Origin of the sequence: Streptomyces tauricus (assembly GCF_014650955.1) — a bacterium.
GTDB classification, from domain to species: Bacteria; Actinomycetota; Actinomycetes; order Streptomycetales; family Streptomycetaceae; genus Streptomyces; species Streptomyces tauricus.
Genome location: NZ_BMVY01000026.1, coordinates 57,672 through 115,342 on the forward strand (window position 1 = coordinate 57,672; position 57,671 = coordinate 115,342).

Annotated in this window: 46 protein-coding genes (2 of these 46 cut by a window edge); 15 read left to right on the forward strand and 31 right to left on the reverse strand. The window is 71.5% G+C overall.

All coding sequences use genetic code 11. From position 1 onward, the window contains the following. The 4 genes from IE278_RS30375 to IE278_RS30390 all read left to right on the forward strand — a co-directional run. Nucleotides 1-1,047: the 3' portion of an alpha-amylase gene (locus IE278_RS30375; protein ID WP_189776570.1), read on the forward strand. The gene continues 336 nt to the left of window position 1, outside the view; 1,047 of the gene's 1,383 nt are visible here — the last part of the coding sequence; the start codon falls outside the window, past its left edge; it ends in the stop codon at nucleotides 1,045-1,047. A 340-nt stretch (nucleotides 1,048-1,387) separates the two neighbouring features. Beyond that, a complete protein-coding gene (gene pulA / locus IE278_RS30380; RefSeq protein WP_189776573.1) occupies nucleotides 1,388-6,829 on the forward strand; it encodes a pullulanase-type alpha-1,6-glucosidase in 5,442 nt (1,813 codons plus the stop codon). Nucleotides 6,830-6,899: 70 nt separating this feature from the next. Further along, nucleotides 6,900-8,519, forward strand: coding sequence for a fused response regulator/phosphatase (locus IE278_RS30385; RefSeq protein WP_189776575.1), 1,620 nt, complete (start codon nucleotides 6,900-6,902; stop codon nucleotides 8,517-8,519). A gap of 29 nt (nucleotides 8,520-8,548) precedes the next feature. Then, nucleotides 8,549-8,905: a 5-carboxymethyl-2-hydroxymuconate Delta-isomerase gene (locus tag IE278_RS30390; protein WP_189776577.1), complete on the forward strand. Its 357-nt coding sequence runs from the start codon at nucleotides 8,549-8,551 to the stop codon at nucleotides 8,903-8,905. 242 nt (nucleotides 8,906-9,147) lie between these two features. On the opposite strand, the gene IE278_RS30395 is transcribed toward IE278_RS30390, so the two are convergent. From IE278_RS30395 to IE278_RS30405, 3 genes are all read right to left on the reverse strand, one after another. Continuing rightward, the gene (locus IE278_RS30395) at nucleotides 9,148-9,837 is read right to left on the reverse strand and encodes a TetR/AcrR family transcriptional regulator (protein WP_189776579.1); all 690 of its coding nucleotides are present in this window, start codon (nucleotides 9,835-9,837) and stop codon (nucleotides 9,148-9,150) included. Nucleotides 9,838-9,901: 64 nt separating this feature from the next. Continuing rightward, nucleotides 9,902-11,893 (reverse strand): hypothetical protein, encoded by a 1,992-nt coding sequence (locus IE278_RS30400; protein ID WP_189776581.1) that lies wholly within the window; start codon nucleotides 11,891-11,893, stop codon nucleotides 9,902-9,904. Between the two features lie 74 nt (nucleotides 11,894-11,967). Further along, nucleotides 11,968-12,519, reverse strand: a complete 552-nt coding sequence (locus IE278_RS30405) for a tetratricopeptide repeat protein (RefSeq protein WP_246570854.1) — start codon at nucleotides 12,517-12,519, stop codon at nucleotides 11,968-11,970. 235 nt (nucleotides 12,520-12,754) lie between these two features. Here IE278_RS30405 and IE278_RS30410 point away from each other — a divergent pair, with 235 nt between their 5' ends. Beyond that, nucleotides 12,755-13,210 (forward strand): hypothetical protein, encoded by a 456-nt coding sequence (locus IE278_RS30410; RefSeq protein WP_189776583.1) that lies wholly within the window; start codon nucleotides 12,755-12,757, stop codon nucleotides 13,208-13,210. Between the two features lie 95 nt (nucleotides 13,211-13,305). Here the strand turns inward: IE278_RS30410 and IE278_RS30415 are convergent, their stop codons facing one another. The 8 genes from IE278_RS30415 to IE278_RS30450 all read right to left on the reverse strand — a co-directional run bounded on the left by IE278_RS30415 (nucleotide 13,306) and on the right by IE278_RS30450 (nucleotide 21,996). Continuing rightward, nucleotides 13,306-14,877 carry a DUF1996 domain-containing protein gene (locus IE278_RS30415; protein WP_189776585.1) on the reverse strand — a complete coding sequence of 524 codons (1,572 nt, stop codon included), beginning with the start codon at nucleotides 14,875-14,877 and terminating at the stop codon, nucleotides 13,306-13,308. Nucleotides 14,878-15,137: 260 nt separating this feature from the next. Next, nucleotides 15,138-15,791: a response regulator transcription factor gene (locus IE278_RS30420; protein ID WP_189776587.1), complete on the reverse strand. Its 654-nt coding sequence runs from the start codon at nucleotides 15,789-15,791 to the stop codon at nucleotides 15,138-15,140. Beyond that, nucleotides 15,776-17,068 carry a sensor histidine kinase gene (locus IE278_RS30425; protein ID WP_189776589.1) on the reverse strand — a complete coding sequence of 431 codons (1,293 nt, stop codon included), beginning with the start codon at nucleotides 17,066-17,068 and terminating at the stop codon, nucleotides 15,776-15,778. The genes IE278_RS30420 and IE278_RS30425 overlap by 16 nt, the downstream gene beginning before the upstream one ends. A gap of 87 nt (nucleotides 17,069-17,155) precedes the next feature. Then, a complete protein-coding gene (locus IE278_RS30430; RefSeq protein WP_189776591.1) occupies nucleotides 17,156-18,148 on the reverse strand; it encodes an SDR family oxidoreductase in 993 nt (330 codons plus the stop codon). 78 nt (nucleotides 18,149-18,226) lie between these two features. Continuing rightward, a complete protein-coding gene (locus IE278_RS30435; protein ID WP_189776593.1) occupies nucleotides 18,227-18,832 on the reverse strand; it encodes a winged helix-turn-helix domain-containing protein in 606 nt (201 codons plus the stop codon). Between the two features lie 588 nt (nucleotides 18,833-19,420). Then, the gene (gene glnII, locus IE278_RS30440) at nucleotides 19,421-20,449 is read right to left on the reverse strand and encodes a glutamine synthetase (RefSeq protein ID WP_189776595.1); all 1,029 of its coding nucleotides are present in this window, start codon (nucleotides 20,447-20,449) and stop codon (nucleotides 19,421-19,423) included. 260 nt (nucleotides 20,450-20,709) lie between these two features. Continuing rightward, nucleotides 20,710-21,411 carry an SCO2207 family protein gene (locus IE278_RS30445; protein ID WP_189776597.1) on the reverse strand — a complete coding sequence of 234 codons (702 nt, stop codon included), beginning with the start codon at nucleotides 21,409-21,411 and terminating at the stop codon, nucleotides 20,710-20,712. 216 nt (nucleotides 21,412-21,627) lie between these two features. Beyond that, nucleotides 21,628-21,996, reverse strand: coding sequence for an arsenate reductase family protein (locus IE278_RS30450; protein ID WP_189776599.1), 369 nt, complete (start codon nucleotides 21,994-21,996; stop codon nucleotides 21,628-21,630). A gap of 164 nt (nucleotides 21,997-22,160) precedes the next feature. On the opposite strand from IE278_RS30450, the gene IE278_RS30455 reads away from it, so the two are divergent. Continuing rightward, a complete protein-coding gene (locus IE278_RS30455) occupies nucleotides 22,161-22,469 on the forward strand; it encodes a hypothetical protein (RefSeq protein ID WP_189776601.1) in 309 nt (102 codons plus the stop codon). A 100-nt stretch (nucleotides 22,470-22,569) separates the two neighbouring features. Here the strand turns inward: IE278_RS30455 and IE278_RS30460 are convergent, their stop codons facing one another. Then, complete coding sequence (locus IE278_RS30460) at nucleotides 22,570-23,775, reverse strand: winged helix DNA-binding domain-containing protein (RefSeq protein WP_189776603.1); 1,206 nt, start codon at nucleotides 23,773-23,775, stop codon at nucleotides 22,570-22,572. Nucleotides 23,776-24,120: 345 nt separating this feature from the next. Between IE278_RS30460 and IE278_RS30465 the strand changes: the two genes are divergently transcribed. Then, nucleotides 24,121-24,423 (forward strand): hypothetical protein, encoded by a 303-nt coding sequence (locus tag IE278_RS30465; RefSeq protein ID WP_189776605.1) that lies wholly within the window; start codon nucleotides 24,121-24,123, stop codon nucleotides 24,421-24,423. A gap of 148 nt (nucleotides 24,424-24,571) precedes the next feature. Here IE278_RS30465 and glnA read toward each other — a convergent pair whose 3' ends face one another. Then, a complete protein-coding gene (gene glnA, locus IE278_RS30470; RefSeq protein ID WP_107018291.1) occupies nucleotides 24,572-25,981 on the reverse strand; it encodes a type I glutamate--ammonia ligase in 1,410 nt (469 codons plus the stop codon). 199 nt (nucleotides 25,982-26,180) lie between these two features. Here glnA and IE278_RS30475 point away from each other — a divergent pair, with 199 nt between their 5' ends. Beyond that, a complete protein-coding gene (locus tag IE278_RS30475) occupies nucleotides 26,181-26,648 on the forward strand; it encodes an RDD family protein (RefSeq protein WP_189776607.1) in 468 nt (155 codons plus the stop codon). Nucleotides 26,649-26,762: 114 nt separating this feature from the next. On the opposite strand, the gene IE278_RS30480 is transcribed toward IE278_RS30475, so the two are convergent. The 4 genes from IE278_RS30480 to lipB all read right to left on the reverse strand — a co-directional run bounded on the left by IE278_RS30480 (nucleotide 26,763) and on the right by lipB (nucleotide 30,237). Then, complete coding sequence (locus IE278_RS30480; RefSeq protein ID WP_189776609.1) at nucleotides 26,763-27,461, reverse strand: DUF4191 domain-containing protein; 699 nt, start codon at nucleotides 27,459-27,461, stop codon at nucleotides 26,763-26,765. 102 nt (nucleotides 27,462-27,563) lie between these two features. Next, nucleotides 27,564-27,764: an SCO2195 family GlnR-regulated protein gene (locus IE278_RS30485; RefSeq protein WP_189776611.1), complete on the reverse strand. Its 201-nt coding sequence runs from the start codon at nucleotides 27,762-27,764 to the stop codon at nucleotides 27,564-27,566. A 393-nt stretch (nucleotides 27,765-28,157) separates the two neighbouring features. After that, nucleotides 28,158-29,123 carry a lipoyl synthase gene (gene lipA / locus IE278_RS30490; protein ID WP_189776613.1) on the reverse strand — a complete coding sequence of 322 codons (966 nt, stop codon included), beginning with the start codon at nucleotides 29,121-29,123 and terminating at the stop codon, nucleotides 28,158-28,160. Nucleotides 29,124-29,439: 316 nt separating this feature from the next. Further along, entirely contained in the window at nucleotides 29,440-30,237 is a 798-nt protein-coding gene (lipB, locus tag IE278_RS30495; RefSeq protein ID WP_189776615.1) for a lipoyl(octanoyl) transferase LipB, read from the reverse strand. Between the two features lie 282 nt (nucleotides 30,238-30,519). Here lipB and IE278_RS30500 point away from each other — a divergent pair, with 282 nt between their 5' ends. After that, nucleotides 30,520-32,001: an NsdA family TPR-like regulatory protein gene (locus tag IE278_RS30500; RefSeq protein ID WP_189776617.1), complete on the forward strand. Its 1,482-nt coding sequence runs from the start codon at nucleotides 30,520-30,522 to the stop codon at nucleotides 31,999-32,001. Nucleotides 32,002-32,597: 596 nt separating this feature from the next. Here the strand turns inward: IE278_RS30500 and IE278_RS30505 are convergent. Together IE278_RS30505 and IE278_RS30510 are read right to left on the reverse strand one after the other, a co-directional pair. After that, nucleotides 32,598-33,968, reverse strand: a complete 1,371-nt coding sequence (locus tag IE278_RS30505) for an NAD(P)/FAD-dependent oxidoreductase (RefSeq protein WP_189776619.1) — start codon at nucleotides 33,966-33,968, stop codon at nucleotides 32,598-32,600. A 206-nt stretch (nucleotides 33,969-34,174) separates the two neighbouring features. Beyond that, the gene (locus IE278_RS30510) at nucleotides 34,175-35,074 is read right to left on the reverse strand and encodes a TIGR01777 family oxidoreductase (RefSeq protein WP_189776621.1); all 900 of its coding nucleotides are present in this window, start codon (nucleotides 35,072-35,074) and stop codon (nucleotides 34,175-34,177) included. Nucleotides 35,075-35,170: 96 nt separating this feature from the next. Here IE278_RS30510 and IE278_RS30515 point away from each other — a divergent pair, with 96 nt between their 5' ends. Continuing rightward, nucleotides 35,171-35,659: a GNAT family N-acetyltransferase gene (locus tag IE278_RS30515; protein ID WP_189776623.1), complete on the forward strand. Its 489-nt coding sequence runs from the start codon at nucleotides 35,171-35,173 to the stop codon at nucleotides 35,657-35,659. Between the two features lie 200 nt (nucleotides 35,660-35,859). Here the strand turns inward: IE278_RS30515 and IE278_RS30520 are convergent, their stop codons facing one another. Then, nucleotides 35,860-37,044, reverse strand: coding sequence for a MarP family serine protease (locus tag IE278_RS30520; RefSeq protein WP_189776632.1), 1,185 nt, complete (start codon nucleotides 37,042-37,044; stop codon nucleotides 35,860-35,862). Nucleotides 37,045-37,232: 188 nt separating this feature from the next. Here IE278_RS30520 and IE278_RS30525 point away from each other — a divergent pair, with 188 nt between their 5' ends. Then, nucleotides 37,233-38,051, forward strand: coding sequence for a peptidoglycan recognition protein family protein (locus tag IE278_RS30525; protein ID WP_189776634.1), 819 nt, complete (start codon nucleotides 37,233-37,235; stop codon nucleotides 38,049-38,051). Between the two features lie 124 nt (nucleotides 38,052-38,175). Further along, complete coding sequence (locus IE278_RS30530) at nucleotides 38,176-38,409, forward strand: hypothetical protein (protein ID WP_189776698.1); 234 nt, start codon at nucleotides 38,176-38,178, stop codon at nucleotides 38,407-38,409. Here the strand turns inward: IE278_RS30530 and IE278_RS30535 are convergent. Then, entirely contained in the window at nucleotides 38,359-38,877 is a 519-nt protein-coding gene (locus IE278_RS30535; RefSeq protein WP_189776692.1) for a DUF4240 domain-containing protein, read from the reverse strand. The two genes, IE278_RS30530 and IE278_RS30535, sit on opposite strands and share 51 nt — an antisense overlap. Nucleotides 38,878-38,999: 122 nt before the next feature. Here IE278_RS30535 and IE278_RS30540 point away from each other — a divergent pair, with 122 nt between their 5' ends. Further along, nucleotides 39,000-39,977 carry an SDR family oxidoreductase gene (locus IE278_RS30540; RefSeq protein ID WP_246570857.1) on the forward strand — a complete coding sequence of 326 codons (978 nt, stop codon included), beginning with the start codon at nucleotides 39,000-39,002 and terminating at the stop codon, nucleotides 39,975-39,977. A 24-nt stretch (nucleotides 39,978-40,001) separates the two neighbouring features. Here the strand turns inward: IE278_RS30540 and IE278_RS30545 are convergent, their stop codons facing one another. From IE278_RS30545 to IE278_RS30575, 7 genes are all read right to left on the reverse strand, one after another. Next, entirely contained in the window at nucleotides 40,002-41,030 is a 1,029-nt protein-coding gene (locus tag IE278_RS30545; protein WP_189776636.1) for a helix-turn-helix transcriptional regulator, read from the reverse strand. A 521-nt stretch (nucleotides 41,031-41,551) separates the two neighbouring features. Next, nucleotides 41,552-44,257 (reverse strand): pyruvate dehydrogenase (acetyl-transferring), homodimeric type, encoded by a 2,706-nt coding sequence (gene aceE / locus IE278_RS30550; protein WP_189776638.1) that lies wholly within the window; start codon nucleotides 44,255-44,257, stop codon nucleotides 41,552-41,554. 296 nt (nucleotides 44,258-44,553) lie between these two features. Beyond that, on the reverse strand, nucleotides 44,554-45,195 hold the full coding sequence (locus IE278_RS30555; RefSeq protein WP_189776640.1) for a GntR family transcriptional regulator: 642 nt from the start codon (nucleotides 45,193-45,195) through the stop codon (nucleotides 44,554-44,556). A gap of 474 nt (nucleotides 45,196-45,669) precedes the next feature. Further along, entirely contained in the window at nucleotides 45,670-47,547 is a 1,878-nt protein-coding gene (gene sucB / locus IE278_RS30560; RefSeq protein ID WP_189776642.1) for a 2-oxoglutarate dehydrogenase, E2 component, dihydrolipoamide succinyltransferase, read from the reverse strand. Between the two features lie 67 nt (nucleotides 47,548-47,614). After that, entirely contained in the window at nucleotides 47,615-49,003 is a 1,389-nt protein-coding gene (lpdA, locus tag IE278_RS30565) for a dihydrolipoyl dehydrogenase (RefSeq protein WP_189776644.1), read from the reverse strand. Nucleotides 49,004-49,286: 283 nt separating this feature from the next. Next, entirely contained in the window at nucleotides 49,287-50,828 is a 1,542-nt protein-coding gene (locus tag IE278_RS30570) for a leucyl aminopeptidase (RefSeq protein ID WP_189776645.1), read from the reverse strand. 295 nt (nucleotides 50,829-51,123) lie between these two features. Continuing rightward, nucleotides 51,124-51,912 carry an adenosylcobinamide-GDP ribazoletransferase gene (locus IE278_RS30575; RefSeq protein ID WP_189776696.1) on the reverse strand — a complete coding sequence of 263 codons (789 nt, stop codon included), beginning with the start codon at nucleotides 51,910-51,912 and terminating at the stop codon, nucleotides 51,124-51,126. 164 nt (nucleotides 51,913-52,076) lie between these two features. On the opposite strand from IE278_RS30575, the gene IE278_RS30580 reads away from it, so the two are divergent. After that, on the forward strand, nucleotides 52,077-52,850 hold the full coding sequence (locus IE278_RS30580; RefSeq protein WP_189776647.1) for a hypothetical protein: 774 nt from the start codon (nucleotides 52,077-52,079) through the stop codon (nucleotides 52,848-52,850). Nucleotides 52,851-52,880: 30 nt separating this feature from the next. Here the strand turns inward: IE278_RS30580 and IE278_RS30585 are convergent, their stop codons facing one another. After that, nucleotides 52,881-54,626: a phosphatidylglycerol lysyltransferase domain-containing protein gene (locus tag IE278_RS30585; RefSeq protein ID WP_189776649.1), complete on the reverse strand. Its 1,746-nt coding sequence runs from the start codon at nucleotides 54,624-54,626 to the stop codon at nucleotides 52,881-52,883. A 425-nt stretch (nucleotides 54,627-55,051) separates the two neighbouring features. Then, complete coding sequence (gene cobT / locus IE278_RS30590; RefSeq protein ID WP_189776651.1) at nucleotides 55,052-56,149, reverse strand: nicotinate-nucleotide--dimethylbenzimidazole phosphoribosyltransferase; 1,098 nt, start codon at nucleotides 56,147-56,149, stop codon at nucleotides 55,052-55,054. Between the two features lie 211 nt (nucleotides 56,150-56,360). Here cobT and IE278_RS30595 point away from each other — a divergent pair, with 211 nt between their 5' ends. Beyond that, nucleotides 56,361-57,542 (forward strand): class I SAM-dependent methyltransferase, encoded by a 1,182-nt coding sequence (locus tag IE278_RS30595; RefSeq protein ID WP_189776653.1) that lies wholly within the window; start codon nucleotides 56,361-56,363, stop codon nucleotides 57,540-57,542. On the opposite strand, the gene IE278_RS30600 is transcribed toward IE278_RS30595, so the two are convergent. Further along, nucleotides 57,532-57,671: the final stretch of a bifunctional adenosylcobinamide kinase/adenosylcobinamide-phosphate guanylyltransferase gene (locus IE278_RS30600; protein ID WP_189776655.1), read on the reverse strand. The gene runs 1,060 nt beyond the window's last position; only the last 140 of its 1,200 coding nucleotides appear in the window; its start codon lies off the right edge, out of view; its stop codon occupies nucleotides 57,532-57,534. The two genes, IE278_RS30595 and IE278_RS30600, sit on opposite strands and share 11 nt — an antisense overlap.

Below are 57,671 nucleotides of genomic sequence, written 5' to 3' on the forward strand. Positions count from 1 at the left end.
AAGGTCGTCGCCGACACCGTCATCAACCACATGTCGGCGGGCAGCGGCACCGGTACGGGCGGCTCGTCCTACACGAAGTACAACTACCCCGGCCTGTACTCCTCGCCCGACTTCGACAACTGCACCTCGCAGATCAGCAACTACCAGGACCGCGGGAACGTCCAGAACTGCGAACTCGTCGGGCTCGCCGACCTCGACACCGGCGAGGAGTACGTCCGCTCGGCCATCGCCAAGTACCTCAACGACCTGCTCTCGCTGGGCGTCGACGGCTTCCGCATCGACGCGGCCAAGCACATCCCGGCCGCCGACCTCGCGAACATCAAGGGCCGGCTGAGCAACACGTCCGCCTACTGGAAGCAGGAGGCCATCTACGGGGCCGGTGAGGCGGTCCAGCCGACCGAGTACACCGGGACCGGTGACGTCCAGGAGTTCCGGTACGCGTTCGACCTCAAGCGGGTCTTCAACAACGAGAACCTCGCCTACCTGAAGAACTACGGCGAGGGCTGGGGCTATATGAGCAGCGGCGTCTCGGGGGTCTTCGTCGACAACCACGACACCGAGCGGAACGGGTCGACGCTGAGCTACAAGGACAACGCGAACTACACGCTCGCGAACGTGTTCATGCTGGCGTACCCGTACGGGGCGCCCGACATCAACTCGGGGTACGAGTTCTCGTCCACGGACGCCGGGCCGCCCAGCGGGGGTTCGGTGAGCGCCTGTTGGCAGGACGGGTGGAAGTGCCAGCACGCCTGGCCGGAGATCCAGTCGATGGTGGGCTTCCGCAACGCCGTGCGGGGGGAGTCGGTCACCAACTGGTGGGACAACGGGGGTGACGCGATCGCGTTCGGGCGGGGCAGCAAGGGGTTTGTGGCCATCAACCACGAGTCGTCGTCGCTGACGCGGACGTATCAGACGTCGCTGGCGGCGGGCACGTACTGCAATGTGCAGGCGGGTACGACGGTGACGGTGAACGGCTCGGGGCAGCTGACGGCGACGCTCGCCGCGAACGCGGCGCTGGCGGTGTACGCGACCAAGCCCACCTGCTGACGCCTGCCGCACCCCAAAGACTGCGCAGTTCCCCGCGCCCCTAAAAACCGCGCCCACCTGCGGCCGGGCGGGGCGCGGGCCCTAAAGACTGCGCCGTTCCCCGCACCCCTGAAAACCGCTTCCACCTGCGGCCGGGCGGGGCGCGGGTTCTAAAGACTGCGCAGTTCCCCGCGCCCCTGGGTGGGACGGGGCGCAGCCCCTCCCCAAGGGGCGCGGGGAACTGCGCAATCTTTTTGCTTTTGGCTTCGTTGAAACAGCTTTCTGCTTCTTGCAAGGCTCTTGCTGAAAGCGTTTCGGCGGCGATACCGTCACGCGGATCCCACCGCAAGGAGTCCAGCCCGTGATACCGAGTTGGCCGGCGCCGCCCAGAGCGCCCCGTTCCCCGCGTCGCAGACAGTTCGCGGTCCTCGCCGCGACCGCCCTCGCCGCCACGCTGGTCCAGCCCCTCGCCGCGAGCGCGGCAGCCCCACCCGCGCCCCCCTCGGACGCGGCCCTGGCGAAGACCCCTGCCCGGAACGACCTCACCCGCGAGCAGTTCTACTTCGTCCTGCCGGACCGGTTCGCCAACGGCGACACCGCGAACGACAGGGGCGGCCTCACCGGCTCCCGGCTCGCCACCGGCTACGACCCCACCGACAAGGGCTTCTACCAGGGCGGCGACCTCAAGGGCCTGACGAAGAAGCTCGACTACATCAAGGACCTCGGCACCACCGCCATCTGGCTGGCGCCGATCTTCAAGAACCAGCCCGTGCAGGGCACCGGCACGGACGCATCGGCCGGCTACCACGGTTACTGGATCACCGACTTCACGCAGGTCGACCCGCACTTCGGGACGAACGCGGACCTGGAACGGCTGATCGACAAGGCCCACGGCAAGGGCATGAAGGTCTTCTTCGACGTCATCACCAACCACACGGCCGACGTCGTCGACTACGAGGAGAAGTCCTACTCCTACCTCTCCAAGGGCGCCTTCCCGTATCTGACGAAGGACGGCGAGCCCTTCGACGACACCGACTACGCGGACGGGGAGCGGGAGTTCCCCGCCGTCGACCGTGACTCCTTCCCGCGTACGCCCGTGGTGGCCGCCGCGAAGAAGAACGCCAAGGTGCCGTCCTGGCTCAACGACCCGTCGATGTACCACAACCGCGGCGACTCGACCTTCGCGGGCGAGAGCTCCGAGCAGGGCGACTTCTCCGGGCTCGACGACCTGTGGACCGAGCGGCCCGAGGTCGTCACCGGCATGGAGAAGATCTACCAACGGTGGGTGCGGGACTTCGACATCGACGGTTTCCGGATCGACACCGTGAAGCACGTCAACATGGAGTTCTGGACCCAGTGGGCCACCGCCCTGGACACGTACGCGGCCAAGCACGGCCGTGACGACTTCTTCATGTTCGGCGAGGTGTACTCGGCCGACACGTCGATCACCTCCCCGTACGTCACCGAGGGCCGCCTCGACTCCACGCTGGACTTCCCCTTCCAGGACGCGGCACGGGCGTACGCCTCCCAGGGCGGCAGCGCCCAGCGGCTGGCCTCGGTCTTCGGGGACGACTACAAGTACACGACGGACAAGGCCGACGCGTACGAGCAGGTCACCTTCCTCGGCAACCACGACATGGGCCGCATCGGCAGCTTCCTCAAGCAGGACAACCCCGGTGCGTCGGAAGCCCAGTTGGTGAAGAAGGGCAAGCTGGCCAACGAGCTGATGTTCCTCGGGCGCGGCAACCCCGTCGTCTACTACGGCGACGAGCAGGGCTTCACCGGCGCGGGCGGTGACAAGGACGCCCGCCAGACGATGTTCGCGTCGAGGACCGCCGACTACCTGGACGACGACCAGCTCGGCACCGACCGCACCCACGCCGAGGACGCGTACGACACGAGCGCGCCCCTGTACCGGCAGATCGCCGCGCTCGCGGGGCTCCGCAAGGCCAACCCCGCCCTGGCGGACGGTGTGCAGACCGAGCGGTACGCGGCCGACGGCGCCGGCGTCTACGCCTTCTCCCGTACGGACGCGAGGACCGGTGTCGAGTACGTCGTCGCCGTGAACAACGCGGGCGAGGCGAAGAGCGCGACCTTCGCGACCGGCTCGGCGGGCATGACCTTCCGCGGGATCCACGGAACAGACAAGTCGCTGAAGAGCGGCTCCGACCGGCAGGTGAGTGTGACCGTCCCGGCCGGTTCCTCGGTCGTCTACAAGGCGGCGGGCCGGCTCGCCGCGCCCGCCACCGAACCGACCGTCACGCTGAAGGCGCCCGCCGCGGGCGCCACCGGCACCGTCGAGATCACCGCCGACGTGGACGGGGGACAGCTCAACCGGGTCGTCTTCGCCGCCCAGGTCGGCAACGGCAAGTGGAAGACGCTCGGCTCCGCCGACCACGCCCCGTACAAGGTCACCCAGATCGTCGGCGACGGCGTACCGGCCGGAACCGCCCTGCGCTACAAGGCCGTTGTCGTCGACTCGGCCGGCCGTACGGCGAGTGCGACGGCCGCATCCACCACCGGCACCCCGCCCGTGGAGGAGGTGCCGTCCGCCTCCTCGCGCGACTACGCGATCGTCCACTACAAGCGTGCCGACGGGGACTACACCGACTGGCGGCTGTACGCCTGGGGTGACATCGCCGAAGGGGAGGGGACCACCTGGCCCGAGGGGCACGACTTCGTCGGCCGGGACGCCTACGGGGCCTTCGCCCACGTGAAGTTGAAGCCGGGCGCCTCGACCGTGAACTTCCTCGTCATCGACAAGGACGGCACCAAGGACGTCTCCGCCGACCGCACGATCGACGTCACGAAGACCGGCGAGGTCTGGGTCGAGCAGGGCAAGGAGGCCGTACGGACCGAGAAGCCCGCCGCCGACTACCCGGCACCGGACAGGACCAAGGCGGTCCTGCACTACCACCGCCCCGACGGCGACTACGCCGGCTGGGGCCTGCACACCTGGACCGGCGCCGCGAACCCCACGGACTGGTCGAAGCCCCTGGAGCCGGTGCGCACCGACCCGTACGGCGCCGTCTACGAGGTGCCGCTCGCCGAAGGGGCCACCAGCCTCAGCTACATCCTCCACAAGGGCGACGAGAAGGACCTGCCCACCGACCAGTCGCTCGACCTCACGGCGAACGGCCACGAGGTGTGGCTGCTGGGCGGCCAGGAGAAGTACCTGCTGCCGCAGCCCGCGGGCAGCGCCGCCGCGCTCGACCTGACCACCTCCAAGGCGGTCTGGATCGACCGGAACACCGTCGCCTGGAACGGTGCCGAGAGCGCCGCGTCGACCCAGTTGCTCTCCTCGCGCAACGGGAGCATCAAGGTCGAGAAGTCCACGCTCACCAGCACCGACGAGCGGTGGCTGAGGCTGGGGAAGACCTCGCTGACCGACGCCCAGAAGGCCAGGTTCCCGCACCTGAAGGAGTACAGCGCCTGGACCGTCGACCCGCGCGACCGCGACCGGGTGCGCGAAGCCCTGCGCGGCCAGCTGGTCGCCTCCCAGCGGGCCGCCAACGGCGCGGTACTCGCGGCGACGGGCGTACAGATCGCGGGCGTGCTCGACGACGTGTACGGGACGGCCGCGACCGAGGCGGACCTCGGCCCGACGTTCCGCGGCGGCCGGCCCACGCTGGCCGTCTGGGCGCCGACCGCCCAGGAGGTGGCGCTGGAGATCGGCGGCACCACCACCGCCATGAAGCGGGACCCCGCCTCCGGGGTCTGGTCCGTCACCGGTCCTGGGTCCTGGAAGAACAAGCCGTACCGGTACGTGGTGAAGGTGTGGGCGCCCAGCGTCCGCCAACTCGTCACCAACAAGGTCACCGACCCCTACTCGGTCGCCCTCACCGCGGACTCCGAGCGCAGCCTCGTCGTCGACCTGGACGACAAGTCCCTGAAGCCGGGCGGCTGGACGGGCCTGAAGAAGCCCGCGGCCGTGCCGCTGAAGGACGCGCAGATCCAGGAACTGCACATCCGTGACTTCTCCGTCGACGACAGATCCGTCCCGGCGGAGGACAAGGGCACCTACCGCGCCTTCACCGACCAGGACAGCGCGGGCTCGAAACACCTCAGGAAGCTCGCCGAGGCCGGGACCTCGTACGTCCATCTCCTGCCCGCCTTCGACATCGCCACGATTCCGGAGAAGAAGGCGGACCGGGCGACGCCCGACTGCGACCTCGCCTCCTACGCCGCCGACTCCGACAAGCAGCAGGAGTGCGTGGCGAAGAGCGCCGCGAAGGACGCGTACAACTGGGGGTACGACCCGTACCACTACACGGTGCCGGAGGGCTCGTACGCCAGTGATCCCGACGGGACGCGCCGCTCGGTCGAGTTCCGGCAGATGGTGAAGTCGCTCAACGAGGACGGTCTGCGGGTCGTCATGGACGTGGTCTACAACCACACGCCCGCCAGCGGCCAGGCCGGCACGAGCGTCCTCGACAAGGTCGTCCCCGGTTACTACCAGCGGCTCCTCGCCGACGGCGGGGTCGCCACCTCCACCTGCTGCGCCAACACAGCGCCCGAGAACGCCATGATGGGCAAGCTGGTCGTCGACTCGATCGTCACCTGGGCCAGGGAGTACAAGGTCGACGGATTCCGCTTCGACCTGATGGGCCACCACCCCAAGGCCAACATCCTCGCGGTCCGCACGGCCCTCGACGCGCTCACCCCCGCCAAGGACGGCGTCGACGGCAAGAAGATCGTCCTGTACGGCGAGGGCTGGAACTTCGGCGAGGTCGCGGACGACGCGCGGTTCGTCCAGGCCACCCAGAAGAACATGGCCGGGACCGGCATCGCCACCTTCTCCGACCGGGCCCGTGACGCCGTGCGCGGCGGCGGCCCCTTCGACGAGGACCCCGGCGTCCAGGGCTTCGCCTCCGGCCTCTACACCGACCCCAACAGCTCGACGGGCAACGGCACTCCGGCCGAGCAGAAGGCCCGCCTGCTGCACTACCAGGACCTGATCAAGGTCGGTCTGTCCGGCAACCTCGCCGACTACACCTTCACCGACACCTCGGGCAAGCGGGTCAAGGGCTCCGAGGTCGACTACAACGGGGCGCCCGCCGGATACGCGGACGCGCCCGGCGACGCCCTCGCCTACGCGGACGCCCACGACAACGAGTCGCTGTTCGACGCGCTCGCCTTCAAACTGCCCAAGGGCACCTCGGCGGCCGAGCGCGCACGGATGCAGGTCCTCGCGATGGCCACGGCCACCCTCTCGCAGGGCCCCGCGCTCTCCCAGGCGGGCACCGACCTGCTGCGGTCCAAGTCCCTCGACCGCAACTCCTACGACAGCGGCGACTGGTTCAACGCCATCCACTGGGACTGCCGCGACGGCAGTGGCAGCGGCAGTCCCAACGGGTTCGGGCGGGGGCTGCCGCCGGCCGCCGACAACGAGGCCAAGTGGTCCTACGCCAAGCCCCTGCTGACTTCCGTCGAGGTGGGCTGCCCGCAGATCGAGGGCGCGTCCGCCGCGTACCAGGATCTGCTGCGCATCCGTACGAGTGAAGCCGACTTCGGGCTCGGCACCGCCGGACAGGTGCAGTCGAAGCTGTCCTTCCCGCTGTCCGGCAAGGACGAGACACCCGGAGTGATCACGATGGAACTCGGCGACCTCGTCGTCGTCCTCAACGCGACCCCCGGGGCGCGGGAGCAGCAGGTGACGGATGTGAAGGACACCGGGTACGCGCTGCACCCCCTACAGGCAGCCGGCGGGGACACCGTCGTCAAGTCCGCTTCCTACGCGGCGGATACGGGCACGTTCACCGTTCCCGGACGGACCGTGGCGGTGTTCTCCCGCACCTCCTGACAGGGCACTACATTGGTGGGGCGGCCCTGGGACTCCGGGCCGCCCCACCGGCGTGTTCTAGGGCTGGCAGATGGACGTCCACGGCAGGCGAACAGACGCGACCGTACTGCTCGTGGACGACACGGCGGCAGGCCGGTACGCCATGGGCGCCCTGCTGCGCCGGGCCGGTCACCAGGTCGTCCCGGCCGCCACCGGCAACGAGGCACTCGCCGAACTCGACTCACGGCTGCGCAGGGGAACCCTCCCCGACGTGGCCCTCGTCGACGTGGACCTCTCCGACATGAGCGGCTTCGAACTCTGCCGACGGATCAAGGGCCGCCCGCACATGGCAGGCCTGCCCGTCGTGCACTTCTCGGCCTCCGCCCTGGCCCCGGGCGACCGCTGCCAGGGGCTGGAGGCGGGCGGGGAGGCGTATCTGGCGGTGCCGGCCGAACCCGAGGAGATCGACGCGGTGGTCCGGGCCGCCGTGCGCTCCGCGCGGCTGCGCGCCGACGACCAGGCGCTGGCCCGGCGGCTGACGCTCCTGTCGGAGACGATCGTCACCATCCAGGCGGCCCGCAACCTCCACGAACTCGCCGACGCCGCCGCCAACGGCACCGCGCGGCTCACCGGCGGCCCCGCCGCCGTCTTCTTCCTCGGCCCGGACGACGAGCTGTACCGCGGCATCTCCCGGGACCGCACCTCGCTCGCCCTGCCCGACGAGGGGGCCCACCGGGCCGTGGCCGGACTGCTCAGGCGCCTCACCCGCGGTCAGTCCGGGGTGCGGATCACCACCGTGCCCGCACCGCTGTGGCCCGCCGGTTTCTTTCGGCCAGGCATGCAGCACGACGCCCGGCTGGCGCTGATCCTCACCCAGGACGGCAAGGCCGCGGTGTGCCTGGCCACGCCCACCCGCGGGATGCGCAGGCTGAACCCGGAGGAGGAGACCCTGGTGGCCCGGCTCGCCCAGGCCACGGCATACGCCGCCGAGCCGCTGCTCATGTACCAGGTCGAACGGCATGTCGCCCTCACCCTCCAGCACAGCTTCCTGCCCCAGCCGCACCGGCTGCCCGAACTGCCGGGCATCGACGTCGCGGTCCGCTACGTGCCCGCCTCGCAGCAGACCGAGATCGGCGGTGACTTCTACGCGGCACTGCGCACCGACGACGGGGTGCTCGCCGCGGTGGGCGACGTCGTCGGACACTCGCTGGACGCGGCCACCGTCATGGTCGAGATCCGGCACGCGCTGCGCGCCTACTGCGTCGACGAGAGCGACCCGGCCGTGCTGGCCGAGCGCCTCGACCGGATGCTGCGCCACTACCACCCAGGCATCACCACCACGGTCTGCCTGGCCCTGATCGACCCCGCCACCGGACGCACCCGTATCGCGAACGCGGGCCACATCCCGCCGCTGATCATCCGGGACACCGGTACGGCCGACTACGCGAAGGCCGCCGGGCCGCTGCTCGGTGTGGGGCTGCCGCATCCGGCGCCGACCGAGCTGTACCTCGAAGCGGGCGACCGGCTCCTGATGGTGACCGACGGGCTGATCGAGACCCGGGGTACGGATCTGGCGGCCTCCATGGAACACCTCCGCGCGGCCGCCGCCGGTGCGCTGCCCGGTCTGGACGCCCTGTGCGACACCCTCCTGGACTGCTTCGGCCATGACCGGGAGGACGACATCGCGCTGCTCGCCCTGAGGCTAGGGTGAGGGTTGTTTCCCCCCGAACAGGAGTGCCCATGCCGCAGATCACCGTCGACTACTCCGCGTCGCTCGGCGACGCCTTCGACCGGCAGGGGTTCGCCGTCGCCCTGCACACCATGGTGGTGGAGACGGCCGCCGCGAAGCCCGAGGCGTGCAAGTGCCGGTTCCGGGTCGTGCACGACATCGTCGTCGGGGCCGACACGGCGGGGCACGAGCTGGTGCATGTCACGCTGGCGCTGCTGCCGGGGCGCTCCGCCGAGGTGAAGACGGCGTTGACGTCACGGACGCTGGAACTCGTACGGGCCCATGTGAAGCCGATCGAGGGCGCCGCACTGCACGCCTCCGCGGAGGTCCGCGACCTGGAGCCGTCGTACGAGAAGTTCGTGGACTGAGGTCCGGGTCCTGCGGGCCGACTTCACCGCGCGGCCCGGTGCGGGTCGGCCGCGCAGTTCCCCGCGCCCCTCAAAAGCGGGGCCGCGCCCCAGCTTTCGCCCCTCCAGGGGCGCGGGGAACGGCGCAGTCTTTTCGCTCTTGGGGGCGCGGGGAACGGCGCAGTCTCTTGGGGGCGCGGGGAACGGCGCAATCTTTTAGGGGCGCGGGGAACTGCGCGAACGGCCCCACCGGGCCGCAGGGGTCAGCCGGCCAGGGCCACCAGACGGCCGACCAGGTCCGCGAACGGACTCTCCGACGGCTCCTCGGACAACGCGCGCCGAAGGATCGCCGCCATCTCCGCATCCGACGCCGCACTCACCGCCGCCAGCGCCGCGAAGTCGTGCACCAGCTGAACCTCCAGCTCCCCGCGCGGAATCCGGCGGCCGTCCAGCCAGATCAGCGCGGTCGCCTCCGCCAGCGAGATCCAGGAGCGGACGACGAGTTCGAGCCGCGCCGGCGGCCGGTCCACCCGCAGATGCGACAGGATCTGCAGATACGCCGCCTGCCGCACCCCGTCGACCAGGGCGTTCGTCGTGGTGGACCCGACCGAGGGACCACCCCGCATCAATGCCGAGAAACCGGGCCCGTGCTCGTCGACGAAGTCGAAGTACCGCCGCATCACACGCAGCAGCCGCGCCCCCAGCGGACCTTCCCGCGGCTCAATGAAACGTTCCGCCAGATCGTCCGAGGCCCGCTTCAACGCGGCCTCGTACAGGCTGAGTTTGCCCGGGAAGTAGTGGTAGACCAGCGGTCGTGAGATGCCCGCGGCGGCGGCTATCTCGTCGATGGACACGTCGTCCGGCGAGCGCCTGCTGAACAGGTCGAGAGCGACGCCGATCAACTGCCGCCGTCGCTCCTCGACGCCCATTCTGCGACGCACCCCGGTAGTCATATGAACACCTTACCGAGCGAACCGATCGGAACCGGCCTCGAACGGGCCGCCGCCCGGGGCCGGATCAGCGCAGCCCGCTGATCTCCCTCCCGTTGCTCAGCGTGCCCTTCAGGACTGCCTGCGCGCCCTGTTCGGCCCGCACGGCGAGGAGATTGCTGCGTGCCGCCCCGCTGACGCCGCCCGTCGCACGGATCGACGCCGTCTCCTTGCCGCCGGCGGCAAGGAGGTACCAGTCGCCCTCGACGGACTTCCACAGCACGCCCGCCAGGACATGAGGGTCCTTCGCGCCGCACGCGGACGCGTTCTCCGCCTTCGCCGCGACCGCCCCGTACCGCTGCCCCGGCGCGTGGAACTGGGCGAGCACCCGCGGGCCCCCGCCGCGCCAGGTGTCCGCGCGGGTGCACAGCCACTCCGCGGTGCCGCTCCCGTCGGGGAGGGGCTGACGGGCGTAGCGCCAGGAGTTCACCGAGCGCACGCCCTGGCCGCGGGCGTCCGCGAGGGAGCAGGCCAGCGGGGACCAGTCCGCCGCGGAGGCGTCCCCGGTACGCCCGGGACGGCCCGAGGTGAGACGCGCGGGCGTCAGCTCCCCGAGGTCGGTCGTCAGCCGGGTGCCGCTCCGGTCCGTCAGCTCCAGGACGTTCCAGGAACGGCACTCACCGGTCTGCAGGGCCGGGCTCGCGAACGGCTCGGTCACCCCGTCCGCCGAACGCGCCAACGCCGTCGCACCGGAAGTACCGGATGCCCCAGGCGTACCGGTCGCGCCGGGCGCTCCCGTGGCGGACTTCAACAGGTCGCGCACGGCGGCGGTACGCACCCAGGGGGCCGTCAGATAGCGGACGTTGCCGTCGGTGCGGCCCAGGACCACCGCGTCGGCGTCGGCCCCCGAGGCGCCGTCGACCCGGGCGAAGTCGAGGGCGGCGCCCCGGGTGCCGCCGTCCTTCGCCTCGGCGTACCGAGCGATCCGCAGTCCGTCGTACAGCAGCACCACCCGGCTCTGGTCGACCTCGCCCGCGTACAGCAGCTGCGGCGGTCCGGGCGGGGCGCCCGAGGGGGTGCCGGGGGTCGCCGAGACCTGGACGGACTCGCCGGGCCGCGCCCATACGGCGAGCGCGCGGCGCAGCAGGCCCCTGTCGCCGGTGAGCGCACCGCGCGCGGGCCACACGGAGAAGTCGGTGCGCGCGGACGACTCCCACGCCCCCGCCGGGACCAGCGTGAGCTTCCCGGGGTCCAGGGCGGCCTGGGCCGCCGGGTTCCGCGCGTAGGGAGGCGCGGCGGCGCCGTCGGGGCCCCAGCCGTCCCCGGGCATGCCGAGGAGCGCCCCGCACACGGCCACCGCGGCCGCCGCGGCGATCGCCGCCTTGATGTGCTGGCGGCGGCGCATCAGATCGGTGGGCCGGGCCTGCAGCGAGCACGGGTCGAACTCGGCGGAGGTCAGCAGCGCGTCGGCGCCCTCGGCCGTGCCCACCGCGTCCGCCTCGGCGAGGGCGGCCGCCGGGTCCTCCTCGCCGGCCGCGGCCAGCACCCGGCGTACGTCCGCGTCGGCCATGCGTTCCAGGCCGCGCAGGACGAAGGCGGCGCGGGCCGGGGCGGACAGGGCCGACAGCCGCTGGTCCAGGGCGAGTTCGTCGGCTCCGCCCGAGCGCGGGAAGAGCCGCAGGCCCCACACCTGCGGGAGCAGCGGCGGCAGTTGGGCGCGGGTGGGCCAGGCCCGGAAGGTCAGCGGCCGGCCCGCCTCCAGCGCCGTCCGCAGCACGCGCAGACGCACGTACGCGTACCCGGGGTCGCCGTCACGGCCCCCGGCGGCGGTCTTCTGGGCCGGGAGCACGGAGGTGTCGCCGGAGGCCCGGCCGCGCGGCAGGGTGCGCTGGGTGAGCGCGTGCGCGGTGAGCACCCGGCGGTTGCGGCCGAGGCTCGGCGGCAGCACCAGATAGGCGAGCCGGACGAGCCGCGGGTAGTGCTCGACGAGCGCGGCCTCGGCCTGCTCGATGTCGACCACCGGCCCGGGGGCGGCGGCTGATGCGGGGCGGGGGCGCGGGGCGACATCCTGTGACTGCACGTTCAGCAGAACGAGCGAATCGGTGGATGGTCACCTGGACTGCCCCGACACCACCGGGACTTGCGGGCCGAACCCTAGCCCTCCGGCTCCACGAGCAGACGCGCGTAGTTCGCCATGGACCGCTGGTAGCGCGGCAGATGGGGGGCGAGGGCGCCCAGGACGAGCGAGAGGCCTTCGCGCTCGCGGCCCAGGCTCGCCAGGCACAGGGCGAGGGTCGCGCGTACGGCGTCGTCCAACTCGTCCGACACGCCCACGAGTTCGGGCGAGAGGAGCTTGACGCCCTCCTCCGGCTGACCGATGTTCCGCAGCGAGCTGGACAGCTGGATCTTCGCGCGCCGGCCCCGGTAGCCGTCCAGGCCCAGCGCCAGGGCCTCGCGGTACAGCGGGACGGCCCGGTCGGAGTGGCCCGTCGAGTCCCAGGCGCACGCCCGCTCGAAGGGGGCGGCCGGGCTGCCGGCGGGCAACTCGGCGGCGAGCGCGTCGATCAGCGCCCGGAACTCCGCCGCGTCCGTCTCCGGATCGGCCTCGAAGCCGGCCCAGGCGGCGGCCACGCGCGCGTCCCAGTCCACCGCACCGCCGGCCGTGCCGCCCGCTGCCCTGTCCGTCGCGCTGTCCTCTGTAGTCACAGGCTCACCTTCGCACAGGTGCGCCCATCAAAAGGAACAGTTCTGTGGCCCAGGTCACTGTGGGACATCCTGTGGTGCCTGTATGACGGAATCGGTCACTCGTGCCGTCGTCGGTTGAGCGCGGGGCGTGCGGGAGCCGTATCGAAGACCGGGGCCCCTGTGAGGGCTTTCGGAGGCGTGGGCGCACGGAGCCGGCGAGGCAGGTCGCCGGAATGGACCCGGAGGTACGAACGTAATGAGTTTTACGGGCAAGAGGCTCGCGGTCGGCACGGCCGGGGCGGTCGTGGCACTCCTCGCGGTGACCGGCTGCGGCTCCGACGGCGGCGACGAGAAGAAGGTTCCCGAGACCGCGACCGGGAGCCTGGAGCACATCGCGAGCGAGGCGGGCTGCAAGCCGAACATGCAGACGGACGCGGACACGATCCGGCAGGCCATCTGCAAGAAGTCCGGCGAGAAGTACGTCCTCGCGACCTTCGCCACCGACCGCGGTCAGGCCGAGTGGCTGACCGGGGCGAAGGACTACGGCGGCTACTACCTCGTGGGCCGCAAGTGGGTCGCCGTCGGGGAGAAGAAGACGGTCACGGCACTGCGCGGCCGGCTCGGCGGGACCATGGAGGAAGGCTCCGAGCACATGAACCCGGGCGGCAGCCACAACAGCGGCACGCACAGCGGCGCCGGCCACGACGGCTGACGCCGGCCGCATCCCGCGGATCGGGCCCAGGACAAGAAGAAGCCGGCGGTGGGAATTCCCACCGCCGGCTTCCTCGTGTGCTGAACGCCCAGGTACTACGTGCAGTTCTGGCCGCTGTTGATGCAGTCCACGACCTCGTTCATCTCGTTCTCGTCGAAGAAGTTGATGAAGTCGTTGTGGTCGGTGATCGGCTTGTGCAGCTGGTCCGGGAAGGAGTCCACCGCAAAGGCGTTGGTGATCTGATCGCCCTGGATCTGCGGGGCCGCCACGTCGTAGACGAGCCGGACCTGCAGCTGCGGGATGGCCTGGAAGCCGTTGGCGCAGGTGCCGTCCGCCTGGACGAAGGCCACGTGGGTGCGGTGGTTGGCGCTGTCGATGTTCTGGCCGTCCCAGCAGCTCTGGAAGTTGGACGTGCGCACCACGGAGCTGCCCTCGGGGCAGATCGGGAACTTGTCCGTCAGCTGGCGGTCCTCGAAGCCGGTGCAGCTCCAGTTCGTGTTGGCGTTGTTGAGGCCGTTGACGAAGGCCTTGGCGTCACCGGTGATGATGCGCAGGGCCGTCGGCATCGCGACGACATCGCCCTTCTTGTTGCCCACGAACTTCAGCTGAGCCTCGCTGGCCTGCTGGATCGTGCCGACGTTGCCGTCCTGACCGCCACCGGCGGCGTCCGCGTCGATGTCGTCCTTGCCGTCCTGCACACGCAGTACCGGCCAGAAGTACGAGGACTTGTCGCCCTGGTTCTGGCAGGTGGTCTCGGCGTTGGCCAGGTCCTCGTCGCTCGCGAAGGCGTCGTTGGACTGGTTGCCGACGTAGTCGTGCTGGTGCTGGGCGCCATTGCTGACACCCGGGGCGACGATCACGTTGTCCGAGTTGCGGAGCTCGTTCTCGTTGGTGCCGCAGCTCGTGGTGAAGGTGCCGGTGGAACCGGTGTCCCCGTTCGCGGGGAGCCCGTTGGCGCCCACACCCTTGGGGCCGCCGTTCGGCTGGACCTGGGTGATGTCCTGGAAGTCGGCTGCCACGGGCCCGTTGTCGGCCTGACCGCCGTTACCGCCGTCGCCACCCTGGCCGCCGCCGTTGCCGGCCTGGCCACCGTTGCCCTGACCGCCGTTGTTGCCGGCCTGGCCACCGTTGTTGCCCTGACCGCCGTTGTTACCACCCTGGCCGCCGTTGTTGCCCTGGCCCCCACCCGTGGGATTGCCGGCGGGTACGCCCTGGCAGCCCGCGAACTTGCCCCATCCTCTGGGTCCCTTGCCGCCCGCGCGCTTGATGTTGTTGCTGATCCTGTCGAGCGTGGCGACACGCTTGGACTTCAGGGGGCTGAGGATGGCGTTGTTGACGTAGCCGGGGTCTCCCGCCTGGGCCTGGCGAGTGTCCGCAAGACGCTTATAGGCCTCCGTGACCTGCTGGTCGAGCTTGGCCAGCTCCTTGTCGACACCGGCGCGGGCGCCCTTGGGCACGGAGGTCAGCTTCTGGCCGACGTCCGGGCATTTGATCGTGGCCACCGAGGCGGCGGTCGTCTGCGCGTTCCGCGTCGAGTTCTTGCTCTCGCCCGCGGAAGCGTAGATGTTGGCCGCAAGCAGACCGCCGCCACCCAGCGCGAGAGCCGCCGATGCGGCTATCGCCCGGTTGGCGAGCGTGGAGCGGCGTTTTCGGTTCGTGCGTCCCATGGAACTCCCTCTGGCTTCCTTGCGGGGGCATCGAGGCGCCCGGCAGGAGGTGAAGCGGCTCCGTTCAATACGGAGGAGGTTCCTGGGGCGTTCAGAGGCCTCAGAAATTGATGGGAGTTCCGTGGCGCAATCCTGCCGCAACGGGCCCAGAAGCCCCTGAAACAACGGCAGTTGAGCGGCAATTATTGAATATCATTCAGCGGATCCGGAACTCGGTCACAGTTCCGGCCGACCCTTGTTCCCCTTGCTTATGAACCCTTTCAGCGACCCTGGTCCAAATAGGCGAGAACGGCCAGGACGCGACGGTTGTCGTCGTCCGAGACATCCAGGCCGAGCTTCTGGAAGATGTTGGACGTGTGCTTGGCGATCGCCCGCTCCGTGACCACGAGTTGGCCCGCGATCGCCGCATTCGACCTGCCCTGCGCCATCAGTTCCAAAACCTCCAGCTCGCGAGGCGTCAGCCGCCCCAGCGGCCGCCCGTCGCCCTGCCGCCGCGCCAGCAACTGCTGGATGACCTGCGGATCCATCGCCGTGCCGCCCGCGGCCACCCGCCGTACCGCGTCGATGAACTGCTCGGCGTCGAACACCCGGTCCTTGAGCAGATATCCGACCCCGCCGGCCCCGTCGGCGAGCAGCTCACGCGCGTACAACTGCTCGACGTGCTGGGACAGGACGAGCACCGGAAGGCCGGGCCTGGCCCGGCGCGCCGCCAGCGCGCACTGCAGTCCCTCGTCCGTGTGCGAGGGCGGCAGCCGTACGTCGACCACGGCGACATCCGGCGCCAACTCGGCGAGCGCCCGCGTCAGTTCGGGCCCGCTCCCGACGGCGGCGGCGATCTCGAAGTCGAACGCCTCCAGCATCCGGACCAGACCGTCGCGCAGCAGGAACAGGTCTTCGGCTAGGACGACGCGCAAGGGATCTCCATGGTCACCATGGTGGGACCGCCCGCGGGACTGCTGACGGCCAGGACGCCGTCGAATGTACCGAGTCGCCGTTCGACCCCGGAGAGTCCCGACCCCGTACCGATCACTGCGCCGCCCCCGCCGTCGTCGGTGACGGCGATCCGGAGCATGCCGCCGTGCTCCGGTGCGTGGTGCAGATCGACCCAGACGCGCCCGGCGCCCGCGTGCTTGACCGCGTTGGTGAGGACCTCGCTGACGGCGAAGTACGCCGCGGCCTCCACCGGCTCCCCGAGCCGGCCCGGCAGGTCCACGTCGACCTCCGTGGCGACCGGCATCCGCAGCGCCAACGCCCGTACCGCGTCCCCGAGTCCGCGCTCGGCGAGTACGGGGGGATGGATGCCGCGTACGAGGTCCCGGAGTTCGGTGAGGGCCTCGGCGGAGGACCGGCGGGCCTGTGCGAGCAGCTGCCTCGCCTTCGCCGGGTCCTTCTCGATCAGGGCGTCGATCGTGCCGAGGTCCATGCCCATCGCGACCAGCCGGGCCTGGGCCCCGTCGTGCAGATCCCGTTCGATACGCCGCAGTTCGGCGGCGGAGGTGTCGACGGCGTCACGCCGTGTCTCGGTGAGTACGCGGACCCGCTGGGCGAGTTCGCCCTGCCCGGACGCCAGGACGGACCGGGTCAGCAGGAAGTGGACGCGCAGGAGGTAGGGGATGGTGTAGACCCCGGCGACGAGGAGGGCGGCGCCCAGGGCCGCCGCGGCGAGCGCGCTGAGCTGCCCGCCGACCGGCACGAACCCGTACCACCAGCCCACGTATGTGCCGTCGGTGAAGACCCGCCACAGCCCGGCGGCCAGCGCGAACCCCTCGAAGGGATAGAGGAGCAGCGCGGCGGGCAGCACCGCGGTGACGAAGCCCGCGGTCATGTCCACGGGGAGCCACAGGAGGTCCCGCCGGACGGCCGGATCGCCGAGCAGGTGGAAGCACCGCCCCCACGGATTGGCGCCCCTCGGGACCGGCCGGTACGCGGGCGGGATCCGTACCCCGCCCCACCGGGCCGCCAGCAGCCGCCGCCAGTCGGCGAAGGCGCGTACGGCGGCCAGGACCCAGGGCGTCGTGAAGAGGCCGATGCCCAGCGGCACGAGCACGATCGACACGACGCAGAGCACGAAGAGGACGATCGACCCGGCCGGCGCCACCACGGCCAGCAGCAGAGCCCGCGCTCCGGCGATCGCGGCGGTACGCACCCGGCCGCCCGCCCTGGTCTTCCCGTGGTCCCCGTCGGTGTCCATGCCCTCAGTCTCGCCCAACCCGCCGCCGTGGTCAGGGGGCCGGGCACCCGGAAGGGGGGTGGTGCTGGCCCCACCCCCCGACCGGTCTCAGCCGCCCAGGACCTTGTCCTCCACGAGGGGGTCGAGCCCGACCACGGGACGATCGGGACGCCGGGGAGCGGTGCCGCCGATGCCTTGGAGCCAGCTCCAGGTGTCGGCCACGGTCTCCTCGACGGGACGGCAGCGGAGCCCGTCCCGTACGGCCTTCGACACATCGACGCTGTGCAGCATGTCGTGCAGCTCGGAGCCCGGCGGCACCCACACGGGCAACTGCGTCCAGGGCTCGATGCCGGCCGCCAGCACCACCTCGGGCCCGGTCCACCGGAGTTCGGCCCGCCCGCCCGTCACCCGCGCGCAGGCGTCGAGCAACGTCTCCGTGGTCGCGTGCCCCGAGGGACTGATGAGGTTGTACGCCCCACTCGCCGCGCTCTCCACGGCCCCCAGCGTCCACTCGGCGAGGTCGCGGACGTCGACGTACTGGAGGGGGAGTCCACGGGGGCCGGGCGCGAGCACGGGGCCACCGCGGGCCGCCCGGGCGAGCCACCACGGCAGCCGGCCGATGTTCTCGTACGGGCCGAGGATCAGACCGGCCCGTACCAGCAGCGCCCGCTCCTCGCCGAAGGCGTCGAGCACGGCCAGTTCGCCACCGCGCTTGTCGCGCGCGTAGTCGGTCTGCCCGGCGTCGGGGGAGGCGCCCTCGACCAGCGGGGCGCTCTCGTCGTAACCGGCCGGCTGCGGCCACGCGTACACCGAACAGCTCGACACGTACACGTACCGCCGGACGCGGTCCTTCAGCAGCCGCGCGGAGTCCCTGACCACGTGGGGAGCGCCCGACCAGGTGTCGACCACGAGATCCCAGTCGCCCTCGGCGAGAGCCGCGAGCCCGTCGGGCGCGGTGCGGTCGCCGTGCAGGGCGCGCACGCCCGCGGGCGGGTCGTGGCGCCCGCGGTGGAAGACGGTCACGTCCCAGCCGCGCTCCAGCGCCGCCTCCACGACGGCCCGCCCCACGAACTCCGTACCACCCAGCATCAGAAGTCTCATGCGGGGGACTCTGCCCTGATCAGCCGTGCGGCGGAACGGAATTCTGCCCACAGGCAAACCGTTCCGCCGCCGGGTGGGTCAACTGCCCGTGACAGGCGCGTACTTGTAGCCCACGCGCCGCACGGTCCTGATGGTGTCGCGGTGCTCCGCACCGAGCTTGCGGCGCAGCCGGGCGATGTGGACGTCGACGGTCCGGCCGTCGCCCACGTGCCCGTAGCCCCACACCGTGGTGACCAGCTGGTCGCGGGTGTGCACCCGGTGCGGGTGCGCCACCAGGTGCGCGAGCAGCTCGAACTCCAGGTACGTGAGGTCGAGCGGACGCCCGTCGACCTCGGCGGTGCGCTGGACGGTGTCGACCCGCACGGGATGGCCGAGCCCGGCCTCGCCGGACTCCGCGACTGCCGCCTCCTGCGTCTCTGCCTCCGTCTCCGGCACGGCGACCGGCAGGAGGGAGGGCTGATCGGCCGGTACGAGGACCAGGTAGCCGATCATCGGCGGGTGGCCCGGGAGTGCGGGCAGGGTGTGCGGGGGAGCGGGCAGCCAGGTGGCGCCCGGCGGCAGGAAGTCGGTGACGTCGACCACCTCGTCCCGGTCGACGGCACGCAGCCGATGGCGTGCGGAGCCGGTGGACGGGGCCGGGGAGGGGGCGGTGGCCACGGAGGAGAAGGAACGGGTGTTCGCCATGAGAGGTCAGCTCTTTTCGCGCGAGAGGTCGTCGAGGACGTACGTCGTGCGCGCTGGCCGAAGGCCGGGGTACGGCTTTAGAGGGCCCGCGCGTTCGTCGCGCGACAACACACCCGGTCGAAGTCGTGGTGCTGACGGGAAGGCCAGAAGGGCTCGAGGTCGTGGCGACCCGTAGCGATGCACTCCTGGAAGCTGGCCATGCCCCCATTGAAGCAGACACAGCCCCGCAACATCAGCCTCCTCTCACTGTCCGGACACCCCCACCCACCCAGGGGCGCGGGGAACTGCGCAAACGCCCACACCGACCCAGGCCCCCACTCACCCAAGGGCGCGGGGAACTGCGCAAACACCCACACCGACCCGGGCGCCCTTGCAACTCCCCGACACCCCACTCACCCAGGGGCGCGGGGAACTGCGCAAACGGCCCCACCGACCCCGGGCGCCCTCTTCCAACTCCCTGAGGCCCCACTCACCCAGGGGCGCGGGGAACTGCGCAAACGCCCACACCGACCCCGGCCCCCACCCCGCGGGTGAACGCAAAGGGACGCCCACCCCCTCGGTGAGCGCCCCTCGCGAAGGTCAGGAACTTCAGACCTGCCCAGCCTTCTCAAGCGCGGAGCAGCACGTGTCGACGATCAGCCGAGTGACCACGTACGGGTCGACGTTGGCGTTAGGACGCCGATCCTCGATGTACCCCTTGCCGTCCTTCTCGACCTGCCACGGGATACGCACCGAGGCCCCCCGGTTGGACACCCCGTACGAGTACTCGTTCCACGGCGCGGTCTCGTGCAGCCCCGTCAGCCGGTCGTCGATGCCCGCACCGTAGTTCTTGACGTGGTCGAGCGGCTTCGAGCCCTCACCCAGCGACTCGCACGCGGTGATGATCGCGTCGTACCCCTCGCGCATCGCCTTCGTGGAGAAGTTGGTGTGCGCACCGGCACCGTTCCAGTCGCCCTTCACCGGCTTCGGGTCCAGCGTCGCGGAGACGTTGAAGTCCTCGGCGGTGCGGTACAGCAGCCAGCGGGCCACCCACAGGTGGTCGGAGACCTCCAGCGGCGAGACCGGTCCGACCTGGAACTCCCACTGCCCGGGCATGACCTCGGCGTTGATGCCGGAGATGGCGAGCCCGGCCTTGAGGCAGTTGTCCAGGTGGGCCTCGACGATCTTGCGGCCGAAGATCTCGTCCGCGCCGACGCCGCAGTAGTAGCCGCCCTGCGGGGCCGGGAAGCCGCCCACGGGGAAGCCGAGCGGACGCTCGCCGTCGAAGAACGTGTACTCCTGCTCGATGCCGAAGATCGACTCCTGCGCGGCGAACTTCTCCGCGACCTCGCTGAGCGCGGCACGGGTGTTGGACTCGTGCGGCGTCATGTCGATGTTGAGGACCTCGCACATGACGAGGATGTCGTCACCGCCGCGGATCGGGTCCGGGAAGGTCGCGACCGGCTTGAGCACACGGTCCGAGGCGTGACCCTCGGCCTGGTTCGTGGACGACCCGTCGAAGCCCCAGATCGGCAGCTCCGCACCCTTCGCGTCGTCGGCCAGTATCTTCGTCTTCGAACGGAGCTTGGCCGTCGGCTCGGTGCCGTCGATCCAGATGTACTCAGCCTTGAAGGTCACGGGCCACATCCTTCGGGGTGGGTCTCTAAGCGCAGTGCGAGAGCTGCGGCGCTGCGGCACTGGGGCGCCGCGGAGGATGCCCGAAGCCTGTCAACAGGCAGTTTCCCGATCATTGCCCGGATGTGAACCCCGTGTTACCTGGTGCCTCTGTGGCAGGGGTCACCTACGGAGAGCGTCCCCGACTCGTATGCGATGGGTTTCGGACAGGTGGCGGCCAGGGCCGCCACCCGACGCGAAACCAGGCGGTCCGGCGGGACCCGTCAGCCCACCTTCTCGATGACGGCCTTGCGGATCAGGAACTTGCCGGGCTCGCGGACCTGCTCGAAGGCCTCGTTGTTCAGCAGCACGCAGCTGCCGGAGACCGAGGTGACCTCCACGGTCGTGGACTTGTTGTTGTCCAGGTTCGTGACCTTGAGCTTCGTACCGGCCGGGAACTGGTTGCTGGACGCGGCGGGCGCGCCCGCCTCACCGGAGAGGGTGACCGTGGACCCGTTGCAGACCTGCTCGCCGACCGCGGCGTCGCCGCCTCCGGCGGCGGGGGCGGACGCGGCCTGCGACGGCTGCTCGGCGGGCGCTTCGGCCTCCGCTCCCGTACCGGCCCCGGCACCGGCGCCCGCTCCGGCCCCGTCCCCCACGTTGGCGTCGGACTCGCCGACCGTGCAGCCGGAGGCCTCCTGCTGCACCTTGATCTGGGCGATGACCGCTTCACGGTTGGCGATCCGCGCCTCGGACTGGGCGTCGGGCGCGGTGCGCTGTCCCTCGATGAACTTCTCGTTGTTGCCGAGGGCGGTGGCCAGTCCGTCGCACACCACGGAGGACTGCGCCTTCGGCTGCGCGGTGGACGCGGCCGGCGTCGCGTTCGACGTGGTGGCCAGGGCGAAGGCCCCACCACCGGCCACCGCGGCGGCGCTCACCAGCAGGGCGATCTTCTTCTTCGTCCCAAGAGTTCTTCTGCGCGACATGAACGGCTCCTGTCCCCGGCCGCCCCTGGCGGCGGCCGTTCGCCGTTATGTACGAGATACCGAACAGACTTGCTCAGTCGTTGACGCGAGTCACTTGAGTAACGTAGATCACACGGCAGTTGGGCCCTTGCCGGCAGTCGGGACTGCTGAAGCGGTCGGGGCCGCAAGGGCCGCGTGGGCCTCAGGTCGCCGGGGCCTCCAGGGATGCCGGGGCCGTCAGGGCTGTCGCCGGCCCAGAGCGTCCCGTACCGCCTCGTCCGTCCGTGCGACGACGGCGGTCCCGTCCTCCGCGGTGATGATGGGCCGCTGGATGAGCCGGGGATGCCCGGCCAGCGCCGCGACCCACCGCTCCCGCGAACCGGCGTCACGGGCCCACTCCTTCAGCCCCAGCTCCTTCGCCTCGGCCTCCTGGGTCCGGGTGATGTCCCAGGGCTCAAGACCGAGCCGCTCCAGGACCTCCCGGATCTCGGCCTCGCTCGGCACGTCCTCCAGGTACCGCCTGACCGTGTACTCGGCCCCCTCCTCGTCCAGCAGACCGATGGCGCCGCGGCACTTCGAACAGGCCGGATTGATCCAGATCTCCATGCCGCTCAAGGTACGCGAAACACCGTGCCACTCACTTGTCACGGCACCCCCAAAGTGCCTGTGGCCAGGGGCGATTGTCAGTGGGCGGCAGTAGAATAGAAGCAGTGTTCGAGGGTGCCGCCGGAGACGCCGACCGGCACCCTGACCGCGACAGGAGGATGCCTGTGCCCGCTGCCGCACTGAGTCCGCTGCCCACCCAGTCCACAGCCAAGAGGGCGGTCCAGCTCGACCTGCCCTACCAGCCCGTCGAGAAGCGCCCGCTGCCACCGGGGCGCCCGCGCGAGTGGTACGTCACGCACAACCGCCGCCTGAAGGCGATGCGGCTGGCCATCGCCCTCCTCGACTCCGGTGTCTACGTACCCAGGCAGGCCCACAACGAGACGATCCGCAGGACGGCCGCGCTCATAGGCGTACACCCCCCGTCGGACACCACCTGCCACATGGTCCGGGCTCTGATGAGGTACGCCCGCTGAGACCGGGCCCGTAGCGCCGCCCGCGTCCCGGGCGGCGCGTCGGCCAAGGCCCCTCAGGTTCCCGGGCCACCCGGCCACCCGGCCACCCGGCCGCCCGGTCTCAGTCGGACGCCAACTCCCGCTCCAGCGGTGTCCGGAAGCGGGGGGTGACCCGGGTGGCCCCCATCCACGACCGCAACCGGTCGGCCTCGGCCCCGATCGCGTCCAGGGCCTCGCCGCCCACCCCCTCGGCGTCCCTGTCCCCGTCCTCGGCGGCCGGCAGTCGCCAGACGATCTCGCCGTCGGGGCGCTGGGCCCAGCCGCCCACGATCCGCCCGTCCCACCAGACGGTCGGCCCGATGTTCCCGCTGCGGTCGAAGAGTGCCGACCGCAGCCCGGGCGGGCAGTACCAGTCCCGTTCCTGCCATCCCATGGCCGTCGGATCCAGGCCGGGCAGCAGCGCGGCCCACGGTTCGACGGCCGCGACCGGCTCCACCGCGTCGGCGAGCACGTACGCCACGCCCTCGTCCACCGAGACGGTCACCGCTCCCACCGCGCCCAGCGCCCGCCGTACGTCGCTGACCTTCCACCCGGTCCACCACTTGAGGTCGGCCTCCGTGGCAGGCCCGCACGCGGCGAGCCAGCGCCGGATCAGCTCCGCCTGGGCCTCGTCGACGGGCAGTTCGGCACACGGGGGAGCCGCGGCCCACCGGAACTGCGTGGACGTCCACGACCCCAGTGGCCGCCCCCGTACGACCCGGCCCTCGGCCCCGAGGACACGCAGCAGCCGCGACGAAACGGTGTGCACTCCTTCGTAGCTCTTGCCCGGCGCGTACGCGAACTGCTCCCTCAACCGGGGCTCCTCGCGCGCCAGTTCGGCGGCCGTCGCCTCTCCGCGCCGGGCCAGCGCGGCCAGCGTGGACGTCTCCACCTCCGCCAGCCACCGCGCGTCGGGAGCACCGACTCGGGCCATGTCCTTGACCAGGGCGGCCCGCGCCCGCGCGGCCACGGCGAGCCCGGTCGAGGCGTGCACGACCGGAACCAGCTCGGTGGGGAACACGAACACGGTCTGCCGCATGCCGTGCATCCGGATGAGCGTCCGGTCCTCGTACAGGGCCCGCTCCATCTCCGGTACGACCCGCGTCGCGTCCATGAGCCGCGCCCCGACGGCGAGATAGACGCTCGCGGGATCCGTCCCGTGCAACGCCACCAGCGAGCCCCCGACCTCCTCGGGACTACCCGCCCGCGCGCCTTTGACCAGCCGGTGCCCGACGGCCAGCCGGGCCCGCCGCTCGGCCACGCCGATGTGCCGTCGCTGCCCGCTCATCCGATTCCCCCTGTCCCGTTCGTGCGGTCGCACCCTCGGATTCTGCCTGGACCGCACCTCGGCCGGGAGCCGTGCGCCGGGACGGAAGCGGGAACGGCGGTGGCCCCGGACGCAGATTTACTCACTCCCGGGCACCCTCATTGTTCCCCTCTGTGACGATTTCGCTTGACCCCGGGCTGTTTTGTGACTGCTCGTAAGCGGACCCGGCCGTTATTCGTTTCCGTCGGACAGGGATCGCCCGGCATCCTGGGCACTAGTCTCGACGTCACCGACGGCCCGGCGCGCAGTCCGGCACGGCGTCGGACAGCTCAAGGTCCCACCACCCCACGTACAAGGAGACCCATTATGGGTACCTTGATCATTTTGGCGATCCTCGTCCTGGTAGTCCTTGGATTCAACAGCCCCGTCTGGTGGCTCGCCGCGGCTGCCCTGATCTACCTCTACGTCCGCTACGTCCGACCCGACCAGGGTGCTTCCGGCTCGTCGTCGGCGGGCGGCGGGGGCGGTGCGGGGGGCCAGTCGGGCGGCGGTTCGAGTTCCTCGACCCGGGTCGACAGCAGCTACCACGCCTACCGCCAGCGCCGCGACCGCCTGGCCAGGTGGGAACGCCGCTACCGCCGCGAACGCCCCTGGAACGTCAAGAAGTGACGTCTCCGGAACGTCGTCAGTAAACGACGAAGCCCCGCCTGCCCTGGGGGCGATGGCGGGGCTCCGGTCAAGCCGCGAGGCTCGGTGCGTCGACGGCGTCGAGCGACACCGGTCGGTGACGACCGTCATCGGGCGGACACCGGGTCGATCACACGTCGTAGTACAGCTCGAACTCGTGCGGGTGCGGGCGGAGCTGGAGCGGGGCGATCTCGTTCGTGCGCTTGTAGTCGATCCACGTCTCGATCAGGTCGGACGTGAAGACGTCGCCCGCGAGCAGGAACTCGTGGTCGGCCTCAAGGCGGTCGAGGACCGCCGGGAGCGAGGTCGGGACCTGCGCGACGCCCGCGTGCTCCTCGGGGGCCAGCTCGTAGAGGTCCTTGTCGATCGGCTCGGCCGGCTCGATCTTGTTCTTGATGCCGTCGAGGCCCGCGAGCAGCAGCGCCGAGAAGGCGAGGTACGGGTTGCCGGAGGAGTCGGGCGCGCGGAACTCGACGCGCTTGGCCTTCGGGTTCGAGCCGGTGATCGGGATACGCATGGCCGCGGAGCGGTTGCGCTGCGAGTACACCAGGTTCACCGGGGCCTCGAAGCCGGGGACCAGGCGGTGGTAGGAGTTCACCGTCGGGTTGGTGAAGGCCAGCAGCGACGGGGCGTGCTTGAGGATGCCGCCGATGTAGAAGCGGGCGGTGTCCGACAGGCCCGCGTAACCGGCCTCGTCGTAGAACAGCGGGTCGCCGTTGGCCCACAGCGACGAGTGGATGTGCATGCCCGAGCCGTTGTCACCGAAGATCGGCTTCGGCATGAAGGTCGCGGTCTTGCCGTTGCGCCAGGAGACGTTCTTCACGATGTACTTGAAGAGCTGGAGGTCGTCGGCCGCGGCGAGCAGCGTGTTGAACTTGTAGTTGATCTCGGCCTGGCCGGCGGTGCCCACCTCGTGGTGCTGGCGCTCGACCTGGAGGCCGGACTTGGCCAGCTCCAGGGAGATCTCCGCACGCAGGTCGGCGAAGTGGTCGACCGGCGGGGTCGGGAAGTAGCCGCCCTTGTAGCGGACCTTGTAACCGCGGTTGTCCTCGATCGCACCGGTGTTCCAGGCGCCGGCCTCGGAGTCGATGTGGTAGAAGGCCTCGTTCGCCTTGGTGTCGAAGCGCACGCTGTCGAACACGTAGAACTCGGCCTCGGGGCCGAAGAACGCGGTGTCGGCGATACCGGTCGACGCGAGGTACGCCTCGGCCTTCTTCGCCACGTTGCGCGGGTCACGGGAGTACTGCTCGCCCGTGATCGGGTCGTGGATGAAGAAGTTGATGTTGACCGTCTTGTCGCGGCGGAAGGAGTCGACGCGCGCGGTGGACAGGTCGGCGCGGAGCGCCATGTCGGACTCGTGGATGGCCTGGAAGCCGCGGATGGAGGAGCCGTCGAAGGCCAGTTCCTCGGTCGGGTCGAAGGCCTCAGCCGGAATCGTGAAGTGCTGCATCACACCCGGCAGGTCGCAGAAGCGGACGTCGACGAACTTGACGTCCTCGTCCTTGATGAACTTCTTGGCCTCGTCGGCGTTCTGGAACATCCAGCTCCTCCTACTCCCGCTCACTTCGGACCGGGGTGGTAGTTCGTTCGTGCGGCCAGTGCGGTGGCACACGCTGAGCCCGACCTTAAGGACGGGTGATTTCTCCAGCGTGACCCATTTGTTTCGCCCAAGTTAACCGGACGTGGTCCGGTGTACCCCACCTGTCCGCATGGCAAAACGGTCGCAGTACCGTGGACGGGTGGACAACAGGCAAGCAATCGGATCGTGGCTGTCCGGACCCCGCGCGGCCGCGGAGGACGCCGGTGCCGACTTCGGATACCGCGGAGAACAGCTGGGCCTGCCCGAGTCGGGCCCCGGCTCCATCGCGCGCCCCGGCAGGCGCCTGGGCGCCCTCGCCGTCGACTGGGGGCTGTGCACCTTGATCGCATACGGCCTGATCACCGACGGCTACGGCCAGGCGACCGGGAACTGGGCGCTGCTCGTCTTCTTCGTCCTGAGCGCGCTGACCGTGGGCACCCTCGGCTTCACACCCGGCAAGCGGCTGTTCGGCCTGCGGGTCCTCGCCCTGCGGACCGGCACGGTCAACCCGCTGCGCGCTCTGCTGCGCACGGTGCTGCTGTGCCTCGCGCTCCCGGCCCTGATCTGGGACCGCGACGGACGCGGGCTGCACGACCGCCTGGCCCGCACGGTCGAGGTCAGGATCTGACCCGCCGCCCCACTTCGTACGGTGTCGGCGTCGGGCGGTGGGCATGAGAAAGGGGCGCCCCGGAACCGTCGGTGATTCCGGAACGCCCCGTTCCAGTGGAGCTCGGGTGCGGCGCTAGCGCATCTTCCCGCCGCGCGGCATCCGCATCCCCTTGGGCATCGGGCCCTTGGGAAGCGGCATGTTGCTCATCAGGTCGCCGAGCGCGCGCAGCCGGTCGTTGGTCGCGGTGACCTGCGGGCCGGTCAGGACGCGCGGCAGCTTCACCATCGTCGTACGGAGCTTCTTCAGCTCGACCTGGCCCTCGCCCGTGCCGACGAGGATGTCGTGCACCGGCACGTCCGCGACGATGCGCGCCATCTTCTTCTTCTCGGCGGCCAGCAGGCTCTTCACCCGGTTCGGGTTGCCCTCGGCCACCAGCACGATCCCGGCCTTGCCCACGGCCCGGTGGACCACGTCCTGGCTGCGGTTCATCGCCACGGCCGGGGTCGTCGTCCAGCCGCGCCCGACATTGTCGAGCACCGCCGCCGCCGCGCCCGGCTGGCCCTCCATCTGGCCGAAGGCCGCCCGCTCGGCCCGGCGCCCGAAGACGATCGCCGACGCGAGGAAGGCGAGCAGGAGGCCGAGAATGCCGAGATAGATCGGGTGACCGATCCAGAAGCCGATCGCGAGGAAGACACCAAGGGTGACGATTCCGACAGCCGCGAGTACAAGACCGATCTTTTTGTCGGCCTTGCGGGTCATCTTGTAAGTCAGAGCGATCTGCTTGAGTCGCCCGGGGTTCGCAGCGTCCGCTGCGGGTTCCTTCCTCGCCATGCCGTGAAGTCTACGTGTCGGGGGAAGCGTCGACGACGGCGGTGCCGGGTTCAGGGTTCGGCTTCGGCTTCGGGGGAACGCTTGACGCGTACGCGCCCTCGCTCAGTGGCGCGCGAGGAAGGACTGCTCCACGACACGCTGTGCCTCGACGCGGTCCTTGGCGCGGCGACGGTCCTCCAGGACGGACGTCCAGGCGTTGCGACGGGCGGTGCGCTGGCCACTGCTCAGGAGCAGGGACTCGACGGCACGGAGTGCATCGGTGAACGACGGGATCGCGGTGGCGCGTACGGGCGCGGCCTGCATGATGGGGGTCCCCCCTCGGGACGGCGGCTCTGGCTAAGGCTCTACGGGGTGTAAAACCAGGGTCACTGAATGGTGTTACCAGGGCGTGACCGACCGGTCAAACGCCGGTGAAGCCTTGATATGCAGGCCCGAAACCTTGACGCGGCGCTGATGTGGCCCTCATCTGCGGGGACGTTCCGGACCGCGTCGTACAGGCCATTACTGGTGAGTAGTCACTTGTGCGGAGATTCACACGCACGGCTGGCACTGCGTGCCATACGGCGGGTGTCCGGCACGAGTCACACCGTCGGCCCGGCCGCCGCCTCGGACCCCGCCCTGGACCGACGCTTCAGGGTGTCGGTCCAGGGCGGCGGTTCAGAGCGTCGGTCCAAAGGGTTGGTGCGGCGCGCTGGTTCAGACGGCCTGCGAGGCGACGTACGCGCCGCGCTTCTCGATGGCCATCTGGTAGAGGCGGCCGGCCCGGTACGAGGAGCGGACCAGCGGGCCCGACATCACTCCGGAGAAGCCGATCTGGTCGGCCTCCTCCTTCAGCTCCACGAACTCGTGCGGCTTCACCCAGCGCTCGACGGGGTGGTGGCGCACGGAAGGCCGCAGGTACTGCGTGATGGTGACCAGCTCGCAGCCCGCCTCGTGGAGCTGGCGCAGGGCCTCGCTGACCTCTTCACGGGTCTCGCCCATGCCGAGGATCAGGTTCGACTTCGTGACCAGACCGTAGTCGCGCGCCTCGGTGATGACCTTCAGCGAACGCTCGTACCGGAAGCCCGGGCGGATCCGCTTGAAGATGCGCGGGACCGTCTCCACGTTGTGCGCGAAGACCTCCGGGCGGGAGGAGAAGACCTCGGCGAGCTGGGCCGGCTCGGCGTTGAAGTCCGGGGCCAGCAGCTCGACCTTGGTCCGGCCCTCGGCGCGGTCCGCGGTCTGCTGGTGGATCTGGCGGACCGTCTCCGCGTACAGCCAGGCGCCGCCGTCGTCCAGGTCGTCGCGGGCCACGCCGGTGATGGTCGCGTAGTTGAGGTCCATGGTGACCACGGACTCGCCCACGCGGCGGGGCTCGTCGCGGTCCAGCGCCTCGGGCTTGCCCGTGTCGATCTGGCAGAAGTCGCAGCGCCTCGTGCACTGGTCGCCGCCGATGAGGAACGTGGCCTCGCGGTCTTCCCAGCACTCGTAGATGTTGGGACAGCCCGCCTCCTGGCAGACCGTGTGCAGGCCCTCGCTCTTCACGAGGTTCTGCATCTTCGTGTATTCGGGACCCATTTTCGCCCGGGTCTTGATCCACTCGGGCTTGCGCTCGATGGGGGTCTGGGCGTTCCGGACCTCCAGGCGCAGCATCTTGCGTCCGTCGGGTGCGACTGCGGACACATCGGCTCCCTGTAGCTTCGATTCTTCGGCGTACACCAGGGTACGCCCGTTCGGTGCTCGGCCCCCGAGGAGGGGAACCTTCGGGAGCGGGGGTGCATTCCCGGGGGCGAAGGTTTTCGCCCCCGCCGCCCCTACCCGTTCCCGTCCCGCATGGGGGCTGCGCCCCCTCGCCCCCCTATCGCGCTGCGCGCTCGTCCTCAAACGCCGGACGGGCTGGTAGTCAGCCCCTCCGGCGTTTGAGGAGCGGGGGTTCGGGGGCGGAGCCCCGAGTACGTGATGGGAACGGGTAGGGGCGGCGGGGGCGAGGAACGCCCGCCTACACCCCCGCCCCCTCCACGGCCCGAGGCAATAGCGTCGCGTTCCCCAGGACGTCCGCCAGGTGGCGCTCGGCCACCGGCAGCACCTCCGCGATCCCGAGATCCCGCCCCAACTCGTGCGCCAGCGACGTAACCCCCGCATCGCGGATCCCGCAAGGAATGATCTTGTCGAAGCTGGACACGTCGGGGTTCACGTTCAGGGCGAAGCCGTGCATGGTGACCCCCTTCGCGACCCGGATCCCCATCGCGCAGATCTTGCGGTCCTCCCGCCGCTGCCCGGCGTTGGAGGGCGCGTACTCCGGCCCGTTCAGCCGCGGGTCGAACTCCTCGTCCGCCAGGCGGGGATCGAAGTCGAGGGAGAGCCCGCCGAGCGCCGGCCGCTGGTCCACCGGATCGCCGAGGACCCAGACACCGGCCCGCCCCTCCACCCGGCTGGTCTCGACGCCGAACTCCGCGCAGACGCGGATCATCGCGTCCTCCAGGCGCCGGAGGTGGGCGACGACGTCCACCGGGCGCGGGAGCTTCTGGATCGGGTAGCCGACCAGTTGCCCAGGGCCGTGCCAGGTGATCTTCCCGCCCCGGTCCACGTCGACGACGGGCGTGCCGTCGAGGGGGCGCTCGTTGTCCGCCGTGCGCCGGCCGGCCGTGTAGACCGGGGGGTGCTCAAGGAGCAGACAGGTGTCGGGGATCTCGTCCTGGAAGCGCGCCGTGTGCACACGGCGTTGCTCGTCCCAGGCTTCCTGGTACTCGACGGCGTCCGCACCGAAACCCATGCGGACGAACCGCAGCTCACTCACGGCAAGCGCCTCCCTTGCAAGAGTCTGTGGGGCCCGGAAACGGTGCCGTAAGGCTCGTAACGCCCCACGCCACTGTACGTCCGACCGGTGGACGTCAGCTTTGAGGGCAATCCTCACACGATCGGATGAATGAACGTCGAAGTGTGCGATCGGTTGCTTACAGACCGCTACATTCGCGCCGTTCACGAGGCTAATAAGGGCTGCTCAAGGCATGGCGGCCGACCTCGCCCCGGACCTGCCCGCGCAGGCCCCCAGCCCGGAAGGCAGGAGTTCGCACCGCAGATGACGGAACGACCCGCGCAGCGCACCCCCAACCGTCAGCTCGCCGCACTTATCGCAGAAGCGGGGTTCTCCAACGCGGGGCTCGCCCGTCGAGTGGACCAGCTCGGCCTCGAACACGGTCTCGATCTGAGATACGACAAGACATCAGTGACCCGCTGGCTGCGAGGGCAGCAGCCACGGGGCACCACCCCGGCCCTGATCGCCGAGGTGTTCACCCGCCGCCTCGGCCGCCGGCTCAGCGCGCAGGACCTCGGACTCGACGCCTGCGCACCCGTCTACGCGGGGCTGGAGTTCGCCGCCACCCCGGAGGAGGCCGTCGACATCGTCGGCGGGCTCTGGCGCAAGGACTCGGGAAGTCATGCCGAGCTGCGCAAGATCGCGTTCACCCCGGCGGGGCTCGTCGTACCCAGCCGGGACTGGCTGATCGGCCGGGCCGACGACCGGGTGAGCCGCGGCGACCCCGGCGCGGCGCGCATCCCCGTACAGGGTGGCCGACCGGTTTCCGCGAAGCCCTCGGCCGTGCCGGAACAGGGCAGGCCGCAGTTCCGTCAGCGTGCGGGGACGGAGCGCGGACCCGGGCAGCGGGTGACCGCGGGTGACATCGCGGCCCTGCGCTCGGTCGGTGAGCTGTTCCGCTCCCTCGACAACGCGTACGGCGGAGGGCACGCCCGGCAGGCCCTCGTGCGCTACCTGGAGCACGAGCTGGAACCGATGCTCCGCGGCACGTACGGCGAGCAGACGGGGCGCCGGCTGTTCGCCGCGGCGGCCGATCTGACCCGGCTGGCCGGCTGGACCTCGTACGACATCGCCGCGCACGGGCTCGCACAGCGGTACTTCGTGCAGGCGCTGCGGCTCTCGCAGGCGGCGGCGGACCGGGCGTACGGCTCCTACGTGCTCGTGACGATGAGTCGACAAGCCGTCTATCTCGGGCACGGGCGGGAGGCGGTCCAACTGGCCCGGGTCGCCCAGCAGGGCGTGGGGTCCTCCGCGCCGCCGGTCGTCCAGGCGCTGCTGTACGCGGTCGAGGCGCGGGGGCACGGGGTGCTCGGCGAGGTGCGGGCGGCCACGGCCTCGCTCGTGCGGGCCGAGCGGGCGCTGGAGATCGCCCGGCCGGGGGACGAAGTCCCCTACTGGGCGCGGTTCTTCGACGAGGCGCAGCTCGCGGACGAGTTCGGGCACTGCCACCGGGATCTGCAGCAGTACCGGGCGGCGGCTCAGCACGCCGAGCGGTCGCTGCAGTTGCGTTCGCCCGGGTTCGCGCGCAGCCGGCTGTTCTGCCGGGTGGTCCTCGCCTCGGCGCGGCTGGGTCTCGGCGAACTCGACCAGGCGTGCCAGTTGGGGGCGGAGGCGGCCACGCAGGCGTCGGAGATGCGGTCTGTCCGGGCGCTGGAGTATGTGCGGGACTTCGAGCGGCGCCTGGAGCCGTACCGGGACGCGGCACCCGTACGCGGTTACCGCGACAAGGTCGCGACACTCGGCTGAGCCGGGGGGAACGCGGGGGCCGTGCGCACCGTCCCCCGCACCCCCTCCGGGGTGGAGGCGGCCATTCGGCTGCAGGCCGGTCGGTGCTGGCCGCGCAGTTCCCCGCGCCCCTTCCGGGGCGGGGGAAGCGGTCGTGTTTCGGCAGCGGCCCGATGGGTGCCGTTCGCCCAGTTCCTCGCGCCCCTTGCGCTTCGAGCGCGGGCCGGTCGGTGCTGGCCGCGCAGTTCCCCGCGCCCCCAAGGGGCCCGCGCCCCTGAGCTGAGGGCAGCTCGCTAGGGCGGAGGGGTGGAGGTCCTGCCCCGCGTCGGGACCTCCACCCCGGCTTCCCGGCGTACAACCGCCGCCTCCAGGGGCACGACCGACCTGCAGCCGAAGCACACCCCCGCCCCGTAAGGGGCGCGGGGAACTGCGCGGCCCACGCCAACCGGCCTGCAGCCGAATGGCCGCCTCCACCCCGTAAGGGGCGCGGGGAACGGCGCACCCGGCCCCCGCCAGCCCGCGGCCGAAGCGCACCCCGGCCCCGGTAGGGGCGCGGGGAACTGCGCGGCCCACCCCCGTCGGCCCGCAGCCGCGACCCGCCCCCGCCCCGGACGGGGCTACGCCGCCGTAGGTGTCGGTAATGGGGGCGCCGGCAACGCCGGCCGTGCGGCGCCGAGGTCCTTCAGGAGCGCTCTCGCCGCCCGCCGGCCCGAGTGCAGGGCGCCCTGGACCGTACTCGTGTCGCGGTGGTCGCCGCAGACGTACAGGCCGTCCAGCAGCCGTACCGGCCGGCGCAGATCGTGCGGCGGCAGCATCGCCGGCACGGCGTCGGACGTGTGCCGGACCGCCAGCAGCTCCCAGCGGTCCGTGGCGGTGCCGTAGAGCGCCGCCAGATGCGCGCGCACGGCGCGGTCCGTGTCCGCGGGCGGCACGCCCAGGACCGTGGAGGAGATCAGCGCGCGCCCCGCCGGCGCACGGGACGGATCGACCTGGCTGACGACCGCCGTATGCGCGACCGGACCCCGCCGGTCCGCGTCCAGGAGCAGCGCCGCGTCCGTCGTGGGCGGCTCGTCCGACGTGTGGTGCACCACCGTCACCGGATGGCACGGCGGCACCCGCAGCCCGGGCAGCAGCTCCGCCGCGGCGCGGGCGCCGGTCGCCACCAGGACGGCCCGGCAACGCAGTTCACCGTGCTCGGCCGTCGTCACGGACGTGGTCGAGACGGCGGTGGCCCGCACTCCGGTACGGACCGTCCCCGGCGGCAGGGCCCCGGCGAGCAGCTCCGGCAGGGCGTCGGCCCCGCCCTCGGGCAGGCACAGCCGCCCCGAGGCGAACGCCCGCAGCGTGAGGTCGGCGCACCGGCTGGACGTCGCCAGATCCGGATCGCAGAGCAGCGCCGCCAGAAGGGGGCGCAGAAAACCCTCGACCGTACGGGCGGGCATGCCGCGGGCCGCGAGCGCACGCCCGGCGGGCCGCTCGGGCCGGGCCAGCAGCCGCTCCACGGGGACGGCCGCGATCCCGCCGAGCGCGGCGGACAGCCGGGCCTGGTCGAGCGCGCCCCCGAGCGGGGGATACGCCCGCGACACGGGCTCGGCGGCCGAGGGCAGCTGCCGCAGCCTGCGCGGGGGGCTCACAAAGGCGCGCGCCGCGTCGAGTGCGCCCCTTGCGCCCCCGGCGCTCGCGGGCTCACCCGCCCGGTGCACACGCCCCTCGGCGTGGACGAGGACACCGGCGGCGAACGGGCGCAGGACGAGGGCGTCCAGGCCCGGCGTCAGCCGCAGTTCGGGGTACGACGTGAAGAGGAGCCGTCCGACGCGGTCGAGACGGAAACCGTCGATCTTCTCCGTCGCCATCCGGCCGCCCACGTGAGGGGCGGCCTCCAGGACGACGGTCGACAGACCTGCGCTGTTCAAGCGTTGTGCGGCCGAGAGTCCCGCGACCCCGGCCCCCACGATGACGACGTCCGCCTGGCAAGCGGGCTCAAGCACGTGCCCCTCCTAGAGGTCGCGCGGCTGCTTGGAGGCGTCCCGCCCCCAACGGGCATCCGGAATACCCGACTTCGGGACGAGAGTAGGGCCGCGACCGGTCGGAGGAACTCGCGCATGAGCAGGGCACGGTCGCACGCCGGTCGCATGTGGTCGGCGTACGACCGGAGTGGGCGCGCGGGAAGCGTGCCCGGGTGCCGGGGCCGTACCTACCCCTGGGCCGCCCGGACGGCCTCCTCGATCCCGGGGAACGCGAAGGTGAAGCCCGACTCCAGCAGCCGGGTGGGAAGGACGCGCTGGCTGCCCAGTACCTCCTGGGCCATCTCGCCGAGCACGGCCCTCAGTACGGGCGCCGGCACCGAGAACAGCGTGGGCCGGTGCAGGACACGCCCCATGGCGGCCGTGATCTCGCCGTTGGTGAGCGGCTCCGGAGCCGTCAGGTTGAAGGGCCCGGACAGAGACTCGGAGTCGATCAGGAACCGCAGCGCGGCCACATGGTCGTGCAGCGCGATATAGCTCCAGTACTGCCGCCCGTCGCCCATCTTCCCGCCGAGCCCCGCCTTGAACAGCGGGAAGAGCCGCCCCCAGGCGCCGCCCTTGGGGGCCACCACCAGTCCGGTGCGGGCGAAGACGGTCCGTACGCCCGCCTCCTGCGCGGGGGCCGCCGCCCCCTCCCACTCCACGCACAGCGAGGGCAGGAACCCGTCCCCGGGGGGCGCGCTCTCGTCCACGGCCCGGGTGCCGGTGTCCCCGTAGAAGCCCATGGCGCTGCCGTTCAGGAAGACCCTCGGCGGCCGGTCGAGCGTGGCGGCTGCCTCCGCGAGGGTGGCCGTGCCGAGGAGCCGGCTGTCGCGGATCGTCCGCTTGTAGTCGTCGGACCAGCGGCGGTCGGCGATCCCGGCGCCCGCGAGGTTCACCACGGCGTCGCAGCCGGACAGGCCCACCGCGTCCACATACTGCCGCTCGGGGTGCCACTCGACCTCGTCGTCCGCCCGGGGCGTGCGGCGTACCAGCCGTACCACCTCGTGCCCGTCGGCGGTCAGTGAGCGCACCAGGGCCGTACCGATGAGGCCGGACGCGCCGGCCACGGCGATTCGCGAAGCTTCCATGACCCCATCCTGCGTCAGTCAACCCGGGAGCACCGCGCCGAGGGGGGGCGTGCGCCCGGGGGTGGCGCCCGGCGCGCCCGCTCTACAGTGACGTGCATGCCCGAGCCGTACATACGCACCGCAGTGCCCGAGGACGAAGAGGCGCTGGGCCGTCTCGACCGCGCCGTCTGGTCCTACCAGCACGCGGTCAGACCCCGGGAGCAGCCGCCGTACGAGCCGTTCTTCAACGACCGCTTCGGGCCCCGCGACCACCTGGTCGCCGAACTGGGCGGGCGGGTCGTCGGCTACGTACGGCTCGGATTCCCCACCCCGCTCGCCTCCAACGCGCACGTACGGCAGATCCAGGGCCTCGCCGTCGCCGACGAGGTCCGCGGCAACGGAGTGGGCCGGGCGCTGATCCGTGCCGCCGTCGAGGAGGCCCGCCGCCAGGGCGCACGCCGGATCACGCTGCGCGTCCTCGGCCACAACACGCCGGCGCGCAGGCTGTACGAGTCGGAGGGCTTCGTGGTCGAGGGGATCCAGCCGGACGAGTTCCGGCTGGGCGGCGAGTACGTGGACGACGTACTCATGGGACGCAGGATCTGACCCCGACCCCGACCCCGACCCCGACCCCGACCCCGATCCCGACCATGGCCCCGACCCCGGCCCCGGGCGACGCGGGAGCAGAGGCGGCTTTCAGCCAGGGCCGCGGGAGCCGAGGAGACTTTGCGCCGGGGCCGCGGGATCAGAGGCGGGCTTCAGCAGAGGCTGAGGGACCAGACGCGGCCTTCAGCCGGAGACGTCGCTCAGGACGTCACCAGGTCTCCCGTGTCCACCGGCGACGACGACTTCGCCGCCCGCGCCGCGTCGTCCGCGACCTCGTCGGCGGTCAGCACGTAACCCGTCTCGGCGTCGCTCGTGGAGCGGGCGAAGACGACACCGAAGACCTTGCCGTCGGTGGTCAGCAGGGGGCCGCCCGAGTTGCCGGGGCGGACCGTGGAGCGGATCGAGTAGATCTCGCGGGTGACCAGGTCGGAGCCGTAGATGTTCCGGCCCTGGGCGTCGATCTTGTTCGCGACCGTCGCCGCCTGGAGGTCGAGGCCGCCGTCCTGCGGGTAGCCCGCGACCACGGCCGCGTCACCGCGCGCCGCACTCGTGTCGAACGCCAGCACGGGGGCCCTGAGCCCCGGCACGTCGAGCACCGCCACGTCCTTCTGCGGGTCGAAGAGGACGACCTTCGCCTCGTACGCCCGGCCCGTGCCGCCCACCCGGACGGTCGGGTCGTCGATGCCCGCCACCACATGGGCGTTGGTCATCACGTGCTCCGAGGCGAACACGAAGCCGCTGCCCTCGCGGCCCTGGGTGCCGACCGCGCCCTCGACCTTCACCGTGGAGCGCTGCGCGGCCCGTGTGGCGGCGGCGGTGACGCTGTCCCCGGAGGGCTTGGCGACCGTGGCCGTCGGCTCGTTCTCGAAGGGGTTGAAGACCTGCGGGAAACCGGCTTCCGTGAGCGCCGAGGTGGCCCGGGAGAACCAGGCCGGGGTCGTCTCCGGCATCGTGTCCTGCACCGCGCCGAGCAGCGCGGAGTCCCGGATCGAGGAGGTGACGACGGGCGAGGCCGACGAGCCGAGGACACTCGCGGCCACCCAGGCGACGAGCAGCACGGCGACCGAGTTCGCCGCGGCGCCGCCCACTCCGTCGGCCACGCGCAGGGGCCCCTGGTCCAGTTCGCGGCGCAGCTTCAGCGCCAGCCGCCCCGCCAGCTCGTGGCCCACCGCGGCGGGCAGCAGCACGGTGAGCACCGCCGTGACCGTCGCGGCGGTGGTCCCCGCCTCCACCAGGTCCATCACCCAGGGCAGCACCCATACGCCGATGACGGCACCGCCCACGAAGCCGGCCAGCGAGACACAGCCCGCGACCAGTCCGCGCCGGTAGCCGGACGCCGCGTAGCCGAGGATGACCAGCAACAGCAGGATGTCGAGCAGGTCCACGGAGCTCCCTTTCTCTTGGGCCCCTTAGTACGCGCCGGGCGGGCCCAGTGATCAGGTACGCGCGTGGGGAACCGACCGGCCGGCACACGTGCGTGGACCTGTAGAAACGTCCCGGACCGGGGCGTTGGTTCCACCGGGTGGCACACCACACATCGCGGACCCTCCCGGTGTCCCGGAGAGTGGGTCGCATGTGCGCCCACCGGAGCCCGCTCACGGCCCGCATACCCCGCCTTCCGCGCCTCGTGCCGGACCGGATCCCGCGTGCCGCGCGCGCCGTGCTGGCCTGCCTCCCCGGTCTCGCGGCCGTCGCCGCGCTGGTGCTCTGCGCCGTGGGCGTCGACCGGACGCCGGGCGACGCCGAGCGGGCCGTCGCGGCCCGCGCCTCCGTCGGGCACAAGGCCCCGAAGCCGCCCGTCGTACCGAGGGAACGCTGGCTGGGCGACGCCGAGACCAGCCAGCCGCCGACCCGGTACGCCGACCGGGTGTCCGCCGTCTTCGTGCATCACACCGACTCGCCCAACGGCTACGACTGCGCCGACGCGCCCCGCATCATCCAGTACCTGTACACGGGGCAGGCCGGGGTCCGGCACTGGGACGACATCGGCTACAACTTCCTCGTCGACCGCTGCGGCACCGTCTACGAGGGCCGGGCGGGCGGCGTCGGACGGGCCGTCGTCGGCGCCCACACCCAGGGCTTCAACGTGGGTACGACGGGCATCGCGGCACTCGGTACGTTCACCGCGGGCGTGCCGGTGCCCAAGGCCATGACCGACGCGATCGCCGCCGTGGCCGCCTGGAAACTGGGGCTCACGGGCGTCGATCCGCGCGCGCCCGTGCGGTTGGTGTCCACGAACAGCCTGAGCAAGTATCCGGCGGGCACTCGGGGCACCTTCACCGCGGTCTCCGGCCACACCGACGGCTACTGGACCGCTTGCCCGGGGGCCGCGCTCATGGCCCGTCTGCCCGCGATCAGGCAGCAGGCCGCGCGCTTGCAGGGGCGCCAGTGAGTTCTGCCGGGCGCCCATGAAGACGGCAGTCGGTGTGTCTCACAGGTGGGTCACAGCGGGGGCACGGTCCGTGCCGAGCTGGGGCTCCTAGCTTCGTGGCACGCACTGACTGGAGGTGGGGATCATGAACAGTCAAGAGAAGCAGCCCCCGCGTACGCCGCTGTGGGGGCGGATCGTACGCAGTCCCTGGACCGTCGCCTGTGTGGTGGCCGCCGTCGTGGTGGGGCCTTCCGCCGCCACCGCGTCCGCGCTCGACCGGGCCAACGCGGCGCCCCCGCACAGCGCCCCCGGCGGCAGCTCGCGGGCGTCAGTCCGCGAAGCGGTCCCACAGCCGTGGCAGGCGCTCCTCAAGGAGTGAGTGGTTCTCCAGGTCGAGCGGGGTGCCCAGCGGCTCGGGAGGCGCCGCCGGGATGCCCAGGTCGGGGGCGACGGCGCCGGTGAGCTGCTCGTACGCCTCGTCCGCCGCGTACCCCAGCTCCTCGGCGTCCCCGTCGACCTCGTCGTCGAAGTCCCGCAGGAGGTCGGCCAGTCGGTCCGGATCGTGCACGGCACCCTCGTACGTCTCCCGGCCCTGCCCGATCAGCCAGCAGCGGAAGAAGTCGAAGGCGTCGTCGCTGGCCCCGTCGAGCAGGATCCAGGCGGCGCCCCACAGGTCCCAGGTGTACGCGCGGTTGTAGCGGGCCTCGAAGTGACGGGCGAAGTCGAGGACCATCTCGGGGTCCAGCCGGAGCAACCGCTCGACGAGCAGGTCGGCCTGCTCCTCGGGGTCGCCCTCGGCGGCCTCGCGGGTCGCGTCCACCAGCTCCCAGAACTCCGTCTCGTCCATCACGGGACAAGCATCGGGCCTGGACCCGGCCCGCGCACCCGGGGACAGGCGGATCGTTATGCGCGCACATGCCGCCGGAAAATCCGACAGCAGGTGTCGGTATTCGGCGGGATGCTCGGCGTATGGAGATTGCGGAACAAGCGGAGCAGGGGAACATGGGGCGGCTCGACGGGAGGATCGCGCTGGTCGCGGGCGCCACCCGCGGTGCCGGACGGGCCATGGCGGTCGAGCTGGGCCGCGCGGGGGCCACGGTGTACGTGACCGGGCGTACGACCCGTGATCAGGTCAGCGAGGTCGGCCGGACCACCGAGACGATCGAGGGGACGGCCGAACTGGTCGACGAGGCCGCCCGTGCCGCAGGGGGCGCGGGCCGGGGGATCGCCGTCCCCACGGACCACCTGGAACCGGAACAGGTACGCGCGCTGGTCGAGCGCATCGACCGGGAGCAGGGGCGCCTCGACATCCTCATCAACGACATCTGGGGCGGTGACGTCCACCTCGACTTCACGGTGGAGAAACAGCCCGATATGTGGGACATGGATCTCGCCAAGGGGCTGCGGATCCTGCGCCTCGGCATCGAGTCGCACCTCGTCACCAGCCATATCGCGCTGCCCCTGCTGGTGCGCAACCCCGGCGGACTGCTCGTCGAGGTCACGGACGGCACCGAGGAGTACAACCGGCGCTACCGCAAGCCGCTGTACTACGACCTCGCGAAGACGGCCCCGATCCGGATGGCGTACGACCTGGGGGAGGAGCTGAAGGACCACGGCTGTACGGCGGTCTGCGTCACCCCGGGCTGGCTGCGTTCCGAGGCGATGCTCGACACCGCGTTCAAGGTCACCGAGGAGAACTGGCGGGACGCCTGCGCGCAGGCGCCGCACTTCGCGATCTCCGAGTCGCCCACGTACATCGGGCGGGCCCTGGTCGCCCTGGCCGCCGACCCGGACGTGGCCCGCTGGAACGGTCAGTCGCTGTCCAGCGGCGGCCTGGCCCAGGAGTACGGCTTCACGGACGTCGACGGTTCGGTGCCGGACGCGTGGCGCTACCTGCTGGAAGTGGAGTCGCAGGGCAAGCCGGCGGACGTGACGGGCTACCGCTAGTCCCCGTCGGTCCCTTGGTGCCCGTCAGTCCTTGTCGGTCCGGGTCGCCGCGTCGAGGTAGTACGCGGCGATCCGGGCGGCTGCGTCGGAGAAACGTTTCCTTAGCTGGGCCGGTTCCAGTACCTCCGCCTCCGGACCGAGGGAGAGGAACTGCGTGTACGCGACGTCGTACGACTCGACCGGCAGCGTGAGCGTCACCCGGCCCTCGCCGTCGGGCGGGCCTGCCGCGTCCAGGGCCTCCTGTGCCGAGAGCGGGTCCACGGTGTGCTTCAGCCGGCGCGCGCCCGTCTCGGTGAGGCGCACGACTATGGTCGCGCGCAGGAGCGAGCGCGCGAACTGCTCGGCCTGCTCCGACCAGAAGCGGGGCAGGTCGAAGCTCTCGTCGCGCTCGAAGCGGTCGGTGCCGGGCTCGGCGGAGGTGAACCGTTCGATGCGATAGACCCGGAAGGGGCCCGGCTCCGATTCGGCCCCGGCCCTCGATGCCGGCCCGATCACCCTGGCGCACACGTACCAGACGCCGGCTTTGAGGACGAGTCCGTAGGGCTCCAGCTCGCGCTCCAGCTCCGTCTCCTCGCGCCGGTAGCGCGCGGTGATCCGGCGGTCGTCCCAGACCGCTTCCGCGATCGCGGGCAGCAGCTCGGGGGTCTTCGGCTCGGCGAACCACGCGGGGGCGTCCAGGTGGAAGCGCTGGGCGGCGGTGCGGGAGGCGTCCTTGAGGGAGGGGAGCAGGGCGGCGGACACCTTCAGCTGAGCGGCTGACGAAGCGTCCTCCAGGCCCATCTCGCGCAGGGCGCCGGGTACGCCGGAGAGGAACAGGGCCTCCGCCTCGCTGCGGGCGAGGCCTGTCAGCCGGGTGCGGTAGCCGCCGACGAGGCGGTATCCGCCGGTGCGGCCGCGGTCGGCGTACACCGGGACGCCGGCCTCCGACAGCGCTTGCGCGTCCCGCGTGATCGTCCGCTCGGACACCTCCAGCTCGCGCGCCAGCTCGGCGGCGGTCATGGAGGGCCGGGACTGCAGGAGCAGCACCATCTTGATGAGCCGGGCAGCGCGCATGCGTCCCATGATGCAGGTGGCTCCGCCGAGGGGACGGGCGGGGTCGCCTGCGCCGAGCTCGGCTGCGGCGGGCTCGGCGGCGGGGGCGCACTGTCGAGTGCGGCGCAGTGGTGGTGGGCCGCGCAGTTCCCCGCGCCCCCAAAGACGAAAAGCAGGGGCGCAGCCCCGCTTTTCAGGGGCGCGGGGAACGGCGCGGCCAGCGCTCACGGCCCGCACCTGACGACCGACCTGTTCTTGGGGGCGCGGGGAACGGCGCGGCCAGCTGCTACGGCCCGCACCAGGCAGCCGGCCTGCTTTTAGGGGCGCGGGGAACGGCGCGAGCAACCACGTACGACCCGCACCCGACGGCTGGCCTGGTTGCGGTGCCGCGGGCCCGGCCACCCGCATGCGGCCCGCGCCAGACAGCCGGCCGGTTTTCAGGGGCGCGGGGAACTGCGCAATCGCCACGGCGGTGCCGCAGCGCGCATGCCTCCGCCCTCCCGCAGGCCGTGGAGCGGCTGCGGAAGGGCGGAGGGAGGTAACTACAGGCCGTACCGCGCGCGTGCTTCCTTCACCGCGGACGCCGGCACCTCGCCCCGCCGCGCGAGCTGCGCGAGCGCCGCGACGACGATCGACTGCGCGTCGACACCGAAGTGCCGCCGCGCCGCCGCACGCGTGTCGGAGAGACCGAACCCGTCCGCGCCGAGCGACGAGTAGTCCTGCTCGACCCACTGCGCGATCTGGTCCGGCACCTGCCGCATGTAGTCGGAGACGGCCAGCACCGGCCCCTCCGCCCCCTGCAGCGCCTGCCGCAGGAACGGCACCCGCTCCTCACCGCGCAGCAGCGCCGCGTCGGCCTCCAGCGCGTCCCGCCGCAGCTCGGTCCAGGACGTGGCGGACCAGACGTCCGCGGCCACACCCCACTCCTCGGCGAGCAGCTTCTGCGCCTCCAGGACCCAGTGGATCGCCGTGCCGGAGCCCAGCAGCTGGATCCGCGCGGCGTTGGCGGCGTTGACCTGGACGCCCGCCGACTCCGCCGTGTTGAAGCGGTACAGGCCCTTGACGATGCCCTCGTCGATACCGAGCCCCGACGGCTTCGCGGGCTGCGGGATCGGCTCGTTGTAGACGGTGAGGTAGTAGAAGACGTTCTGGTCCTCACCCGGAGCCGCCTCGCCGTACATCCGGCGCAGACCGTCCTTGACGATCGTCGCGACCTCGTACGCGAACGCCGGGTCGTACGACAGCGCCGCCGGGTTCGTCGCCGCGATGACCGGCGAGTGCCCGTCCGCGTGCTGCAGACCCTCGCCCGTCAGCGTCGTACGGCCCGCCGTGGCGCCGACGAGGAAGCCGCGGCCCAGCTGGTCGCCGAGCTGCCACATCTGGTCGGCCGTACGCTGCCAGCCGAACATCGAGTAGAAGATGTAGAACGGGATCATCGCTTCGCCGTGCGTGCTGTACGCGGTGGACGCGGCGATGAAGTCCGCCATGGAGCCGGCCTCGGTGATCCCCTCGTTGAGGATCTGGCCGTCCTTGGCCTCCTTGTAGTACATGAGCTGGTCACGGTCGACCGGCTCGTACGTCTGGCCCTTGGGGGAGTAGATCCCGAGCGACGGGAACAGGCTCTCCATGCCGAAGGTACGCGCCTCGTCGGGGACGATCGGCACCCAGCGCTTCCCGGACGTCTTGTCGCGGACCAGGTCCTTGACCAGGCGTACGAAGGCCATGGTCGTCGCGACGTTCTGCGAGCCGGAGCCCTTGTCGAAGGCCGCGAACGCCTTGTCGGCGGGGGCGGGAAGGGGCGCCAGCGGCTGCGTACGGCGGGCCGGGGCCGGGCCGCCGAGGGCCGCGCGGCGCTCCTGGAGGTAGCGGACCTCGGGGGAGTCGGCGCCGGGGTGGCCGTAGGGGACCACGCCGTCGACGAAGTCGCTGTCCTTGATCGGCAGTTCGAGCAGATCACGCATCTGCTTGAACTCGTCCGTCGACAGCTTCTTCATCTGGTGGTTGGCGTTCTTGGACGCGAAGCCCGCACCGAGGGTGTGACCCTTGACCGTCTGGGCCAGGATGACCGTCGGAGCGCCCTTGTGCTCGACGGCGGCCTTGTACGCCGCGTACACCTTGCGCGCCTCGTGACCACCGCGGGAGAGGTGGAAACACTCCAGGATCTTGTCGTCGCTCAGCAGCTTCGCCAGCTCGACGAGTGCGGGGTCCGAGCCGAAGAAGTCCTGGCGGATGTAGGCGGCGTCACGGGTCTGGTACGTCTGGACCTGTGCGTCCGGGACCTGACGCAGACGGCGGACGAGTGCGCCGGTGGTGTCCAGCTGGAACAGCTCGTCCCAGGCGTTGCCCCACAGCGACTTGACGACGTTCCAGCCTGCGCCGCGGAACTGGGCCTCCAGCTCCTGCACGATCTTGAAGTTCGCGCGGACCGGACCGTCGAGGCGCTGCAGGTTGCAGTTGATGACGAAGGTCAGGTTGTCCAGGCCCTCGCGGGAGGCGAGTGCGAGTGCCGCCGTCGACTCGGGCTCGTCCATCTCGCCGTCACCGAGGAACGCCCACACGTGGGACGCCGAGACGTCCTTGATGTTGCGGTTGGTGAGGTAGCGGTTGAAGCGCGCCTGGTAGATCGCGGAGAGCGGGCCGAGGCCCATCGACACCGTCGGGAACTCCCACAGCCAGGGCAGACGCCGCGGGTGCGGGTACGACGGGAGGCCGTTGCCGCCCGCCTCCTGGCGGAAGTTGTCGAGGTGCGCCTCGGTGAGGCGGCCGTCGAGGAAGGCGCGGGCGTAGATGCCGGGGGAGGCGTGGCCCTGGATGTAGAGCTGGTCGCCGGACCCGTCGGCCTCCTTGCCCTTGAAGAAGTGGTTGAAGCCGGTCTCGTAGAGCCAGGCCGCGGAGGCGAAGGTGGCGATGTGGCCGCCGACGCCGTGTTTCGCGCCGCGGGTCACCATCGCGGCCGCGTTCCAGCGGTTCCACGCCGTGATCCGGCGCTCCATCTCCTCGTCACCGTCCACGGTGGGCTCGGCGGCGGTCGGGATGGTGTTGACGTAGTCGGTCTCAAGCAGCTTGGGCAGCGCGAGTCCGTTGCCCTCGGCGCGCTCCAGCGTGCGTCGCATCAGATACGCGGCACGGTGCGGCCCGGCCGCCTTGGTGACGGCGTCGAGCGAGGCCTGCCATTCGGCGGTCTCCTCGGGGTCGCGGTCCGGGAGCTGGTCGAGCTCGCTCGGCTGGATAGCGGTGGGGTCGGTCATTGCGCCGCCTTCCGGATGCGGAGGGGGTTCCCTCGTCGGCAAGGGGTGTGTCGGGGGATGCCCTTGGTCTTTGGCAGGACAGGGCGGCGGGCTCTGGTGGGAGCCCGCCGATGACTGTAACTCGCTGATCGATGATCGATCAAAGGGTTGAAGGGCAAAACCTCTTGATCACGAGAAAGTAGGCACGCGGTGCCTTCGCTGTGGGCACGGGGTGCCTTGTTTTCGCAGGTGAGGCGGCTGTCGGTGCCTCACGGGAGTACTTATGAGCGGGGTCGCGCTCCGCTGGTCCGGCGCGGTTACGAGACGGCCTCGTCGCCCGTCCTGGGGGCGCACCCCAGCACATGTGCCTTCACCAGCTCCGCGATCAGCGGGTCCCGGCGCCGGAACGCCTCCACCAGCGCCTCGTGCTCCTCCGCGTACGACTGCTGGACCGTGCCCAGCCAGCGGATCGACAGGGCCGTGAAGACCTCGATGCCCAGGCCCTCCCAGGTGTGCAGCAGCACGCTGTTGCCCGCGGCCCGTACCAGCTCGCGGTGGAAGGCCACCGTGTGGCGGACCTGGCCCGTGCCGTCCGCCCTGCGGTCGGCCTCGTACAGGGCGGCGACGTGCGGCTCCAGGGTCGAGCAGTCGGCCGCGAGACGCTCGGCCGCCAGCTCGGCGGCGATGGCCTCCAGGCCGGCCCGGACGGGGTAGCTCTCCTCCAGGTCGGCCGCGGTCAGATTGCGTACGCGTACGCCCTTGTTCGGGGCCGACTCGATCAGCCGCAGCGACTCCAGCTCGCGCAGGGCCTCCCGTACGGGGGTCTGGCTGACCTCCAGCTCCGTGGCGATCCGGCGCTCCACGATCCGCTCGCCCGGCTTCCAGCGCCCGCTGACGATCCCCTCCACGATGTGCTCGCGGATCTGCTCGCGGAGCGAGTGGACGACGGGCGCGGTCATGGAGGGCTCCTTCGTTTTGACCTTTAGACAATAAGGCCGTGTGCCTGTGGGGGAGGGGTGCGCGGGGTGCTTTGACGCAGGTGAGATGAGCCACGGCGCTCCGCTGGGGTTGGCCGGGCGGGGGCGTACGCGCAGTTCCCCGCGCCCCTGGAGAGCGGGACGGGGCCGTCCCGGCGGGCCACGCGGCTCCCGCGCCCCTGAAGAGCGGGCCGAGTCTCGGCTCGCTCCTTTGCCAGGTGCGGCTGGGCGAGGTGGGCCGCGCAGTTCCCCGCGCCCCTCGGAAGCGGGGCTGCGCCCCGGCTTCCGTCTTTGAGGGGCGCGGGGAACTGCGCGAACGGTTCCACCGACCCACGCCCACCCCGCACACCGCCGAGCCACAGCCCCGCCCTCCCCCAGGGGCGCGGCAACGCGAAGGTGCCCCCGTCCGGCGAGCCGGACAGGGGCACCTCGTTGTGCACTACAGGGGCGCGGAGCCTACAGGCCGAGCTCGACCTCGAACTCGCCCGCCTCAAGGATCGCCTTGACCGCGGTCAGGTAACGGGCCGCGTCGGCACCGTCCACCAGCCGGTGGTCGTACGACAGCGTCAGGTACGTCATGTCACGCACACCGATGACCGTGCCCTCGTCCGTCTCGATGACGGCGGGCCGCTTGACCGTCGCACCGATACCCAGGATCGCGACCTGGTTCGGCGGCACGATGATCGTGTCGAAGAGCGCGCCGCGCGAGCCGGTGTTCGAGATGGTGAAGGTCGCACCGGACAGCTCGTCCGGAGTGATCTTGTTCGCCCGGACCTTGCCCGCCAGCTCGGCCGTGGCCTTGGCGATACCGGCGATGTTGAGGTCGCCCGCGTGCTTGATGACCGGGGTCATCAGGCCCTTCTCGGAGTCCACCGCGATACCGATGCTCTCGGTGTCGAAGTAGGTGATCGTGCCCTCGTCGACGTTGATCCGGGCGTTGACGGCCGGGTGGGCCTTCAGCGCCTGGGCTGCCGCCTTCACGAAGAACGGCATCGGGGAGAGCTTGACGCCCTCACGTGCCGCGAAGGAGTCCTTCGCCTGCGCGCGGAGCTTCATCAGCCGGGTGATGTCGACCTCGACGACCGAGGACAGCTGGGCCTGCTCGTGCAGGGCCTTCACCATGTTGTCGCCGATGACCTTGCGGATGCGGGGCATCTTCACGGTCTGGCCACGCAGCGGCGAGGCCTCCAGCTTCGGCGCCTTCTTGGCGGCGCTCGGCGCGGTCGCGGCGGCGGCCGGAGCCGGCGCGGCGGCAGCGGCCTTCGCGGCCTCGGCGGCGGCGATGACGTCCTGCTTGCGGATCCGCCCGCCGACGCCGGTGCCCTTGACGGTGGACAGGTCGACGCTGTTCTCGGCGGCGAGCTTGCGCACCAGCGGGGTCACGTACGCGCCGTCGTCACCGGAGGTCGCGGCGGGCGCCGCGGCCGGGGTGACGGGAGCGGGAGCCGGTACCGGCGCGGCCGGAGCCGGGTCGGGGGCCGGAGCGGTCTGCTGCTGCGGAGCGGGAGCCGAGGGCGCCTGCGGAGCCGGAGCGGCGGGGGCTGCCGGAGCAGCGGGAGCTGCCTGGGCCGGAGCCGGAGCCGGAGCCGGAGCCGGAGCGGGGGCAGCGGCGGCGGGCGCCGGAGCCGGGGCTTCCTGGGCGGGAGCCGGGGCTTCCGGAGCGGGCGCCGCGGCCGGAGCCGCGCCGGGAGCGCCGATGACGGCCAGCTTCGCGCCGACCTCGGCGGTCTCGTCCTCGCCGACCACGATCTCAAGCAGCACACCGGAGGTGGGCGCCGGGATCTCGGTGTCGACCTTGTCCGTGGAGACCTCGAGCAGCGGCTCGTCGGCCTCGACGGACTCGCCGACCTCCTTGAGCCACCGCGTGACGGTGCCCTCGGTGACCGACTCGCCCAGTGCCGGAAGCACCACGTCGGTGCCTTCGGCGCTGCCGCCGCCGGAAGCGGCCTCGGCGGTCGGGGCCGGCGCCGGGGCGTCGGTCTCGGTGGACGGGGTGGCCTGCGGAGCCGGCTCCGGAGCCGCGGCGGGCTCAGGGGCGGGGGCAGCCTCGGGCTCGGGCTCGGCGGCCGGGGCGGACTCGGCGGCGGGGGCGCCGGAGCCGTCGTCGATGACGGCCAGCTCGGCGCCCACCTCGACGGTCTCGTCCTCGGCGACCTTGATGGAGGCGAGCACACCGGCGGCAGGGGAGGGGATCTCGGTGTCGACCTTGTCGGTGGACACCTCGAGCAGCGGCTCGTCGGCCTCTACACGCTCGCCCTCGGCCTTCAGCCAGCGGGTGACAGTGCCCTCGGTGACGCTCTCACCGAGCGCCGGAAGGGTTACGGAAACCGCCATGGTTTCGGTTGCTCCTTACGAATTGCGGAAGTCTGTGTCGTCGCGTCGTGAGTTGACCGAGGGTCGGTCAGTCGTGCGAGTGCAGCGGCTTGCCCGCCAGCGCGAGGTGGGCCTCGCCCATCGCCTCGTTCTGCGTCGGGTGAGCGTGGATGAGCTGCGCCACCTCGGCGGGCAGCGCCTCCCAGTTGTAGATCAGCTGGGCTTCGCCCACCTGCTCGCCCATGCGGTCGCCGACCATGTGGACGCCGACCACGGCACCGTCCTTGACCTGGACGAGCTTGATCTCGCCCGCGGTCTTGAGGATCTTGCTCTTGCCGTTGCCCGCGAGGTTGTACTTCAGAGCGACGACCTTGTCCGCACCGTAGATCTCCTTGGCCTTGGCCTCGGTGATACCCACGGAGGCGACCTCCGGGTGGCAGTACGTCACCCGGGGCACGCCGTCGTAGTCGATCGGGACGGTCTTGAGACCGGCCAGACGCTCCGCCACCAGGATGCCCTCGGCGAAGCCGACGTGCGCGAGCTGGAGCGTCGGGACCAGGTCGCCCACGGCCGAGATGGTCGGCACGTTGGTGCGCATGTACTCGTCGACCAGGACGTAACCGCGGTCCGTCGCGACGCCCTGCTCCTCGTAACCGAGACCGGCGGAGACCGGGCCGCGGCCGATGGCGACCAGGAGGATCTCCGCCTCGAAGGTCTTGCCGTCGGCGAGGGTCACGCGGACGCCGTCCTGCGTGTACTCGGCCTTGTCGAAGAACGTGCCGAGGTTGAACTTGATGCCGCGCTTGCGGAACGCGCGCTCAAGAAGCTTGGAGCTGTTCTCGTCCTCGACCGGGACGAGGTGCTTGAGGCCCTCGATCACGGTGACGTCGGTGCCGAACGACTTCCACGCCGAGGCGAACTCGACGCCGATGACACCGCCGCCCAGCACGATCGCGGACTGCGGGACGCGGTCCAGCGTCAGCGCGTGGTCCGAGGAGATGATGCGGTTGCCGTCGATGTCCAGGCCCGGCAGCGACTTCGGCACGGAGCCGGTCGCCAGGAGCACGTGACGGCCCTCCACGCGCCGCCCGCCGACGTCCACGGAGGTGGGGGACGAAAGCCGGCCCTCACCCTCGATGTACGTCACCTTGCGGGAGGCCACGAGGCCCTGCAGGCCCTTGTACAGGCCGCTGATCACGTCGTCCTTGTACTTGTGGACGGCGGCGATGTCGATGCCCTCGAAGGTGGCCTTGACACCGAACTGCTCGCTCTCGCGTGCCTGGTCGGCGATCTCGCCGGCGTGCAGCAGGGCCTTGGTGGGAATGCAGCCGTTGTGCAGGCAGGTGCCGCCGAGCTTGTTCTTCTCGATCAGGGCGACGTCCAGGCCCAACTGCGCTCCGCGCAGGGCCGCGGCGTAGCCGCCGCTACCACCGCCGAGGATCACTAGGTCGAAAACGGTGCTGGCGTCGTTCGCCACGTCACGTCCTCCATGCATGTGCGCCGGCGCCGGTCTTCAGTGACCGGGCGGCGGCTGGTGTGGCCGCTCTTTCTTCGGCCCTGAGGTGGGCCCTGTCCTGCCGAGCCCATCTTCGCACCTGTCGACGACAGGCGGGACGCCGGGCTGCGCTGTGGGACGTCTGATCGATCACACGGAGCCCCCGCGCCCCCTCAAGGGCGCGGGGAACCGTGCGACCGGCCCCCGACGGCCCGCACCCGCCGTACGACAGGTGCGGGCCGAGTTCCGTCGGGTCGGGCGGGCGTCAGCCCAGATCCCCCGCGGCGGTCAGCTCGGCGAGCCGGACCAACGTACGCACGGCGGACCCCGTACCACCCTTGGGTGTGTACCCGAACGGCCCCTGCTCGTTGAACGCGGGCCCGGCGATGTCGAGGTGCGCCCAGGTGATGCCCTCGCCCACGAACTCCTTCAGGAAGAGCCCGGCCACCAGGCCGCCGCCGTACCGCTCGCCCATGTTGGCGATGTCGGCGGTCGGGGAGTCCATCCCCTTCTTCAGGTGGTCCGGCAGCGGCATCGGCCAGGCAGCCTCGCCGACCTCCTCGGCGGCCTCGTGCACTGCGGAGCGGAACGCGTCGTCGTTGGCCATGATCCCGAACGTGCGGTTGCCGAGCGCCAGCATCATCGCGCCGGTCAGGGTCGCCACGTCGACGATCGCGTCGGGCTTCTCCTCGGACGCCTTGGCGAGCGCGTCGGCGAGCACGAGCCGGCCCTCGGCGTCGGTGTTGAGGACCTCGACGGTCTTGCCGCTGTACATGCGCAGCACGTCGCCCGGACGGGTCGCGGAGCCGGAGGGCATGTTCTCGGCCAGCGCGAGCCAGCCGGTCACGTTGACCTCCAGGCCGAGACGCGCGGCCGCGACCACGGCCGCGAAGACCGCCGCCGCACCGCTCATGTCGCACTTCATCGTCTCGTTGTGCCCGGCGGGCTTGAGCGAGATACCGCCCGAGTCGTACGTGATGCCCTTGCCGATGAAGGCGAGGTGCTTCTTCGCCTTGGAGGAGGTGTACGAGAGCTTCACCAGCCGGGGCGCGGACGCGGAACCGGCGCCGACGCCGAGAATGCCGCCGTACCCGCCCTTGGCGAGCGCCTTCTCGTCGAGCACCTGCACCTTGATGCCGTGCTCCTTGGCCGCGGCCTGCGCGACAGCGGCGAAGGCCTCCGGGTTCAGGTCGTTCGGCGGGGTGTTGATGAGGTCACGGGCGCGGTTCAGCTCCTCGGACACGGCCGTGGCGCGCTCGACCGCCGCCTTGAACGCCTTGTCACGGGACTTGCCGCCGAGCAGCGTGGCCTCGACGAGCGGGGCCTTGCCGTTCTTGGCGCCGTTCCCGTCCTTGGCGGACTCCTTGTACGTGTCGAAGGCGTACGCGCCCAGCAGTACGCCCTCGCCGATGGCACCCGCGTCGGCGGCGTCCGAGACCGGCAGCGCGAACGCGGCCTTCTTGGTGCCTGCCAGGGCGCGGGCGGCGACACCGGCGGCGCGGCGCAGCGTCTCCGCGGAGAAGGAGCCGTCCTTCTCCGGGAGGGCACCGAGGCCGACCGCCACGACGAGCGGTGCCTTGAAGCCGGAAGGTGCCGGCAGCTTCGTCACCTCGCCCTCGCCGCCCGAGGCGCCGAGGGTCTCCAGAACGCCGGCGAGCCTGCCGTCGTACGCCTTGTCCACGGCTTCGGCGCCCGGTGCGACCACCAGGTCCCCGGACTTGGACCCGGTGACCTTGGCGACACCGACGACGATCGCGTCGGTGCGCAGACCGGGCGCCGCGGCGGTGCTGAGAGTGAGAGCAGTCACGGTGGTGAAATCTCGCTTCCGTTGAGTTGCTGTGGCCGGCGGGGGTGAGGTCGGCCCGGGGGTTGGAATCCCGACCCCGAGCCTACGCGCGGTGCGAAGTTTCGCCCCTACAGAGGGGCCCTACCTTGTTCCCGCCCCAGCCCCGGGGGCTCCGCCCCCAGACCCCCGTTGTCCTCAAACGCCGGACGGGCTGAAGGATCAGCCCCTCCGGCGTTTGAGGAGCGGGGGTTCGGGGGCAGCGCCCCCGAGTACGTGACGGGAACGGGTAGGGGCGGCGGGGGCGAAGGGCCCGCCGCTAGGCGAAGAGGCAGAACGCCACCAGCGCCACCGTCACCGCGGTCTCCTCGAGCGCGCCGAAGACATCCCCCGTCACGCCCCCGAAGCGCCGCACGCAGTGCCGCAACACCCCCTCGGCACAGACACACCCGAGCAACACGGCCAGGACAGAAGAGAGCACACCGGCGCCGCCGAGAAGAGCACCCGCCCCACCCGCCAGAACCGCCACACCCGAACCCGCGAGAAGCGCACCCCGCACAGGAACCACCCCCGCCACCGCCGCCCCCAACCCCTCGGGCCGCGCGGCCGGAACCCCCACGCGCGCCGCAAACGTGAGGACGAGCCGCCCGACGCCCGCCGCCACGACGGCCGCGAGGGCCCCCCGGGCCCAGGAGTCCCCGTACGCCTGGGAGAGCGCCGCCACCTGCCCGAGCAGCACGAACAGCAGGGTGATGACCCCGAAGGGCCCGATGTCCGACTGCTTCATGATGCGCAGCGCGTCCTCGGCGGGCTTCCCGCTGCCGAGCCCGTCGGCGGTGTCGGCGAGGCCGTCGAGGTGGAGGCCGCGGGTGAGCACGGCGGGCACGGCGGCGCTCGCCACGGCCGCGAGGAGCGGACTCGCGCCGAGTACCAGCAGCAGGAGACCCGTCGCGGCGGCGAGGAGGCCGACGGCGAGACCGGCGACGGGCGCGAGCGTCATCCCCGCGCGCGCGGCCTCGCGGTCCCAGCGGCGGACGGCGACGGGGAAGACAGTGAGCGTGCCGAAGGCGAACCGGAGCCCGTCGCTCCAGAACGCGGCGGGATTCACGGGATTCTCGGGCGTCGCGGGCTTCTCGGGCGGGGGATCGGATGATGAGGTCGGCGGGGGCGTGGACACCGGCGCAGATTACCCGGCGGCTGCCGGAACACGACTGGGCGGCTGCCGGGCGACCGCCGGAAGACGTGCCCGACCGCCGCGGATAAAGTGCGCACATGGGGCATTGGTGGACACGGAACATCATCGAGCCGGGAAAGCTGCCGCTGCTGCTGGCGCTGGCCTCCTTCGTCCTCACCTTCGTGATCACCCGGATCGTGGTCCGGCTCATCCGCGCGGGCAAGGGCCCGTTCGGCAACGTCAAGGCGGGCGGTCTGCACATCCACCACGTCGTCCCCGGGGTCGTACTGACCGTGATCGGCGGCTTCGGCGCGGTGGGCAGCGACCGGCACGGCTTCGGCGCGGCCGTGTTCGCCGTGGTGTTCGGGATGGGCGCGGGGCTGGTGCTCGACGAGTTCGCGCTGATCCTGCACCTCGACGACGTCTACTGGAGCGAGGAGGGCCGCAAGAGCGTCGAGGTCGTGGTGGTCACGGCGGCGCTGGTCGGCCTGATGCTCAGCGGCTTCCTGCCGTTCGGCGTCAACGACCTCACCGAGAACGAGCTGCAGAACCGCGCGGGTGTCGTCGTCAGCATCGGGCTGAACTTCCTCGTCGCGCTGCTGGCGCTGAGCAAGGGCAAGGCCCGGATGGCGATCTTCGGGGTGATCGTCCCGCTCGTCGCCCTGGTCGGCGCGATCCGTCTCGCCCGCCCCGCGTCACCCTGGGCCAGGCGCTTCTACCGGCGACGGCCGCGCGCCCGGGCCAGGGCCCGCCTGCGGGCCTACCACCACGACCGCCGCTGGGCGGGGCCCCGCCGCAGATTCCAGGACCTGATCGGCGGCAGACCCGACCCGGAGCCCGCCCGCTCCCTGCCCGGCCCCGGACGCCCCTGACATGTCTGCCGCGTCCGACGCGTCCGACGCCTACCCGTGTGTGTCCAGTCGCTTGCGGTGCAGCCACTTCGGCAGGCCGGGCGCCTCCAGAAAGCCCTCCGCGCGGGCCGCGGCGAGGCCGATGCGCGGCAGGTCGGCGCTCTTCTCGAAGAGCAGGAACCGCGGTTCCCAGATGGGCCGGTACTTGGCGTTGGCGCGGTACAGCGACTCGATCTGCCACCAGCGGGAGAAGAAGCTGAGCAGTGAGCGCCACAGCCGCAGCACCGGCCCCGCGCCGAGGCGTGCGCCGCGTTCGAAGACGGAACGGAACATGGCGAAGTTGAGCGAGACCTGCGTGATACCGATCTCGGGGGCCCGCTGGAGGAGCTGGATCACCATGAACTCCATGAGCCCGTTCTCGGAGTCCCGGTCCCGCCGCATGAGGTCGAGGGAGAGCCCACGAGGCCCCCAGGGCACAAAGGACAGCACGGCTCTCAGCTCGCCTTCACCGTTCCCTTCCTTCCCCCCGTCCCGGCATTCGAGCATCACGCACCGCCCGTCGCCCGGGTCCCCGAGCCGTCCCAGCGCCATGCTGAAGCCGCGCTCGGTCGCCCCGTCCCGCCAGTCGTCCGCGCGGGCGAGGAGGTACGCCATCTCGTCGGCCGGGATGTCCTCGTGCCGCCGGATGCGTACCCGGTAACCCGCGCGCTGCACGCGGTTGTAGGCCTGGCGGACGGTCCGCATGGCCCGCCCGTCGAGGGTGAACTCGGCGGTCTCGACGATGGCCTCGTCCCCGAGTTCCAGCGCGTCGAGACCGTGCCGGGCGTAGACGGTGCCGGCCTCCTCGCCCGCGCCCATCACGGCCGGGATCCAGCCGTGGGCGCGCGCCTCGGAGAGCCAGGGCCCGATGGCGCCGGGCCACGCCTCGGAGTCGCCGATGGGGTCGCCGGAGGCCAGCGAGACACCGCCGACGACCCGGTAGGCGACGGCGGCCTTGCCGGTCGGCGACCACACCACGCTCTTCTCGCGGCGCAGTGCGAAGTAGCCGAGCGAGTCCCGTTCGCCGTGCCGGTCGAGCAGGGCCCGCAGCCGTTCCTCGTCGCCGGAGGTGAGCGGGTCGACGACGCGGCGGGAGCGGAAGGCCGCGTACAGGACGGCGAGGACGAGCAGGGTGCTGAGTACGTTGATGGCGACGTTCACCCAGTTGGGAGTGGTGATCCCGGGGAAACGGGAGTCGTCGGCGGCGACCGAGACGAGCCGCAGGGTGCCGTAGCGCCAGCGGTCGGTGAAGGTCGACAGGTGGGCGTCGTGGGCGTGGTTGGTGACGGTCACCAGGAGGGCGGCGAGCAGGGAGCAGACGAGGAGCCCGCCGACGCCGACGGCTGCCGCGAGGCGGGGGTTGGAGCGGTCGCCCTTGGCGTAGAAGGCGGGGCGGCCGACGACCAGGGACGCCACGAAGGCGGCGGTCAGGGCGAGGGAGATCCAGTTCTGCGGGTAGCGGCGCACCTCCGGAAAGAGCATGGCGAAGGCGAACAGCAGCAGGAACGCTCCGCTCAGGGCGATGTTGAGGATCCAGGCGGCTCGCTTGCGCCGGCGCATCGTGATCGCCAGGAACATGGTGAACACGCCTGACGCGAAGCCGGCGGTCAGCAGGTACGGGGTGAAGTAGTCCTCCGTGTTGTGGCGCCGCACGTCCTGGCCGAGCGAGACCCATACGGCGCTCAGGAAGTTGAGGAACGCGACGATGCGGAGGTACCACACGGCGAATGAGGCGGCGGTGAAAGGGGCGCTTCCCATGAAACTGGATCATATGGGGCGCTTAACCCTCACCCCCGTTCGCGCAGTTCCCCGCGCCCCCAAAGAACACAGGTGCGGGTCCGCTGTGGTCACCCGCGCAGTTCCCCGCGCCCCCAAAAGAACGGGGCTGCGCCCCAGCCCCACCGAAAAGGGCCGCAGGGAACGGCGCATTCGTCCGCGACGCGCACCGGGCGGCTTTCAGGGGCGCGGGGAACTGCGCACCTAGCCCTCAGGTACCCGCACCCGATGCCTTTTGGGGGCGCGGGGAACGGCGCATTCGTCCGCGACGCGCACCGGGCGGCTTTTAGGGGCGCGGGGAACTGCGCACCTGGCCTCCACGTACCCGCACCCGGCGGTTTTCAGGGGCGCGGGGAACTGCGCGAACGGCCCCCACCGGGGCCGCACCCGGAGAACCGGACCCCGTCCTACTCGCCCTCCGGGCCCGCCAGGGCCTCCCCCTCGGCCCCTTCGGGCCCCGAAGGGGCCAAAGGCAACTCCGCGGCCAGCGCCGCAGCGGCCTGCACCAACGGCAGCGCAAGCAACGCCCCCGCCCCTTCCCCCACCGTCACCCCATGCGAAAGCAGCGGTTCGAGCGCCATCCGGTCGAACGCCTTCGCCTGCGCCGGCTCCCCGCTGCTCTGCCCGGCCAGCCACCAGTCCGGCGCCCGGAAGGCGACCCGCTGCCCCACCAGCGCACAGGCTGCCGATACGACCCCGTCCAGCACCACCGGCGTCTTGCGTACAGCGCTCTGCAGCAGGAACCCGGTGATCGCCGCGAGATCCGCCCCGCCCACCGTCGCGAGCAACTGCAACTGGTCCCCGAGGACAGGCCGAGCGCGACGCAACGCGTCCCGCACCGCCGCGCACTTGCGCATCCAGGCGAGGTCGTCGATCGCCCGCCCCCCACGCCCGGTCACGACCGACGCGTCGGTCCCGCACAGCGCCGCCACCAGCACGGCCGCCGCGGTCGTCCCGCCGACGCTCACATCGCCGAGCACGACGAGGTCGGTCCCGGAGTCGGCCTCCTCGTCCGCGACGGCGACCCCGGCGCGGAACGCGGCCTCCGCCTCCTCCAGGGACAGCGCGTCCTCCACATCGATCCGCCCGGACCCGCGCCGCACCCGGTGCCGTACGACCTCGTCGGGCAGGCTGTCCGGATCGCAGTCGAGGGCCATGTCCACCACCCGCACGGGCACCCCGAGCCGCCGGGCCAGTACCGACACGGGACTCGCGCCGTCCAGCACGGAGCGCACCAGGTCGTCCGCGCTCCCTGCGGCCCGCGCCGAGACCCCCAGTCCGGCGACCCCGTGGTCGCCCGCGAACAGCACCACGCGCGGACGCTCGATCGCCCGCACCGGCACGGCCGCCTGCGCGGCGGCCAGCCACTCACCGAGTTCGTCCAGGCGCCCCAGTGACCCGGGCGGCACGACCTGGCGCTCCCGGCGCGCCTCGGCGTCACGGCGTACGCCACCGTCGGGGCGCTCGATCAGATCGGTGAAGTCGTCGAGATTAAGCGAGCTCATTCGCCGAACAGTACCGGCAGTGATCCGGCCGGGATCCTGACGGGCGGTCAGTGGGCGGTCAGTGGTCCGGGCGGGTCCGCCGTGTCAAAGGCGGCGATCCCTTGTGTGCCGGTTTGCAGTGGATTGTCATACCGGTTTGTATCAGCTGGTAGTGGCTCATATCAGCCTCTACAGGGTCTTACCCCGTCGGACCGGCAGGAGCAGCCAGACCATGCCCCCCACACCCGTCACACCCCCGACCCCGGCCACACCCCCCACACCCGCCACGTCCTCCGCCCAGCAGTCCGTCGCCCAGCGCCGTGCCGCCTACCTGGGCGAGCTCGCGCGGGGCACCGATCACTTCCACGAACCGCGCAGACCCGACTGCCCCTGGTGCGGCTCGGCGCGGCTGCGCACCCGGTTGCGTACCCCCGACCTGCTCCAGCACAAGCCCGGCACCTTCGTCGTCGACGAGTGCGAGGACTGCGCCCACGCCTTCCAGAACCCCCGCCTGACCACCGAGGGTCTCGCCTTCTACTACCGCGACTTCTACGAGAACCAGGACCGCGGCGAGGACCGCCAGGAGCACGAGGGTTTCGCCGAGCGGACCCTGCGCTCCCGGGCCGGCCGCCGGCGCCACGAGGCCGCGGCCCGCGCGATGCTCCGGTTCCCGGAACCCGAGAGCTGGCTGGACGTCGGCACAGGACACGGCCACTTCCCGGCGGCGGCCAAGGAGTTGTTCACGTACACGTCCTTCGACGGGCTCGACCCCACCTCGCGCGTCGACAAGGCCCGGGCCGCGGGCCGGATCGAGGAGGCGCACCGCGGCCGGCTGCCCGACCTGGTCGGCCGGCTGCGGGCCCGCTACGACGTGGTCAGCATGTTCCACCACCTGGAGCACAGCCCCGACCCGCGCGAGGAACTGCGCGCCGCGCTCGCCGTACTGCGCCCCGGCGGGCATCTGCTCGTCGAAGTCCCGGACCCGGACTGCGCGTTCGGCGCGCTCCTCGGCAAGTGGTGGGTGTCGTACTGCCAGCCGCAGCACCTCCACCTCATGCCGCTGCGTAACCTGCTCGACGAACTCGACGCCCTGGGCTGCTCGGTCGTCTCCACCGACCGCCGCGAACCGCACGTGCCGTACGACCTGACGGGCGCCCTCGCGCTGGCGATCGGCAACCGGCTGCCGGGCGGGGACGAGCCCTGGCGCCCCGGCCCGCCGACCGACCTGCAGCGCACCCTGCGTACGGCCCTCACCCGGGCCGCCACCCCGCTGCTCGCCTCCGCGTTCGTACTGGACCACGCCCTGGCCCCGCTCCTGCGCCGCACCCGCTTCTCGAACGCGTACCGGATCATCGCCCGCAAGAACCCCGGCAGGCCCGCCGCGTCCGACGGGCCCGCGGCCTTCATCCCTTGAGCGTGATCGCCTGGCCCGCCACCACCAGCAGGACGTGTTCGCACTCGGTCGCGAACGCGGCGTTGAGGCGGCCCAGTTCGTCGCGGTAGCGGCGGCCCGAGGGGGTGGCGGGGACGATCCCGGAGCCGA

What these genes read in the sequence shown, in the direction of transcription:
- IE278_RS30585 (WP_189776649.1), bottom strand. Translation starts at nt 54,626, where the DNA reads ATGGGAAGCGCCCCTTTCACCGCCGCCTCATTCGCCGTGTGGTACCTC.
- IE278_RS30580 (WP_189776647.1), top strand. Translation starts at nt 52,077, where the DNA reads ATGGGGCATTGGTGGACACGGAACATCATCGAGCCGGGAAAGCTGCCG.
- IE278_RS30395 (WP_189776579.1), bottom strand. Translation starts at nt 9,837, where the DNA reads ATGACTACCGGGGTGCGTCGCAGAATGGGCGTCGAGGAGCGACGGCGG.
- IE278_RS30415 (WP_189776585.1), bottom strand. Translation starts at nt 14,877, where the DNA reads ATGGGACGCACGAACCGAAAACGCCGCTCCACGCTCGCCAACCGGGCG.
- IE278_RS30510 (WP_189776621.1), bottom strand. Translation starts at nt 35,074, where the DNA reads ATGGAAGCTTCGCGAATCGCCGTGGCCGGCGCGTCCGGCCTCATCGGT.
- IE278_RS30500 (WP_189776617.1), top strand. Translation starts at nt 30,520, where the DNA reads ATGACGGAACGACCCGCGCAGCGCACCCCCAACCGTCAGCTCGCCGCA.
- glnA (WP_107018291.1), bottom strand. Translation starts at nt 25,981, where the DNA reads ATGTTCCAGAACGCCGACGAGGCCAAGAAGTTCATCAAGGACGAGGAC.
- IE278_RS30450 (WP_189776599.1), bottom strand. Translation starts at nt 21,996, where the DNA reads ATGGAGATCTGGATCAATCCGGCCTGTTCGAAGTGCCGCGGCGCCATC.
- IE278_RS30425 (WP_189776589.1), bottom strand. Translation starts at nt 17,068, where the DNA reads ATGGACACCGACGGGGACCACGGGAAGACCAGGGCGGGCGGCCGGGTG.
- IE278_RS30595 (WP_189776653.1), top strand. Translation starts at nt 56,361, where the DNA reads ATGCCCCCCACACCCGTCACACCCCCGACCCCGGCCACACCCCCCACA.
- IE278_RS30480 (WP_189776609.1), bottom strand. Translation starts at nt 27,461, where the DNA reads ATGGCGAGGAAGGAACCCGCAGCGGACGCTGCGAACCCCGGGCGACTC.
- IE278_RS30445 (WP_189776597.1), bottom strand. Translation starts at nt 21,411, where the DNA reads ATGTCGCGCAGAAGAACTCTTGGGACGAAGAAGAAGATCGCCCTGCTG.
- IE278_RS30435 (WP_189776593.1), bottom strand. Translation starts at nt 18,832, where the DNA reads ATGGCGAACACCCGTTCCTTCTCCTCCGTGGCCACCGCCCCCTCCCCG.
- IE278_RS30410 (WP_189776583.1), top strand. Translation starts at nt 12,755, where the DNA reads ATGAGTTTTACGGGCAAGAGGCTCGCGGTCGGCACGGCCGGGGCGGTC.
- IE278_RS30555 (WP_189776640.1), bottom strand. Translation starts at nt 45,195, where the DNA reads ATGACCGCGCCCGTCGTCCACTCGCTCCGCGAGCAGATCCGCGAGCAC.
- IE278_RS30390 (WP_189776577.1), top strand. Translation starts at nt 8,549, where the DNA reads ATGCCGCAGATCACCGTCGACTACTCCGCGTCGCTCGGCGACGCCTTC.
- IE278_RS30535 (WP_189776692.1), bottom strand. Translation starts at nt 38,877, where the DNA reads ATGGACGAGACGGAGTTCTGGGAGCTGGTGGACGCGACCCGCGAGGCC.
- IE278_RS30515 (WP_189776623.1), top strand. Translation starts at nt 35,171, where the DNA reads ATGCCCGAGCCGTACATACGCACCGCAGTGCCCGAGGACGAAGAGGCG.
- IE278_RS30385 (WP_189776575.1), top strand. Translation starts at nt 6,900, where the DNA reads ATGGACGTCCACGGCAGGCGAACAGACGCGACCGTACTGCTCGTGGAC.
- IE278_RS30460 (WP_189776603.1), bottom strand. Translation starts at nt 23,775, where the DNA reads ATGAGCGGGCAGCGACGGCACATCGGCGTGGCCGAGCGGCGGGCCCGG.
- IE278_RS30485 (WP_189776611.1), bottom strand. Translation starts at nt 27,764, where the DNA reads ATGCAGGCCGCGCCCGTACGCGCCACCGCGATCCCGTCGTTCACCGAT.
- IE278_RS30540 (WP_246570857.1), top strand. Translation starts at nt 39,000, where the DNA reads ATGGAGATTGCGGAACAAGCGGAGCAGGGGAACATGGGGCGGCTCGAC.
- IE278_RS30545 (WP_189776636.1), bottom strand. Translation starts at nt 41,030, where the DNA reads ATGCGCGCTGCCCGGCTCATCAAGATGGTGCTGCTCCTGCAGTCCCGG.
- cobT (WP_189776651.1), bottom strand. Translation starts at nt 56,149, where the DNA reads ATGAGCTCGCTTAATCTCGACGACTTCACCGATCTGATCGAGCGCCCC.
- aceE (WP_189776638.1), bottom strand. Translation starts at nt 44,257, where the DNA reads ATGACCGACCCCACCGCTATCCAGCCGAGCGAGCTCGACCAGCTCCCG.
- IE278_RS30525 (WP_189776634.1), top strand. Translation starts at nt 37,233, where the DNA reads ATGTGCGCCCACCGGAGCCCGCTCACGGCCCGCATACCCCGCCTTCCG.
- IE278_RS30530 (WP_189776698.1), top strand. Translation starts at nt 38,176, where the DNA reads ATGAACAGTCAAGAGAAGCAGCCCCCGCGTACGCCGCTGTGGGGGCGG.
- IE278_RS30430 (WP_189776591.1), bottom strand. Translation starts at nt 18,148, where the DNA reads ATGAGACTTCTGATGCTGGGTGGTACGGAGTTCGTGGGGCGGGCCGTC.
- sucB (WP_189776642.1), bottom strand. Translation starts at nt 47,547, where the DNA reads ATGGCGGTTTCCGTAACCCTTCCGGCGCTCGGTGAGAGCGTCACCGAG.
- IE278_RS30465 (WP_189776605.1), top strand. Translation starts at nt 24,121, where the DNA reads ATGGGTACCTTGATCATTTTGGCGATCCTCGTCCTGGTAGTCCTTGGA.